We start from the raw sequence: 57,671 nt of genomic DNA, 5'->3' as shown, positions 1-57,671 counted from the left end.
TTGCTCGACCGGCTCCATCACCCAGCCCCGGCGGGAGCGGCCCTGGGGATTGCGCTTCACCACAGCATCTGCATGCTTAAAGCGGAAGCCGACGCGTTCGCCACTCATCGAATCTCGGGCCCCCGACTGGGGGAGATTGCCTACTAGGTTCGATTATCCCATTGCAGGCGACGCAGCGCCGGATCGCGCCTCGGGACGCAGCAGTGGGAAGGCGATCACATCCCGGATCGAGGGGCTGTCGGTGAGCAGCATCACCAGCCGGTCGATGCCAATGCCGAGGCCGCCCGTGGGGGGCATGCCCACCTCCAGGGCATTGATGAAGTCCTCATCCACCTCCTGGGCTTCGTCGTCGCCAGCGGCCTTGCGGGCCATCTGGGCTTCCAGCCGTTGGCGCTGATCGACCGGATCGATCAACTCACTGAACGCATTGGCGGTTTCACGGCCAACGATGAACAGCTCAAAGCGCTCCACCAGACCCGGCTTGCTGCGGTGGGCCCGCGCCAACGGGGAGTTCTCCACCGGGTAATCGATCACAAAGGTGGGCTGGATCAGGGTGCTCTCCACCTTCTGATCGAAGGCTTCCACCAGCAGACGTCCGACCGAGTCCGCCAGTTCCGGCACCGCCAAGCCCTGGGCCTGCATCGCCGCCGCCGCCTCAGCCCGGCTGCCAAAGCTGCTGAAGTCGAGGCCCGTCGCATCGAGTACCAGCTCGTGCATCGTCGCCCGGCGCCAAGGGGGCGTGAGGTCGATCTCCGTGCCCTGATAGCTGATGCGGGTCGTGCCGCAGACCTGTTGGCACACGTGAGCAATCAACTGCTCCGTGAGATCCATCATGTCGTTGTAATCGGAGTAGGCCTGATACACCTCAATCGAGGTGAACTCAGGGTTGTGCCGGGTGCTGATGCCTTCGTTGCGGAAAATCCGGCCCAGCTCATAGACCCGCTCAAAGCCGCCCACCACCAGGCGCTTGAGATGCAGCTCGGTGGCAATCCGCAGGGTCAGCGGCAGATCCAGAGCGTTGTGATGGGTTTCGAAGGGACGGGCGTCGGCACCACCGGGCACGCTTTGCAGCACGGGGGTTTCAATCTCAAGAAAGCCCCGCTCATCAAGCCAACGGCGGATCGAGCTGACCGCAATCGCACGGCGGCGGAAAGTTTCCCGGGTGTCCGGGGAAACGATCAGATCGAGATAGCGCTGGCGATAGCGCTTCTCCACATCGGCCAGACCATGCCACTTGTCCGGCAGAGGCTGCAGGCTCTTGCTGAGCATCTGCCAGGTCTTGACCTTCACCGACAGCTCACCGCGATCCGTGCGGCGCAAGCTGCCAGTGACACCAATTAGGTCACCGGCATCCACCAAGGAGGTGAGGTGGCCGAAGTCGTCTCCGAGGGTGGCCTTCTCAATAAACAGCTGAATCGGACCCGTTTCATCCGCCAGGGTGAAAAAGGCGAGCTTGCCCATCACCCGGCGCGTCATCACCCGACCGGCGACGGAGACAGAGACATCCCGCTCCTCGCCATTCGGCAAGTCCGCATGGGCCTTCTGGAGCTCTGCGGTGCGGTGGCTGGGCTCAAAGCGCAGGGCATAGGGACCCTGGCCCAACTCCGCTAGGGCCTTGCCTTTCTCGAGGCGGGTCTCGCGCAGCTCAGACAAAAGACCGAATCAATCAGCGTTCGGCCATCCTGCAGGAGCATTGGGCAACGACGGCAGGGCGACCTCCTCGCGAACCTTCAGCACCACCATCGAGGCATCGTCATCGAGGGGGCGATCCGCTCCAACAAAGCGATCCAGGCGCGCGAACAGCTGATCCAGGATTCCTTGGGCCCCACCGCCGGAGCGGCAGGCCGTTTGCAGGGCCGCAACCAGACGCTCCTCGTCAAAGCGCTCGCCATTGAGGCCAGAGGCTTCCGTGACGCCGTCGGTGTAGCAGAGCAAGACATCGCCTGGCTCCAGCACAATCTGCTCGCAGCCGTACTCCGCCTCGCTCTGCAGGCCAATCAACAGACCCGGTGCATCCAGGCGTTCGACCGCGTGGCGAATCCGCCGCCAAATCAAGGGCGGATTGTGGGCGGCGTTGGCGTAGCGCAACAGCCGCGTGCGGGGGTCGAAGTCGGAATAGAAGAGCGTGACAAAGCGATGGGACTGGGCCAGGTCCTCCTGGGCCAATTGGTTCAGGTCGTGGAGGATCTGATCGGGGGGCAGGCCGCTGGAGACCTCGGCCCGGAGCATGCCCCGCAGCAGCGTCATCAACAGGCCCGCGGGGACCCCCTTGCCCATCACATCGCCAATCACCAGGGCCCAACGCCCCTGCTCCCGCTGGCGGCCAATCAACTGGGGCCGGGTGGGGATGAAATCGAAGTAATCGCCGCCCACTTCAAAGGCCGGCCGGCAGCGCGCGGCCAATTCCACCCCCTCGATCACGGGGCAGTGGTCCGGCAGTAACTGGGCCTGGATTTCACCGCCCGTGGAGAGCTGGCGATCGAGGCGCTCATGGCGCCGGGCCTCCTGCAGCAGTTGATCCCCCTCCACCGCAACCCCGGCCAGGTCCGCCACCAGTTGGACATGGCGGCGGTGACTCTCACTCCAGCTCAGGCCGGCCTTGGACCCGAAGACATACAGGCGGCCGCGAACACGACTGCGGGCAGCCAGGGAGGTGGCGACCAAGGGGCGATCCGCCAGCTGCCGGCGCACCAGAGCATCCAGCAGTTGGGCCACCGCCTCATCGCCGGAGGCCTGCTGCAGCTGCTCATCCGAAAGCGTTGCCAACTGCCGAAGCAACTCGGGGTGACTGCCGTGGAGCTGCTCGCGCCAGAGCCTGCCGTCGGGGTGGAAGACGACCAGCACGGCCCCTTCCGCCTCCACCAAGCGGGTTGCCACGAGGGGGACCAACTCCAGGAAGCGCTCCAGGTTGGTGAAGCTGCGCAGGGCAAAGGCCAACGACGCCAGCAGCTCCTGATTGCGGCGCTGCTCCTTGCCCAGGCTGTCCAGCAGTTGACGCAGTGAAGCGACGGCGGACGCCGGCTTCAGGGAGCCCACTCCGCCGGGATGAGAGTGATAGGCAGGCGGCAAGTTGCTCACTTGCGCGCAAGATAGCCGCGTTTATTTAGCCAGCAGGGCCTCGACGAACTCGAAGCTGTTGAAGGGCCTCAAATCGCGGATCCCTTCGCCCGCACCGATAAAGCGAATCGGCAACCCCGCTTCGGAGGACACCGCCAAGGCAACGCCGCCGCGGGAACTGCCATCGAGCTTGGTCAGGACCACGCCGGTGAGACCGGCGGCCTGGGCAAAGGCCATGGCCTGTTTCAAGCCGTTCTGGCCCTGGCTGGCGTCGAGCACCAGCAGGGACTGCACCTCAGCATCCGGCGCCAACTTGTCGACGATCCTGCGCACCTTGGTGAGCTCCTCCATCAGGTTGTGCTTGGTCTGCAGACGACCGGCGGTGTCCACCAAAACCAGATCCGTGCCCTTGGCCTGAGCCGCACCGATCGCGTCGTAGACCACCGCCGCAGGGTCAGCATTGGCGGAGGGATTGGAGACCACGGTGACGCCACTGCGCTCACCCCACACCTGAACCTGTTGGACCGCCGCGGCTCGGAAGGTGTCAGCGGCTGCGATCAGGCAGCTGTAGCCACTGCGGATCGCCAGGTTGGCAAGCTTGCCCAGGGTGGTGGTTTTACCGACCCCATTCACCCCGACCATCAACCAAACGTTCAGGCGTCCGCGCTCAGGAGCAAGCAACGCAGTGCCACTGGCCTTGATGGGCTGATCGAGCAGACCCTTCAGCTGGTCTTTGAGGAAGCGGATCCCTTCTTCAGGTTCCACCACTTCCTCATTCAGGCGCTTGCGCAGGGCCTCCAGGACCTGATCGGTGGCTTGCACCCCGACATCCGCGCGGAGCAACAAGGATTCGAGGTCGTCGAGGACCTCTGGGGTCAGCGGGTCGTCGCCAAGGGTGTCGAGCAACTGGGTGACGAAGCCCTGGCGGGTCTTCTCCATGCCCCGGCGCAGACGCCCCAGCCAGTCGATTTCCTCAAGGGAAATATCAGAGAGCTGGCGGCCCTGGGCGGCCAACACCTCGGCCGACCAGGTGAAGTCATCGTCAAAGTCCCCCAGGCTCGGGGCAGCCTCATCGGTCGCCGCCGGAGTCGGTTCGACGGGAGCGGCCGGGGTCTCAATGGCCCGCTCCAGCTGCTCCTGCTGACGCTGGGCCCGCTGGGCCGCAGCCTGCTCCAGCAACGACAAACCCACCACAGGCTCGGATTCCTGTACAGGCTGTACAGAGTCCGGAGTGGGTTCCGGGGTGGACTCGACTGGCTGTGCAGGAGCAGGTGCAGGTTCTGGCTCAGCAGTGGCGGCCGCGGCTTCTTGCTTTTGGGCTTCCTGCTGGGCCTTCAGGCGGGCATAGGCCTGGCGCGCCCAATCAAGAGCATCCTGATCGATGTCTGAGGGCTCCGCAGCTGCAGGAGTGGGAGCAGCAGGGGCCTCGTCCTGGGCAGGTGGCTCAGGGGCCGCGCTGCGATTGAACCAGTCGTAAACCATGCCGTCTCTCAGCTCTTGGCGGGGGCGTTGGTGAAACGACGCAGCACGCCGTTGATCATGCGGCGGCCCTGCTCATCGCTGTAGCGGTTGGCCAACTCGACGGCCTCATTGCAGGCCACCGGAGCGGGGGTGTTGAAATGCTCGATATCCACCGCAGCGAGCCGCAGGATGTCCCGGTCAATGCGAGGCAGCCGCGTCAGGCGCCAGCCCTCCATCACCGCATCCAAGCGTTGATCCAGATCAGCACGACCAGACAGCACCGCCCGGGCCCGCTCGATGGCACCGCGGCGGATCTCCTCTTGATCCGAGAGCATCAGCAGCCGCGGAAGCTCCAGGCTGGCGGACAGGCGGTTCAGGCCGTTCTCCGCATGCTCCAGGCCGTCCTGGAGGTGCTGGCGAATGCGGGGCAACTGACCAACGGCGCCCTGGTCCTGCAACTCGCTGTCGAGCAGCTGCTGTTGGGCGGCCTGCAATTCGGTGGCGGCCTGATCCAGGGCCTCCCGCACGTGTTGGCTCAGGGAGGCAAGAGCCTGTTGCAGCAGGGTGTCGAGGGAGGCGTCGGCGCTGGGCTGACGGTCACTGACCTGACCGAGCATCAGCAGGGCCAGTTCGCGGGCTACGGAGCGGCTCTGCATCAGGCCTTATTGGAGGGAAGGGGGGAGTAAGCGGGGGCCCGCAGCTGGGCGAGGAGGCTGGAGAAACTGCGGCTGGCCGGCGTCTCACGTTCATCTGGATTGACGATGCCCGCCGAGATGATCGTGCGGAAGGCGTCTTCCACGGACAGATCCAGATCCTGCACGGAGGACTCCGGCACCACGGCATACCAGCCGGTCGTGGGGTTCGGAGCCGTGGGGATAAAGACGCTCAGCATCGGCTTCTCAAAGCCAGCCGACAGGGTCGCCCCCAGAACGCCAGTCACGAAGCCCAGGGCGTAAAGCCCCTCTCGGGGGTACTCCACCAGCACGACGCGGCGGAAACGGCTGGAGTTATCCCGCAGGAAGGTCTCCAGCAATTGCTTGAGGGTCTTGTAGACGGAACCCGCCACGGGGATCCGTTGCAGCGTGCCCTCGCCGAACTCCAGCAACCAGCGACCCACGATGTTGCGGGCCATCAGACCGATCAACAGGATCCCGAGCAGGGGAACCAGCAGACCCAGGCCCAGGTTGATCAACTCCTGCAGCACAGGGTTGAGGGTGTTGAAGGGATTGAGCTGCTTCGGAATCGACGTCAAAAACGCCAGCACGAAGCGACTCACCGTCGTCGCCAACCAGATCGTGGTGGCGAGCGGAATCACCACCAACAGACCGGCGATCAGGTCGTTCTTGAGGTCCTGCTGGAGACGATCGCCCAGCGGTTGCTCAGGTCTGGGACTCGATTGCACCACTACGTTGCGTCGCTCAACTGGCCGGAATTCCGGTCACAAAGGGCCAACCTGCAACTTAGCCAGTCGCCCTACAGAACAGACGCCAGGGCGAGCAGGGCAAAGGCAATCACCAGAACAACAGCGGTGCCTGTGCCACCAATCCGGCGTTGGTTCAAGGCCAAATCACGGCGGGTTTCGGCCTGTTTGATTTGGTTCTCCGCCTGCTGCAGCTGGCTTTGCATGAAGGTGCGAGCGGCCTTCTTCTTCTCGTCTTCGCTGGCAGTCTCAGGGATCTGCCCGGTTTGAACCCCCTGCTCGATCACCTGCTCCAGCACCTTGGGGTTGTCGAGCTGGGCCTTCGCCATCTCCAACTGACCGCGTTGGGCCTGCAGGGACTGGTTGGTCTGATCGCTCAGGCTCTGATCACCGCCGATGGTGGCGGGAACCGTGAACAGCAGGGCCAGCGCCAGAACACCACTGATCACGCACACCGTCCAACGCAGGGGCGTCGGACCGGACTGGGGATCCTCGAGCCGCGCAGCGATCAGCATCAACAGCATCCCCACCAGAGCCATCGGCGACTGGGTGATCAGGGTGGAGCTCAGCAGCTGACGGAAGCTCTCATCGCCCCAACCGTTGACCGAGAGCACCGCCAGCAATTGCAGCGCCAGCAGGAGCACCAGGGTGATCCCTAGCCAGCGCAACAAACTGGAGAAGCGTCCTGCAGCTGCTGAACTCACCGGGAGGGCCTTGGAAGTTGGGCAAGCGTAGGGGCGATCAACCGCAGCCACAGCCCCTTCCGGCTGGAGAGCTGGCCAGCGCCCTCAAGGCCCAGGCCTTGGAGTTGGGCTTCAACCTGGTGGGGATTGCCTCGGCGAGGGGCAGCGAGCGGATTCGCCTGCGCAACGCCGCCCTGCAGCGCTGGCTGAGCGCGGGGCATCAGGGCGAGATGGCCTGGATGCAGGACCCCAAACGGCAAGCCATTGACGCCTTGCTGCCGGGGGTCCGCAGTGTTGTGGCGGTGGGGCTGAACTACTACGTCGATCGCCAGCCTGCGCCCGGCAGCTTGAAGGTGGCCCGTTACGGCTGGGGCCGGGACTACCACCGGGTGATCGATGGACGCCTACGGGCCCTGGGGCGTTGGCTCGAGAGCAACCAGCCGCAGACCCAGTGGCGCGCCTGCGTCGACAGCACACCCCTACTGGATAAGGCTTGGGCCGAGGAAGCGGGCCTGGGCTGGATCGGGAAACACAGCAACCTGATCAACCGCGACTGGGGCTCCTGGCTGCTGATCGGGCATCTATTGATCGACCTGGAGCTCCCCGCTGATGAACCCGCTACGCCCCACTGCGGGGCCTGCCGCGCCTGCCTGGACGCCTGCCCGACTCAGGCCATCACCGAGCCGTTTGTTGTCGATGCCCGCCGCTGCATCGCCTTCCACACGATCGAGAACCGGGCGGACCAGTTGCCGGCAGACATCTCCTCAGGCTTGAACGGCTGGGTGGCCGGCTGCGACATCTGCCAGGACGTTTGCCCCTGGAACCAGCAAGCACTGGTCTCCAGCACCGATCCCGTTCTGCAGCCCAGGCCGTGGTGGCTGGATCTCCAAGGGGCTGATGCCCTGGGCTGGAGCGACAGCGAGTGGGACGAGAAGCTGCGGGCCTCCGCCCTGCGGCGGATTAAGCCCTCAATGTGGAGGCGAAACATTGCAGCAGCCCTAGGCTGAGCGCTCGATCGCCCTGCATCGATGGCCGCGCGCTGGTTGAAGGTTCTGGCCACAGCGCCCCTGATGCTGGCAAGCCTCGCTGGGACCCCCGCCAAGGCGCTGGTGCCCTACGTGGTGCTGCCCAGCGAGCGCAACCTGGAGGCCGCTGGGCTGGGCATTGCCCAGGCCGCCAGCCGACTCTTGAAATTGGGCCAAGCGGAAGAGGCCGCCAGTCTCGCGGCGCTGACCGTTCAGCTGATCCCAACGGATGCCCGGGGATGGCTGCTGCTGGCGGAAGCCCAGTTGCGTAGTGGCGAGGACGCCGAAGCCTCCGCATCGCTCGAGCAGGCGCGAAACCTGGACCCCCGCAATGCTGGGATCCTTTTTGCCCAGGGCTCCCTGGCCCTCAAAGCCAACCAACCGGCCCGCGCCGTTGAGCTGATCCGCGAAGGTCAGCGCATCGACGACAAGAACGCCGGTTCCTACTTCGATCTCGGCAACGGCTACATCCTGCTGGGGGAATCCAAAGCGGCGCTCTCGGCCTTTGAGAGGGCCTCCAAGCTGCGCAGCGACTTCTGGGAGGCCATCAACAACCAGTCGCTAGTGCTCTACGAACAGCGCAAGGACGCTGAAGCGATCCAACGCTGGCGCTCCGTGCTGGCGATTCGGCCCACGGCAGCAGAACCGATGTTGGCCTTGGCTGCGGCTCTCAATGCCCAAGACCCCAGCAACGGCGAGAGCCTGGACCTGGCCAAGCGCGCCCTAGCGGGTGATCCCAACTACGTGCTCAGCAGCTATCAACAGGAGCAGCTCTGGGGCACCCGCCTGCGAGAAGCCACCAGCGTTCTGCTGGCCAACGCGAGCTTGAAGGGCGATGTGGAGCGGGCTCAGGCCAATGCCGATGCTGAGCCCGCGGAACAACCTCGGTAGGCTGAGCCGCACTTTCTGACCTCGGATGGCCAAGGCGCGTCCCGAAAAGCCGCTGCCCGACCCATCCGACGAGCGTCGTATCCAGCCGATTGAGCTGCATCAGGAGATGCAGCGCTCCTATCTGGAATACGCCATGAGCGTGATCGTGGGACGGGCCTTGCCCGATGCCCGCGATGGCCTGAAGCCCGTGCAGCGGCGCATCCTGTTTGCGATGCATGAGCTGGGGTTGACCCCCGATCGCCCCTACCGGAAATGCGCCCGCGTGGTGGGCGACGTACTCGGCAAGTACCACCCCCACGGCGACCAAGCGGTCTACGACGCCCTGGTCCGGCTGGTGCAGACCTTCGCCAGCCGCAATCCGCTACTCGACGGCCACGGCAACTTTGGCTCGGTGGACGACGATCCACCGGCCGCCATGCGTTACACGGAGACGCGTCTGGCGCCCATCGCCAATGAGGCGATGCTCGATGAAATCGGCAGCGACACGGTCGATTTCGCCAACAACTTTGATGGCTCCCAGCAAGAGCCAACCGTGCTCCCGGCCCAGCTGCCGTTCCTGCTCCTGAACGGCTGCACCGGCATCGCCGTGGGCATGGCCACCAACATCCCTCCGCACAACCTGGGAGAGGTGGTGGATGCCTTGATTGCCCTGGTGCGCAAGCCCGAGCTGAGCGACGAGAAGCTGCTGGAGCTGGTGCCGGGCCCTGACTTCCCCACCGGCGGCGAAGTCCTGACCGGCAGCGGCCTCCGCGACACCTATCTCTATGGCCGCGGCAGCATCCCGATGCGGGGCGTCGCCCACATCGAGGAGATTCAGCCAGGCAAAGGACGCCACAAGCGCGGAGCCGTGGTGATCACCGAGTTGCCCTATCAACTCAGCAAAGCGGGCTGGATCGAAAAGCTGGCCGAGCAGGTCAACGACGGCAAGATCAACGGGATCGCGGACATTCGCGACGAGTCCGACCGGGACGGCATGCGGGTCGTGGTGGAGCTGCGCCGGGACGCCAACCCGGAGAAGGTCCTGGCCGATCTACAGAGGCGCACGGCGCTGCAGAGCAACTACGGCGCAATCCTGCTGGCCCTTGTCCACGGCAAGCCGATCCAACTGAGCCTGCGCCAGCTCCTGCAGGAGTTCCTGGACTACCGCGAGCTGACGATTATTCGGCGAACCAAGCACGCCCTCAAGCGTGCTGAAGATCGACTGGAAGTGGTCGAGGGTTTGATCACCGCCCTCAATGCCCTGCAACGGGTGATCGAGATGATCACCGCCGCACCCGATGCCTCCAGCGCCAAGGCCAGCCTGCAGGTCCACCTCGACATCAATGAGCGCCAGGCCGATGCGGTCCTCGCCATGCCCCTGCGCCGGCTGACGGGCCTCGAGCAGGAAAGCCTGCGCAAGGAGGCGGACGACCTACGCCAGGAGCGGGCCCGCCTGCGACACCTGCTGGATGAGCGTCCAGCCCTGCTCGACACGATGGTGGCGGAGTTCAAGGCCCTGAAAAAGCGCTTTGCCACACCCCGGCGGACGCGACTGGTGGAAGGTGGCGATGAGCTAGTCGCCCAGCGCACCGCGGCCCAACGGCCCAACACGGAACTACTGCGCCAACGCGCCTTTGAAGGCCTCCCCAGCGATGGCCGCCTAGTGATCCAGGCCGATGGGCAGGTCAAGGTGATTGGCCCGCAATTGCTGGGACGGCTTCACCTCGATGAGCCAGCGCCCCTAGGGGACAACCCCTCACCCGCCCGCCTGATCCTGCCGATCAGCAGCCGGCCCGCCCTGTTGGCCTTCACCGATGCAGGTCGCGTGGCGTTGCTGCGCTGGGAGTTTGCCGGGCAGAACCCAGGCACCCTGGAGAAATTCCTACCCGAGGGGATGAGCGGGGAGCGGGTGGTGCAACTACTGCCGCTGCCGCAAGAAGCGGAAGGAAAAAGCGTGGGCCTGCTCAGCAGTGATGGCCGGTTCAAGCGTCTTCCCCTCGCTGAGTTCCAGGACCTTTCCGGTCGAGCCACGTCAATCCTCAAGCTCAAGGAAGGGGTCAGCCTCAAGCGCGTCGTGCTTTGCCAGGACGGGGACGATTTGGTGGTGGGCAGCAGCACCGGTCGCTTGCTGCGCCTGAAAGTCAACAAAGAAAACCTGCCGGTGATGGGCAGGAATGCCCAAGGTCCTGTGCTGCTGCGCTTACTACCGGGTGAAAACGTTGTAGGCGCTGCCATGATGAGCACCAGTGGTTGTGTCGTCCTTGCAAGCAAATATGGCGTACTAAAACGTGTAGAAGCAAAGAACCTACGGCAATGCAAGAGGGACGACATCGGGCAGCTCGGCATGAACTTGAGCCGACTCAACGACCAGCTTGTCGACATCCTGGAAGACAAGAGCGATCTTGTAGGGGCAATACTGAGTAGTGGCCGAAGCCTGCGACTTGATGCCGGCAAGCTGGACGCTGAAGACGGAACGAATAGTGCTAGAAGGCTGGTATTAGAGGGCGGTGAATCACTATCGGAGCTAGTTCCGCTGTTGACTGATAGGGACAGCAGTTCTGGGCAAAGGGTCACAGGTTGAAGGGTGAAAGTCTAGAAGAATGGCAGAGACAAACGGGCTTATTGGATCAGGTCAAACAAGTACAGACAGATGCAGCAGCAGTGCGATTTTTTAAGAGTATTAACACTCTTTTGGGGGATAAAGGCGACCTGGGTGAAGACTTAGAGTTGCGAATGGAGCCAAGTTACCTGAAAAGACAATCACCCTGGAGGAACGAGAAGCTGCAGCAGGAGTGAAAGATTAAAGATGGCGTGTATACGACGATTAGACCGGCATGCAATACCTGGAGTAGTGGCGATACGAAGTCTTGAGTACCAATTAAACGCGGAGCCTTCGTGGATGGGGCATGGCTAAGAACCAGAGGCAAGGAGGATAACAAGGAACGAACGAAAAGAAATAGTGACTAGAAGGGGGCTGGAAGCAATGGGCACATTAGTCACAGCGAGGGATCTTGTTTAAGGGATCTGGGTTGAAGGCAGGGAGATATAGGTCAGCGTAGAGACGACATAGCGGCTTCTTCAAGGAACAACGAACGCGCCGACGCGCCAGCAGTAGTACCCGGAAGAGACCGGGACGGGTACGAGAAGTACCGGCAGAAGCGGCTTGTGAGGATCGGTTGACAAGGGAGGTGAATGGGTAAGATAGAAAGAAGATATAGAGGGTAACCACAGATGATTTCGTACGACGATGCGCAGGCAATATCGTCGGCACTATTTCAAAGGCACAAGAAGTTTATACGACAGGACTTTAGAGCTATCAGCAAAGAGATTGATGCACCATTAATCACAGTTGCGATACCTAATTATAACAATGTGGAAATATTACCAAGAGTGCTAGAATCTCTAGAGCGTCAACAAGGCGTAAGGCTTTCGGTTGTTCTGTTGGACAACTGTTCGTCCGATGGATCTTGGGAGTTTATCGAAGATTATCAATACACCCATTCTAATTTCAACGCTGTGAGGACAAGGTCGAATCTTGGCCCGCACACAACTGGCAATATTCTTAGCAAGAGCTCTTTCACCGAATATATGTTGTACGCAAGCGGGAACGATCTGATAGCCGATGACCTTGCCGTGCTGAAGCTATATCTGTTTCTGGAGAGTCATAAGGGTTATGACCTTGCGTACGGGAGGAATGTGAAGGATGGATTGTTTTCTGAACCAGAAGTGTTCTGTCTCTCTGCACCAGACAAAAAGGAGCGAATGCGCATGGGACTTTCAGATGTTGACTCGATGGATATCGTGAATTGGTTGTACACGTCAAACGAACCATTATGGGGGTTATACCGGACAGACGCGTGTAAGTCACTGGTCAATAGCTTCGGCTATGGTTCAGACCATGTATCAACAACATCTATGGCATACTTTGGAGGCATCGCAGGACTTGATTTTGCTTGTAGAGAAGTCGAAGCAAAATTAAAGGACATGGATGAGCTAAGAGTTGAACAAGTACAAGTTCTTTATGGTTCGACCAATGGAGAGTCAGGATATCCACTAGACATGACGAATATGTGCTCACTGGCGAAGTCTTACTTTATTGGACTGTCTAAGCTTCAGATAGATCCTGAGACCAAGATCCTCGCAGTAGAGAATGCTGTGACGATCGTGATACTTAGGTTTTTTGACATCATACTGTGTGAAGCAAGAACAGTTAGTGACAAGCTACGCTGCAGCTCACTAGATAGCAGTGATCTACTGGATAGGTACAGAAGACTTAAAGATGATTACTTTTACGGCGAGGTACTAATACCACTGATCAAGAAGACAACACTCAATCTGTGAAGCCAAGCTGTTTGGAAATCTGAATCCCGACATCGATATTGAGATAAGTGCTGCCAATTAAGGTAGTCCCACCGGACAAGAGAAAAACAGCAAGCTTTTTTACGTCTTCGATATTCGCAACATGTCTCCTCGGTAGCTTAGATGCCAGATCATCTAAAGATTTGTGATCGTTTACTAAGAGACTAGTTAGTCTGTCAGTGGCGACAGGGCCAAATCTGAGCGATAGTGTTTCTAGTTGTGGCTTATCAAGGATTCTAGGAAGCGAGGCAAGAAATATCTCACAAGCACTTCTAGCAATGGCACTGTGAGCAAGTCGTGATTCTGTATTATGGATAACATGACTAGATACCATAATCAGTTTGGCATTGTGGGTTACCCTGAGATGAGTGAAAAGCTCAACATACGAGAGGAAATAGCTGTTAATGGCATCTTTATAAAGACTTATATCACCCACTGGGGATTCTTCGGAGAAGTCAAGGACAGGAAGTCCACCTGTGTTCAGAATAACTAAGTCATAAACATGAGCTGAGATTTCTGCTGCGATATTTTGTGTACTGAATTCAGAAGTATCGCGTAATGTGTCGAAAAGGTCTCTTCCTGCAGGTAGTGCATTGTATCCGAGAGAGGTGGCAACTTCATAGAAAGCGCGACCAATCCCCTTTGTAGATCCCAAGATAAGGGCTTCTTTCATCATAGTTAACTTGCAGGCTTGTACTGCTGATAGTTGTTCCTAGGAGGTTGCGACAGAAATTGATGTCGACGAACGAAATATGACTTGAGATCTTTTAATTCATTAATAGTAAGAGAATGGAGGGAGTCAGGATTATAGCACTTATCAGTAAATGCTGAAAGATAGGCAAATACAATGTCACAGTCGTGGGAATCACAAACAAGCTTTATGAAGTCGGTGCCCTCTTGGTGTGAACCAAATGAAATTGAAGACGACTTGTTAGATATCTCGGTAAGCTCAGCACTGGAGATATCGGAACCGTCTAGGGAAAATGAGGTATAGATAGGATGGGTGCTCAGGGTATTTGTAAGGAGAGGGTGAGACTCATCTAGTGCAAACATAGACGCAAGACCTAGAGAGACATAAACGGGAAAGGTATTATCCGGCGACACAAGACTGGAAAGCCAGGGAGCGGTGGCCTGCACGGAAAGGATCTTGCAGAAGTCAAAATGCTCGCTCGCTTTGAGAAAGCCGTCCTCAGAATCTATGGCCAAACCAATACGAAGGGCGGGGTTTAAAGAACGTGCATAAGATTTCATCTCAACCAAGACCTGAAAGCTAAGCTGTAAGCGCTGGTCAGTGAGATTAGAAATGTCCCTGTACTGAAAGGTAAGACGATCCGCAAGTAAGCATGAATCCCTAACCATAGACTCGAGTAAATAGACAGATCCCATATGGTTGTAACCAACTTCGACTGCAAGGTCAGGGATTCGGCTCATGAACAGTGATGATGATTTAAAGTGGAAATCGCCAATGATAATGAGAGCTAGTAAGAAAGTGCTGGCGACTGCATAGCCATCATTGCTCGATTAGAAGTTCTTGTCAAGCATGAGACGTTGGGAGTGGTCGAAGGTTGTTAGTGTTCATCAGGGCAAGGGGATGTCGTTATTCATAGACGTCTCTCGGAATGTAATTGAGATCAACCATACAGCCGACATTAGTAGTGATGTTGTCGCTAGAGTGAGTTGAACAGTCATTGATAAGACATCGCAGTATGTTGTGAAGGATGCAATATAGCGTGGGAAGTCAGCGATTCAGAGCTTCAGGTACCATTGGACGATTACAGGTGCAAGTGAGGTTGTTAACATCAGATCACGGTCAACCAGGAACACTAGATGACTTAATAGCGTGGAACTCTGAAAGTTAGCGAGTGAGTTAGTAGGAGTCATGTAGAATGGATGAAGCACTTAAGGTACATTTGTAGATCTACTCCTTCGGCAGTCAAGATCAATGTCACTGATGACGCCATAAAAAGCTCGATGCATCAAGCCATTCAAAGATGGCGCTTAGGAATACACTTGATCAATACAGCAAACATAAGATGGTCAAGGTAGATTGGTCAGGGCTAATACGTTATATTCCAGTTGTACGAAGACAATAACCGACAATAGCCGCCGGACGAATATCAGCGAACGGGCCCAGGTCTAGCAATAAGTACAGCATATTTAGGGCCGCAGAGAGAATAGTAGAGGCATCTAAGTACGCACAGGAGCTGCTTACTGAGTGTGATAACTCTGCAAGATTGATCGACATTCGGTAGGTGGTTATGGAGAATGTTCAAAGGATGCGGGTGCCGAAGGACTGCGAAGGGTGTGACTAGAAGAGTTGGGAGAAAAGAATACAGGGTAGTAACTAGAAGTCAGGGCTACGGTCTAGAAGTGATGTCCGGAAAGCATTTAATCCTAGATTAAATGCTTTGCATTAGATGCGGCGTGCAAACCCAGGCTTTATTGCAAGCGCTATACCTTACTATGTCGCGGTGGTTGGGAGGCGACCAAGCATAAGTCTACGTTGACAGTTCAGGTTCTAGGAAGGCGGCCGGCAAATAGGAAAACACATATTCCAAAGTCCACGAGGAGAGGAAATGAGCCACCTACAAAGAGATGACGTAAAATGCCGGATTACACGAGTTGCAAGTACGTCATAAGCGCATGCTAGGGGTTAAGGCTAAGGAAAGTCCTGAAGTTTATCAATAAGTTGGGAGATTTGATCCAGGTCATAAATCGCTGAACAGAGGGGTGATCCAGGCAAGACTTCTGGATCTGTCCCTAGTACATTGTAAGAACGATCTGAGATGAGGCTGCCATATGACCATCCCCCAGAAAGGAATCGTGGGTCAAAGGCTGCTAGTGGGTCGAGTAGTCCAATGTAATTTGAGGCACTACTCATGAAAAGAGATGCATTAATGTTTGAACTGCCGTCACCAATAATGATCTTGGCTCGAGATAAGAGATTGGCCTTTTGGCTGTAATCAAGATGTGTCGGGTCTACCAGATGGCCTCCACGATCAATAACCAGTTGATCAAGCTCAGGACCATTGCGTATCCGCATGGCAGTCTTATCACGTCGAACAAGAAAGACGATCTGGTCTTTATCTACAGTGTTACTAAAGGCTGAGCTAAGAATAGTTCCAAGGTATTGTTTCAGTGACCAGAGAGAAGACAGTGGACTAGCGGCGACTGGTACGAGCAACTCATCAGGCATGAAGACACGAGCAGCTCCAGTCGGTACGGTACATGGTAAGAAATTTTTCATGCCAAGATAACCCAGCATTGTTTCCTGCCACGGCTTCAGTAGATCAGGCGTCAAGACCAACAAGGATCGAGTGAGTGGGAGATGAGAGACATGTGAACTCCATGGGCCCACATAGTCGGCAAGAAAATGGCTGTAATTTGCATTGATTGGCAACCATGCAACTCGGCCAGGGATACGCTCACAAGAAAATCGATCTAGATCAACAGAAAAGCCTGCATCTAAAGGCTCAATAAAAGGAAAGAGGCCTAGATAGACGGCACTTTCCTTCGATTCACATAAGTAACTGTTGTTAAGAATAAGAAAGTACCTAAGCTCTCCGTTAGGCCACCTGTAAATGATGACTAGGGGTGTTTTAAATAAGAAGAGGTCACATGGGCGGTTGTCTAATGCTTGATTACGAAGAAAGCTAATAGAATCCCTGTCCAGTGGATAAGTGCCGATCGCCTTCCAGATTCGCTTAATTACGGACCAGTCAGGGCCTGGAGAGGAGGCAAGAAGTTCAGATGCATGCTTAGAGAAAGAGTTCTCCTCAGGTGGCAGTAGGAGAAGATTCGGCATATACGTAGATCGATTGGACTAGAAGTTAAGTTCAAAGCCGGTCGAGGATCGCAGGATGTTGAGAGAAGCTTTTCACTGGTTGCTCAAGTTAATCTCTGGATCTAACCTGACGATTTAAAGGCGTAGGGAGCAGGATGAGGAGTGATTGCTTCAGAAGGATAGTCCTCTGCACAGGATAACTGAGGGTGGATGGCTGTAGATAGATCATTAAGTAAAGTGGTAATGGTACGAGCTTCAATCGATCCGGAGCTAGATATTAGCGTTGGCATGGATGAACATATTGGGACAAGTTGAAGAATCAACATATCATGAATGTTACAAGCGCAGATCGTGCAGGTTTGGAGGTTGAAAGCCAGATCCAGTGCGTTGAATTGCCTCAGCCAGAGGAACAGCGACCTTGAGACCGAGCTCCTCCTGCACCTTGCGAATATCGGGTACATAGATGCTACGGGTAGCAGCATTGTCGATCTCGCCAAGGAACTGAACAGGTTTATCTGGCGCAAGGAGATTACGAACTAGATACGCAACATCTGCTATGGAGTGAGTCTCATCTGAGCCAACGTTGTAAGCCTGGCCGTGACGTCCGTACTGAAGCAATGCAAGAAGCCAATGCGCCAAATCACTCTGGTAAAGGTAGCTCCGCAGCGGACTACCGTCACCGCGAACGGTGATGACATCAGCTGTAAGGGCATCACGAATGAAGTTGCCAATAGCAAAATGAGCGTCAAGTGGCAGGTCGGGACCTACAAAAGCAAAACATCTGGCAACAACAAATTCGATGGGGTGAGCTTCGGCGTAAAGAGCGCAGAGGTGCTCTGCAATGCGCTTACCCATCCCATAGGCACTAGAAGGTGCAAGGGGATCTGGAATCCAGTGGTCAGATTCGGCCGCACTACTTCTGCCATGTGGAATGGTTCCATAGGCGCCTCCAGAGCTAATCATCAGGAAGCGTCTTGCACCTGAGCGAGCAGCCAACTCGAGGATATTACGCGTTCCTGAGGAGATCTGATCAAACCTTTCCAAAGCGGTAAGGTGACTAATATTTGTAGAGTCGGCAGCTGCATGAACAATATGGGTGAGAGGCGGGAAATCGCCAGCAGAAACCGTAGCAATATCACCTTTATGCCATGTAGTCTGCGGAAGAGATGCAAGATCTGGCCAACGACGCGCGAAAGCATCAGGATCACGACTAAGAAAATGCCACTCTGTCGTACTAGGTCCATGAGTTTGCAAATAACGCAAAAGAGAACGGCCAAAGAAACCCGTGGCGCCTGTCCACAGCAAAACTGAAGATTTCGTCATCAACAAAGAATGCTGGTTGGAATTTTGGACTCTAGTGGGAGCGGATGAGACGAAGTAACTCTTTGTCGGATAAGTCTGAAATCGCCGAGACTGAATCGATAAGATAAGCGCTTTCCAAGGAGTTCTGCGTATTGTTAAACAGGAAGAGGTTCGTAATGCCAGCACGATGTGCTGCCAACAAATCGGAGATATTATCACCAATCATGATTGAATGAGGCACTAGAATATCAAAGTCAGCCGTGGCTTGAAAGAATAAACCAGGCTGAGGCTTGCGACATTGACAGGTCATCGTATTGGGACCTGTCCCTTCAGTCGGATGGTGGGGGCAATGATAAACAGCAGTGATTAGAGCACCTTCAGCATTAAAGGTTTCAAGCATCCATTGTGTTAAATGAGAAAATGTTTCTTGTGTATAGTAGCCACGAGCAATGCCTGACTGGTTGGTGACAACAATGACCTGGTAATTGTACTGATTGGCAGTGCGTACCAGCTGAAAGATGCCAGGAACGAAATGAAATCGCTCTCGTTCGTGCACGTGGCCATAATCAACATTTATAACCCCATCACGGTCTAGAAAGAGGGCAGGCCTCTGATGAGTCATTGCCAAAGAGCGACCTCGTGACGGGCACGCTTGAGATCTTCAGGAATACCCATATCTATAAAGTAGCCATCGGTAATTAAGCCGTATATGACCATGCGGGGGAGATGCTTCATCATAACATGATGCTCAAAGCTAAAGACATCGTCAGGAATGCCTGTAAGAAGATCACTTCGAAGCCAAAACAGACCCGCATTAATGAATCCGGGTCCACTTTTGCCCTTTTCGTTGAACGAAGTGACTCGTCCACTAGGGAGAAGGTTAACGCGGCCATAGCGAGCGACATTAGGCACATGCTTGAGTGTCAAGACGACATCAGCCTGGGAACGGTGTGCAAACGCCTGAATCTGCCGCAGGTTGGCCTCGACAAAGGTGTCGCCGTTGGTGACTAGCGCTTCCGACCAATCCATGGTCGTGAGAGCTCGGCGGATTGCCCCACCAGTGCCAAGCGGCGTGTCTTCAACGGAATATGTGAGGGGCAAGCCTTTCCAGCTTTCTCCAAGAGTTGAGTGTATCTTTTGCCATTGAAAGCTCACGGCCAAGCAAACGTGGCGGACGCCGTTGCTTTGAAGTCGTTCAAGAACATGGGTAACGAAGGGCTGGCCAGCCACATCAAGCAAAGGCTTTGGTGTGTCCTTTGTGAGCTCTCCCAAGCGTGTGCCCAAACCGCCACAGAGCACAACTGCGTTCATAATGAGTTGTCCTCCTTCCCAAACAGCTCCTGTTCAATCCAGGCACACAGGGTGTGCTCAAGCACTAGATGAGATTCCTGAATGCGAGGAGTGGAGTCTGAAGGCACACAAATACAAGTGTCGCAAAGTGAGTTCATTTTTCCACCCGTACGACCCGTCAAACCAATCGTGGTGAGACCTTGCTCGTTGGCCTGTTGTAGTGCGTAAAGGACATTTTGAGAATTGCCACTAGTAGAAATCGCAATAAATACATCTCCTGATACACCCAGAGCCTGAATCTGACGCGAAAAGAGACTATTATAACCATAGTCATTGCCAACGGCTGTCATGATTGAGGTATCGGTCGTGAGTGCAATTGCAGCAAGTGCCGGACGTTCGAAAGAAAAACGACTGACCAACTCGCCTGCAAAATGCTGAGCATCTGCAGCACTTCCTCCGTTCCCAGCAATGAGAATCTTCAGGCCCCCACGAAGGGCGTTTATGCAGTGACTTGCCGCTAGATACAAGGCATCACAGATGGTGACATCATCAAGCAGTGCGTTCATGGAAGCTGCACTGTCGGCAACAGTTTCGACTAAAAAGTCATGAAAGGCGGTTTTCATCTCCAGGAGACTTCTTCGAGAGGGGTGGAATAGGGGATACCATTGTCATCAAATATGGTTGAGATGGCAGGACCTCGATAATCGTCATCGTCCAGAAAAACATCTATGAAAACCCTCGAGGAACTACAGATTTCATTAATGGAGTTTTCTAGCTGTGCATGGGTAGAACATGGCATATATCGCAGTCCCGAAATCTCAGCCAAAGAAGCAAAGTCCATTGAAGCGAGTCCTGAATCCGGGCCGGCTCCAAAGTTGCGTTTAAATGCCCGTGACTGACTCACACGAATAGATGTGTAACCATTATTGTTAAGGACGATAATTGCTATGGCCAGCTGTGGATTGGCGCGAATAGTAAGGAGTTCTTGGACGTTCAGCAGAAGTCCGCCGTCACAGTCAACGCAGACTACACAGGTTTGCAGCCGAGCACTTGCACCTATAGCCGAAGGAATGGCCAAGCCCATGCTGCCGAGAACGTGGCCAGCCCAAGAAAATCGGGAATTCTTTAATGCTTTGTAAAAGCGAGCAAAGCCTTCAATTGCATAACCTGCAGCTGTTGGGACTATATATCTGGCCGCGTTGCAGCCACTTGTTAAGTTGGCGACATGATAGATACTTAGCTTCTTGTCTGCAAACTCACGATCTTCTGCTTTTTGGTTCTCAGCTTGCCAAGCGCGGCATTGTGTCAGCCACTTGTGTAATATATTCTGAGGAGGTGGTACTGCGTGACAAAGATCTCTCGCTACAACACGAACATCTTGAGCGATGGGTTGAATGCTCGGAATGTGGGCATACTTTGACCTCTCATTTGGGTCTAACTCAACGACAAAGCGGCGAGCGTTCTTTCCATAGTTTTCAGGACTAAAGCCTGTTGTGAGCAAATCCAAACGGGTGCCAAGAAAGATGATTAAATCAGCGGCCTGCAAAATACGATTGGAATGCACTCCCGCCAAGCCACCTGCACAACCAAAGCATAGGGGGTGTGAATACTCTAAAAGATCTATACTTGCCCATGTAAGAAGGATCGGACATCCAAGTCGATTTACAAGGGTATCGATAGTATCCTGCGGAACGGATGCAATCTTGAGACCGTTCCCAAGCACGAGTACAGGGCGCTGAGATGAAGCTAATGCGTTGAGAACATCAGGCGATAAGGTATCTTGATGGTCAATTTCTGAACCAAGGATTAAGTGATACGCTGCGACCACTTCATTAACATCGGAAACAGTCTTTAAGTCCTGAGCCTGCACGTCTAGCGGAATATCAATGTGAACAGGGCCTTTGCGCCCTGTCATGGCTAATGCTAGGTTTTGGGCGAGACTTTGATTATCTACTTCACTGGGATTATATGTAAAAGTAAGCTTGGTAATCGGCCGAAGCAATTCAGCATGTGGCACCTCTTGCGGCCCATAGCTACGCACACTATAACGATTTAGGTAGTCAGACTTTATCTGACCGGACAACAAAATGATAGGTACTGAATCGAAAAAGGCGGAAGCAACGGCTGTTATTGTATTTGTAACCCCAGGACCTGATGTGACGATGGCAAGACCTGGAAGAGAGAAGTCCGCTGCCTTTGCATATCCATCAGCCGCAGATACTACCGCTTGCTCATGGTTGCAGTAAATGATGTCGAGTTGTGAGGATGCTGCACTGTTCAAGTGCATTGACATCCCGCCAACAAGCGAGAATCCCTGCTGAATACCAAGGCCTCGGAGTACAGAGATAAGAAATTCAGCAACCTTCATATCTGAGATGCAGGATGGTTAATGGGTACTTTGGTTAGACTCAGTCATAGCTTTTGCGTGCATAAAGCACAGTCCCAAAGCCATTGTGCTCATGAGTTCTTAAATAAAAGCGATAGCCTAGATTCCAGTCATCTAGCAGTTTAGGGATTGATATTAGATCTTCCGGGCGATGATAAACCGATACACACAGGTCTGGACGGCAACGAGTAATAAGCCTGCGCATGCCGAGAAGCGCATGCCGCTCAGCTCCCTCAACGTCAAACTTTACGACTGTAGGACAATATGATTTTGCGATGTCATCTACTGACACACACTGAATAACGCTTTCACCGCTCGGATCAATCAGACTACCGTGACCATTACCTGCTTGAAAGTGAAGAAGCTCTGTACGACTAGAAACTCCTAAAGGAAGAATAGTTATATTATCGCAAGCAAATTTACGATTGGCGAGTCTTTCAAAGTTTGTCGCATCTGGCTCAAACGCAAAGTAGCTGGCTACCGAGTATTCCCTTGCAAACTGTGTGAAGGCGTCACCAACGCAAGCCCCGCAGTCAAGCAGGTGAACAGGATCATTGTATCGATGCAAATCGTTAGGGGTGTAGACATCAGAGCTGCTTGGTGCAGGGCAATCCGATATCTCGCCAGTTTCGCGATACCGCCGAAGCGCAGAAAAGATGGATACGCTCCTCGCGTCGGCGAGAGACTTGGTCATCCAGCCTGCATCATCGTCGGAGATCCGAAATCCTGGGGATGCTGTATCGAGCCAATATGGTTGGTACAGGCTTAGCGAAAGACCGAAATGATGAGCGTTGACCAAAGAAATAGGAGTTGATCCTATACTTTTGAGATTCGAATAGATCTCACGAATATCTACGTAGCCATTGTGTAAAGCTATCAGGCATCGAGAACCCCGCACAACAGTCTGCGCATCGGGATCCTCAAGGGTTCGCACTGGAATATCGCGATAGGTACTAGCTGAGGGGGAGCGATCGAATATCATGCCGACTTGCTCCCCTTGTGCTATCAACTGATCTATAACATCACGCCCTCTATTTCCAAATCCGTATACAGTTAAGTTAGCCACAGTTGAGGTTGGGGTTGAGGTTGAGGTTGAGGAATTGCTTATGATAAATAGATTTGAATGGTAGCACCGTTCTTGCAGCCTAACTAATTGTAGCATGGTTAGGCTTGCTTCTTTGTGATGCTAGCGGGCCCATGGAGAGAGGGCTGCATACAAGTAGGCGCAATAAAAAGGATAGCCTTTAGAGCTCTTAAAGAGTGATTTATGCTTTTTATATCAACTAGTGTCGCATGTCAGTTACTCGCCGATCAATTGTTCGTCGAATGTGATGGAAGACAGAATATTTAGTGCCTGCCAGAAGCCAGCCCCGTGATCCTTATGCCCTTGCCACACTTCCGGAATAAAGCTAGCACCAGGTTGCTTGCAAATTGATTTCCAGGTGGGTGGCCAGCAGATATCTCCAGTACCCATTACAACTCCTTCGCCATTAGTGCCAGAAGCATCGGAGACATGAAGGTGAGCTGTTAGAGGTAGTAAAGTTTCCAAGGCGGTAGCAAAATCAAGCTTAAAATGATTACAAGTCATCTTTAAGTGCGCAAGGTCTAGGCATAGCCTGAATCCATGCTTGCTTGCCTGTTCAGATAATTCCTGTGGCATCATAAATATATTTTGATATCTTTGACCGCCGAAATGCCAGGGGAAAGGAGCCATGTTCTGAGGGATCAACTCGGTATCTCCCCATTTGATCAGCTGGCAAGATTCATGAAAGCGTTGATACATTAGCTGTCGGTGATCCTTAGGTAAAGGTTCGTCTGCCGAAAATCCACCGATATTCGCAACAATAAGATGAGAATCAGCTTTTGGGAAGAATCGAGCAATGTCATGAGTAGCATCCACCACCCGCTGTAGATTGTCGATCGAGCGCTGACGATAAGCCGGATCATCACTGACTAGATCGAGTAGCTCACTGTTTTCAAACAGTTCTGGTGCATGAACCACGAGGCGGGTGCAAGCTGTTTCCTGAAGAAAGAGCTCGGGAGAAATGGCAAGATCCCGGTAGGAAAGATGGAATTCATACAGATCAGGCTTAACCATCATCGCGAAGTCCGCAAAGTCGTGATAACGAACTGGAATTCCCCATCGGATCGGAAAACTGTAGTCATATTGTGCTGGACCAAGTCCACTGATGTCACTCTCATAGAGAAACTCTCCCTCTTCTATAACTCTCATAGCTGTTTTTCCGATCAACTCCCGCAGTCGATAGGGAGGCAATCCTTGTCCAGGACTGGCAACCAGGAAGCTACTCTCGGTAAAGATTTGACCCTTGCTGATCTGCCGTGCAGCCACCACACTCTTGGCCAGATTCTCTCTGTTAAGCAGCTCTCCCTGGCTTACATGTCTCCCTGGCCCCTCCCATAGTAAAGCTCTTTGTACAGAGCGGACACCGCTGACCAACTCCTGAAATTCAGCTGGTTCTAAGCTTGCGAGGTGATCGGGACCCTCTAGAGAGCGATCAAGTGTGATGTGCCGCTCGACGATAGTGGCCCCCATCGCGACGGCAGCCAGGCTGATCGCAATGCCACGCTCATGGCCGGAATAACCAATCACGCCATGTAGTTCTTTCAAACGACGGATATAAGGCAGCTGGATGTCCGTTTCTGGTGCTGGGTAAGTGCTGTTGCAGTGCAGCAGCGCGAAGGGTACGGATAGTCGATTCAACTGATCGATCGCTAGAAGGATTTCGTTCTCAAAGGACATGCCTGTTGAGAGAATCAGAGGAACCCCAAGCTTCGCGGCCTTGGCAATGAGGTAAGGATTGCACAAATCCGCAGAAGCGAGCTTTAATGCTGGGACATCCATCGTGGCGAGCACATCCAAACTACATTCATCCCATGGTGTACAAATATAGAGAATCCCGCGTTGGTCGCAGTACCTGCGAAGTTCCCTATGTTCTGCCAGAGTGAGCTCAAATTTGTTAAGCAGGTCTTGGATATACTCAGCACCAAGATCTTCTGTCATTTTTCCTTCGGCCCGCCGACGGTACAGAGCCTGTCGGTTGCGTAATTGAAACTTAACGCAATCAGCTCCTGCCTCGATAGAGGCTTCCACCAACTGTTTTGCCATGTCTAAATCGCCCTGATGATTGTTGCCAATCTCCGCGATCACAAAAACATCGGGCCCGCCAACTACAAAATCATCAATCAAAAATGTGCTAGTGGGGTCTTGAGTGGTCATAGCTGTTCTAATGAACTTTAGTTCGCCAGGATGTGACACCATTGGCGTCAAATCGGAAGAATGAAATATGGCAGTCTAGTTCGCGAAGTTTCTGAATCACCTGCTTGCGGCACTGCGGTTGGACAAAGAACATAAAGAATCCACCACCACCTGCCCCCATGAGTTTGCCTCCAAGCGCACCCGCATTGATCGCACCACGGTAGATAGCATCAATACGCTGGTTACTGATTAATGGGGAAAGATTGCGCTTGATCTGCCAAGCCTCATTGAGGCTACGGCCGAAGTCCATAAGTTCACCTCGTATGAGATGCTTGTGCATACGCCTACAGAGGCAAACCATCTGCTCAACAGCGAGGGTCTTTTGATCCTGAGAAAAAGATTCGCGCTGCTTCAAATGCAGAGATCCCGAGTCGTGCTGAATTTTGCTGTCACAGAGGATCAGGCTTTCTTCCAACTCATTGAGAGTGGCATCCTCAAGGCGCAGGGCGTGGACAAAATTCTTGCCGTTGCCCAATTCGATGAGGTTTAACCCCCCAAAAACCGATGCGTATTGATCCTGCCAGCCTCCAGCTACGCCAAAACAGAGACGTTCAGCCTGAAAGGCTAACTCGGCGATATCGTAATTATTCCAGCGATCGAGCCGCATCTCATTAAAAGCTGCAACGACCGCTGTGGCTACCGCAGAGGATCCGCCTAAGCCAGAACCAACCGGAAAATCCGAACGCACATATAAATCTAAACCGTAGGAAGGTTTGACGACTGAAACCACAGAACTAAGGAGGCTCTTCTGTCTTGTCTGCTGTAATTCCAGCAGACTTTCGAACTCTTCATCGGTGGCGAGGTCTTCGGAATGGATTTTGATCTTCTTGTCGGCCCTTGGCATCAACGTGGCATGACTATAGAGGGCTAATGTGGTGCTCAACACAGCACCTGGGCTGTCTACAAAAAAGTAAGTAAGGTCAGAACCGCCACCGGCAAAGCTGATACGCACCGGGGCCCTGGCACGAGCGAAAACAGGCGCCTCGGGTGTGGCGAGATCAACATCGGGCGTAATCAAATCAAGAAGTTTGCCCTCTTTAGTAAGGCGAGGGATGACATGAAAACCCAGATCAAACAGCTTTAGGATTTCCTCTCTGCTCGCATCAGCATTCACACTGCGGTACGAGCTGTTCATACACGCCAAAACCGAATCACTAGCGGCGCCACCAGACAAAAGGTGCCTGCGCAGGTCGCCGTTTGTAATCAACCCCTCAAGATGATATTGATCATCTACAACAAAGGCAATATGGAAACCAGTCGCCTCCAGCCTTTCAATAGCCTCGAAGACGGTATTATTCGAGGTGAGGATAATTTTGTCGAAGTTCTTGTTCATCCCGGGCCTTATTATTGCTAGGAAGACTGCTGGGCACGCATCACAAAGCTCCGAATCTTATGGCATTCACTCTCTAACATTGGTTGGGTCAATCCTGGATAGGTCCCGATAAAGATCGTGTTGTTCATTATGGCATCAGAGGCTGTCATCTCACCCACCACCCTCATAGATTCGGGACGCTCCTGACGCAGCTGAACGAAAGCCGGCTGCCGCAAGAGGTTGCCGCCAAAGAACATACGGTTTCCGATCTGGTGTCGGTCAAGTTCCTGGGCCAGCCCAGTGCGACTGAAGGATGCACAAGGCTTCACAGCAATCTTGAAGCCAAACCAAGAGCAAACACTGCGACAGCCAGACCCATCCCATGAGAAGCCTTGCTCTGGGTCCCAGCCACTGGCATGAGTAGGCAAGCAAAAATCGAGAACATCATCTAGAGCACCCAGTCCTTGTCGCAGAATTTCCCAGTTCTGCTTACGTGCCTCTATGAATTCCGGTAATCGCTGGAGCTGCACTCGACCGATCGCAGCCTGAGGATCTAGTGGTTTGAGGTTGTAGCCAAGGTGGCTGTAGGTGTACTTGTGGTCGTACCCAGTTGGCAGTTCTCCCAGTTGCCAACCGAAGCGCTTACCGCATGTATTATCGATGCCACTAGGGCACCAGCAGTCACGTCCCCAGTCGCGAAAGCTCTCGGCGATCACCTTGAGCTTGGCGTCGCGCACTATGTTCACCGAGCCACCCTCACCCATCGTGAGGTGGTGAGGCGGGTAGAAGCTCTGGGTGCTTAGATCTCCCCAGGTGCCGGTCCAGCGAACAACTCGATCGGGGCCCTCATCGAGACCTGGACTGTTGTCCGTAAAGCCCAGGCTTTCGGCCAGCTCTCGAGGCATTGAATAGCTGCAACCTAGTGCGTCGCAGTTATCTTCCACCAACCAAAGATTATACTTACGGCAGAAGGCCAGTGTGGCCGCCAGATCGAAGGGGTTGCCAAGGGCGTGAGCCATCATCACGGCCTTGGTTTTCCCTGGACAGTAGGCCAGCTCTAGCTCATCACAACGGGCGTTGGCCGTCACCGGATCAACGTCGATAAAGACCGGTACGGCCCCCACCTGAAGAATGGGGGCCACTGTGGTTGGAAAGCTGGCGGCCACCGTTATTACCTCATCACCCGGCTTAATGCGTTTCTCGTCTGGCAGCTTTGGTGAGGTGAGCGTTGATATGGCGATCAAGTTGGCACTTGAACCAGAATTCACCAACAAGCTGTGACGTACCCCCAAAAAGCCGGCCAGTTCCTGCTGAAAGGCATCGCCCTGATTGCCGAGCGTGAGCCAGAAATCAAGTGTGCTCGCAACAGCCGCCTCCACCTCGTCTTCTGTGAAAACGCGTCCGGCATAAGGAATCGGGTCTCCCTCTCGCCATGGCAAACGTTCTGGGTCTGCAGCAGGACGAAAACTGGCATGCACCTGTCGCGAATACTGCCTCGTGAGCTGCAAGATCTGGACTTTGAGCTGCTCCGGTGTACTCGTCATGCTGCCAGCGCTGCTTGATAGGCCTGTAAGTCCACCAAGCTACGGGAGAAAGGATCTGCACCGTCGTGAACATCTTTGTACCAGCGCACCGTGCGCTCCAGAGTCTCATCGAAATCCCACCTAGGCCGCCAGCCCAGCTGGTGATGCGCTTTATCGATTTGGAGGTGCAACAAGCCAGCTTCATGTGGAGCACTCGCATCATGAGCGTCAACCCAGGTTCCATTCCAATGCTGGAGCATGGTCTGCACTAGGTCGGCGACGGAACGGTTGCTGTTGAGCGTGGGACCAAAGTTGAAGGCATCGCAGGGTGGCTGACTCTGATTCAGCATCTGTTGCGCCAGCAGGAGGTATCCGTTCAGTGGTTCGAGCACGTGCTGCCAAGGGCGGGTGGCAGTAGGGTTGCGCACGGGGATTGGCTGCCGAGCTGCGAGGGCGCGCATGGCATCTGGCACGATCCGATCGGTTGCCCAATCGCCGCCACCGATAACATTGCCAGCCCGAGCTGTGGCGATGCGCAGGTTCGGGGTTTGGTGAGTTCCGTCACCGCAGAAGCTCTCTCTCCAACTAGCAATCGCCAGTTCAGCTGCTGCCTTGCTAGCGCTGTAAGGGTCGTGCCCACCCAGGCGATCGGTTTCCCGGTAGCCATAAGGGCATTCACGGTTCGCATACACCTTGTCCGTGGTGACCATCACCACGGCACAGAGATGATTCAGCGATTTCAAAGCCTCCAACAAGTGAAGACTCCCCTGCACATTGGTAGCCCAGGTGCCGAGTGGGTCGCGGTAACTGCGGCGCACCAGGGGCTGTGCTGCGAGATGCAACACCACGTCTGGTTGGCAGCTTTGGGCAATCTCAACCAACGCGAGTGGATCGCGAATGTCAGCGATGTGATGTCGCTCCAGACGCCTCTCCAGCTCCAGCTTGCCAAAAAGGTTAGGAGTCGTATCTGGCTCGAGCCCAACACCGGTTATATGAGCACCAAGCTCTCTAAGCCAAAGTGCCAACCAGCTGCCTTTAAAACCGGTATGACCGGTTAAGAGCACCCGCTTACCAGCCCAGAACTTTTGATCTGCCATCAGCCCCATACCTTCCAGGGAGCCCCGCCAACAGCCCAAAGCTCTTCCAAACGCTGTCGGTCGCGCAGAGTATCCATCGGTTGCCAGAAGCCATGGTGTAAGTAGGCACTTAGCTGGCCAGTATTGGCCAGAGTATTAAGAGGCTGCTGCTCCCAGGTACAGCTGTCCCCATCAATCAGATCAAGCACCGAAGGCTCCAGCACGAAATAGCCACCATTGATCCAGCCTCCATCACCATCTGGTTTCTCATGGAATTGCCGCACCTGGTGGCCATCGATCTTTAAAATTCCGTATCGGCCGGGCGGCTGAACAGCCGTTAGAGTTGCCTGCAGGCCTTGCTCTTGGTGGTGAGCCACAAGTGATTTTATGTCTACATCCGCCACGCCATCGCCGTAGGTGAAGCAAAAGGTGTCGTCGAGGTAATCCCGAACCCTTGCTAAACGACCACCAGTTAGCGTGGACTCGCCTGTATCAACCAACGTAACCTTCCACGGCTCGGCATTCTGCTTATGAATCTCCATGCTGTTGAGATCCATATGAAAGGTAACATCACTAGTATGCAGAAAGTAATTAGCAAAATATTCCTTGATCATGTAACCCTTGTAGCCACAGCAGATAACAAATTCATTAATGCCGTGATAGCTGTACGTCTTTAGGATGTGCCACAGCATTGGCTTACCGCCAACCTCAACCATGGGCTTAGGCCGTAGATGAGTCTCTTCGGCGAGCCGCGTTCCAAGGCCGCCAGCCAAAATTACTGCCTTCATAAAAACCAATGCATCTCGGTTAATATATGGGAATCAACGGATTCATGCCGCCACAGGCTGCGGCGGATGCTGCTCCAACACCTGCTTGAGATAGCGCCCCGTATGGGAGACTAGATGGGCTGCGACCGTTTCAGGGGTGCCCGTCACCACAATCTTCCCGCCTTTGTCGCCACCTTCTGGACCGAGATCAATAATCCAGTCGGAGCAGCGAATCACGTCCAGATTGTGCTCAATCACGAGCACGGAATTACCTTTATCGACCAATCTCTGAATGACATCCATCAGCTTGTGGACGTCGTAGAAGCTGAGGCCAGTGGTGGGTTCGTCGATCAGATAAAGCGTTTTGCCGGTGGCGCGTTTGGAGAGCTCGGTGGCAAGCTTCACCCGCTGGGCTTCACCGCCTGAGAGGGTGGGCGCCGGCTGGCCAAGCTTCACATAACCAAGGCCCACATCAACCAGAGTGCGCAACCGATCGGCCGCCTGAGGAATTGCTGAAAACACCTCACAGGCCTGCTCCACCGTCATCTGCAGCACATCCGCGATGGTTTGGCCCTTGTATTTCACCTGCAACGTCTCGCGGTTGTAGCGAGCACCCTTGCAGACGTCGCACTGGACATAGACATCAGGCAAGAAGTTCATCTCGATGACATTGACGCCCTGGCCACTGCAGGCTTCGCAGCGACCGCCCTTGACGTTGAAGCTGAACTGACCAACGGCATAGCCGCGAGCCTTGGCCTCGACGGTCGCCGCAAAGACCTGACGGATCGGATCAAACGCTCCGGTGTAGGTCGCTGGGTTGGAGCGAGGCGTGCGGCCTATCGGTGACTGGTCAATCACGATCACCTTGTCAATCGCCTTGATGCCCTTGAGGTCCTCGACCCCAGCCGGGAAGGGGACTTTCATGCCGAGCTTGTGCTCCAGCGCGGGGTGCAGGAGCTCATTCACCATCGTGCTCTTGCCGCTGCCGCTCACGCCGGTCACGCAAACCAGACGGCCCAAGGGAAACTCCACGTCAAAACCGCTGAGGTTGTTGCGCGCACAACCCACGAGGGTGAGCTTGCGGGATCCACTGGCGCGGCGCTCAGCCGGGGTCGGAATAGCCCGCCGACCACTGAGGTAAGCCCCTGTCAACGACTCCTCAGCAGCGAGCAGGGTCTCGAAGTCGCCCTCAGCAACGATCTTGCCGCCGTGGACCCCAGCGCCGGGGCCGATGTCGACGATGTAATCGGCTGCGCGAATCGTGTCCTCGTCGTGCTCCACCACGATCAAGGTGTTGCCCAAATCCCTGAGCTTCACAAGGGTGTTGAGCAGCCGGTCGTTGTCGCGCTGGTGCAAACCGATGCTTGGCTCATCGAGCACGTAGAGCACACCCGTCAGACCTGCACCGATCTGGGTGGCCAGCCGGATGCGCTGGGCCTCACCACCGGAGAGGGTCATCGCCGGACGATCCAGGCTCAGGTAGTCCAAGCCCACATCCAACAGGAACTTCAGGCGCATGCGGATCTCCCGCAACACCAGGTCGCCGATTTGGATTTGACGGGCGTTGAGCAAGGGTTCGGCCCCTTCGCTCGTACCAACGCCCATCAGCTCTTCAATGCGGCGCAGGCTCTCGCCGACGCTGCTGTTGGTCAGCTCATGGATGCGGTAGGGACCAACCCGAACGGCCAGGGCCTCCGGCTTAAGTCGCAGGCCGTGGCAGGTGGAGCAAGGCACCAACTCCAGATACTTCTCCAGCTTCTGGCGAATGGACTCACCGCTGGCATCACGCAGCTGGCGCTCGAGGATCGGCAGGATCCCTTCGAACGGCCGCAGATAGGTCTGGTTTTTTTTATAGCGGCTGTCGGCCTGAATCGGGATCGGCTCCCTTGAACCATTGAGCAGCACGTCGTGCTGTTCTGTCGTCAGCTCATTCCAGGGGGTCTTGATCTCAAAGCCAAAGGCCTCTCCCACCGAATAGAGCAGAGAGAAGTAATAGGAATTGTCCTTTTCTGCCCAAGGGGCCACCGCCGCATACACCGGCAGCGAAGGATCCGGGATCACCCGCTCTTTGGTGAATTGGCGTAGGTGTCCAATGCCGTGGCAATCCGCGCAAGCGCCATAGGGACTGTTGAAGGAGAACAGCCGCGGCGAGAGCTCCTCCATCACCGCACCGTGAACCGGGCAGGCGAAGTTCTCGGAATAGAGGCGCTCCTTCTCCACCTCGGGCGGAAACTCTTCACCAGACTTCGGCACCACCTCCACCAGGGCCAAGCCATCGCCGCGCTTGAGGGCGGTGCGGAGGGAATCGGTCAGGCGCTCCTGAATGCCCTCGCGGGCCACCAGGCGATCCACCACCACTTCAATGTTGTGGGAGTGGTTCTTGTCGAGCTCGATGTTGTCGGCGAGTTCGCGCACCTCACCGTTGATGCGCACGCGGGCAAAGCCCTCGGCCACTAGGCCGCTCAGCAACTTGACGTGGGTTCCCTTTTTGCCGCGGACGACGGGCGCCAGAAGCTGATAACGGGTCCCCTCCGGCAGGGTGAGGATCTGGTCAACCATCTCGTCGATCGACTGGGGCCGAATCGAGCGATCGCACTCGGGGCAGTGGGGTTCCCCTGCGCGTCCGAACAGCAGACGCAGATAGTCCTGGATCTCCGTGACCGTACCCACCGTGGAACGGGGGTTGTGGCTGGTGGATTTCTGGTCAATCGAGATCGCCGGAGAGAGGCCCTCGATCGCATCCACATCAGGCTTGTCGACCTGCCCGAGGAATTGACGGGCGTAGGCCGACAGGCTCTCGACGTAGCGGCGTTGACCCTCCGCAAAGATCGTGTCGAAGGCCAGGGAGCTCTTACCGCTGCCGCTCACCCCGGTGAAGACCACCAGCTGGTTGCGGGGGATCGTGACGTCGACGTTTTTGAGGTTGTGCTGACGGGCACCCCGCACCCGGATCACATCCTCCAAGGAACCGCCGTTGAGGGCCTGAAGCGCAGCCTTCTCGTTCACGCTTTTGGCGAGGGCGCGGGGCATCCAGGAGGCTCAGCAATGGTGGAGTCTACGGGGGCTGCCTGGTGAGCAAAGACGTCACGGATTAAATCGGCGCAAAAGCAGTCTTGAGCAGGTCCTCGAGCTCCCAGTAGGGCGGTGGCTCCACAGGAATCGCCTGAAGAGCCCGGGGCTGAGCAAACAGTTCGAGCACCTGCTGCTCGAGCTGCTCGACGCTGGAAGCCCAAAACACATCCGGACGTTCGGCGATATGCCGATGCTCGCCAACGAGCCCGGGATCCCCAAACACTACCTGGGGTGATCCCGCTGCCATTACCTCGAAGAAACGGTGGTTGAGGTCGTGGTTGAGGGGCACATTGAGCACCAGGGCGTACTCGGCGTACAGCGCGGCAGCTTGCTCCGGACTGGAGGTGGTGGCGTGGCGGAACGGCACCCTGCCGCGGTTCTGCAGCGCCATCACCAGCTCGCGCCGACGGGGGTGATGCGGCCCAAGGCTGCCCACATGCAACAGCTCGAGACGCGGATTGGCGACACGCGGCGCCGATGGGTAGCGAAAAAACGTGGGCGGCAAGGCGCGCACCGGGATGCTCAACCTCTGGCGCACGGCAGCGAGCAGGGCGGGATTGAAGCTGAGCAACACTGCGTCGTGCGGCTCCGCGTCGAGGTAGGCCGCAAGCACATCCAGAGGCGAGTCGCCATGGTGCAGATCGCCACACACCAACAAACGCGGACCGGGCCACAGGCGAAGCCCACGCAGCGGATGGGAACGCAGCACAAAGGGATCGGTGTAATGAACCAGCACCCCGCCGGGGTCACAACCCCGACTGAGGAGCGCGGCATTCAGGTGATCGATGCCAAGGGCAGTCACCTGAATGCTTCCGGGACCCTCGTGAAGCCGTGGACCGAGCTGGATCAACCCAGGCTGTTGCCAGAGAGGCTGAAAGGTTCCGTAGTGAAACAGACGGACCCGGTGGTGCATTGGGTCACCCTGCCCGCTTCAACAAACTCGCCGCATAGCTCCTGGTCTCACCGAAATCACCACCGGCCAATTCCGCCAGTTCCGCCTGCCGAGCCTGAGTGTCCCGCAGTTGGGACACTCGCGTGTGGGTCATGCCGCCCCGCACCTCCTTCGCCACCTGGAAGTGATGGTCCGCTGCAGCAGCGACTAGGGGCTGGTGGGTGACGCAGAAGACCTGACGCTGTTGAGCCAGGCGCTGCAGCAGCTCCGCCATGGCACCACTGACTCGGCCGCTGACACCGGTATCGATCTCATCGAACAGCAGGGTGACGTGCTGGTCCGCCGCGGCCAGGCAGGTCTTCAGGGCCAAGAGAAAGCGCGACATCTCACCGCCTGAGGCCACCTCCGACAGGGGAGCCAACGGCTGCCCGGGGTTGGCGGAAAAGAGGAACTGCACCGCATCCGCCCCCTCTTCCCCGGGGGCCGCGGGCTCGATACCCACTTGAAAGCGAACGTTGGCCAAACCCATCGGCCGCAGGGCCTGCATCAGCTCTTGTTCCAAGGCCTCAGCGGCAGCGCGGCGAGCCTGGGTCAGCTGGGCGTTGCAGCGATCACGGCGCTGGCGGGCCTGAAGCTCAGACTGTTCCAAGGCCTCGAGGCTGGCTTGAGCGCCCCCAGGCACCAGCTGCTCGCGCAATTGATCACGCCAAGCGATCAGCTCGGCCAGATCCTTGCCATGGCGCTTCTCGAGCGTCTTGAGCAAGGCCATTCGCTCCTGGAGTTGCCCCAGGCTGTCTGGATCGCTTTCCAGGCTCGAGCCATAGCGATCGAGCTCACGGATGAAGTCCTGGAGCTCCGCTAAGCCATCGCCAAAGCGAGCGCTTGCCGCCGACAAGCTGCCATCGAGTTGCTGCATCTGAGCCAACTCGGCCTCACAAGCCGCCAGGTGGTCCAACACTGATGGCGCCTCCTCAGCCCCATCCACCAGCCGTCCCATCAGGGTCATCACCCCTTCCTGCAGACGCACCCCATGGGCGAGACGGTTCTCTTCGTTCTCCAGTTGGCTGCGCTCTGAAGGGTCCTCCAGCTGCGCTGCCTCCAGGTCATCCAAAAGTTGTTGCTGACGATCCATATCGGCCTGCAGCGTCAACCAATCGGCCTTGGCCTGCTCCAGGGCCGCCGAGGCTTGGCGCCAGGAGCGATAGCTCTCCTGAACGGGTGCCGCATGCTGCTGGAGTTCAGCGCCACCAAAACGGTCCAGCCAACGGCGCTGTTGACCAGGCCGAGCCAACTGTTGGGTCTGACCCTGAACCGTCAGGTCCAACAGAAGGGGGCGCAGGGATTGAATCTGTTGACGGTTGACCGCAACGCCATTCAGTCGATGGCGACTGCTGAGGCGATCGTCCTTCTGGCGCCATTCACGGCTCAGCAACAACTCCTCCTCATCGCACTCCAACTCCTGCTCGTTCAACCACTCCAGTAGAGGGGAACTGAGGGAAAAACTGGCTTCGATCACCCCTTTGCTGCTTCCCTGCCGCAACAGCCGCGTCCCCTGCCCTCCAAGTAGGGCATCCAGGGCATCCAAAAGAATGGACTTACCGGCTCCGGTCTCACCGGTGAGCACCGTGAAGCCCTCTCCAAACTCCAGCTGCAGCTCCTCGATCAGAGCAATGTTCTCGAGGCGCAGACCGGTAAGCACGAGCAGCCTGGTGTTGGGCCCGACCGTAGCGGCTGTCTCTTTCGTTTAGAAGGGGGTCATGTCAGAGACCGGCCTCACCCCTGCCGAAGCAGCGGCGGCTGCCATGCAACGCAGCGTGTTCGGTGACGACGCAGAACCGAACACCCCTGCTGAACCCCAACGCGAGGAGCTCTCCGACTTCATCGAGGCCGCTGGCCTACTCGAATACGACCCAGCCGCGATCAGTCGGATCTACGCCGGCGCCCCCCAGCGTTTGATCCGCCGGCTGTGGCAAACGCTCGTTCCCATCGGCCTCTATCTCTTCGGTATCGGCTTCGACTGGCTGACCCGCAGGCTCAAGGATCCCGAGTACGCCCGGGCGCGGGCCAAGGAAGCAGCTGATCTGGTGGCCTCCCTGGGTCCAGCGTTTATCAAGGCCGGTCAGGCCCTCTCCACCCGCCCCGACATCATTCCGCCACTCCTGCTGGAGGAGCTGGCCGGACTGCAAGACCAACTTCCCGGCTTCGATTCGGGCCTAGCGATGGCCTGCATCGAAGAAGACCTCGGTGCTCCGATTTCAGCGATCTATGCCGAGCTGGAACGGGAGCCGATCTCAGCGGCCTCCCTCGGCCAAGTCCACAGGGGTGTTCTGCTCAGCGGCGAGAAGGTGGCCGTCAAGGTTCAGCGCCCAGGACTGAGGGAACAGATCACCCTGGACCTCTACATAGTCCGGAACATCGCGGCCTGGCTGAACACCAACATCGGCCTGATCCGCTCGGACCTCGTGGCCCTGATCGACGAGCTAGGCAAGCGGGTGTTCGAGGAAATGGACTACTGCAACGAGGCGACCAACGCCGAAACGTTCGCAGAGCTCCACGCCCACAACCCCCGCATCGCCGTACCCCGGATCTTCCGCGATGCCACGGCCAGGCGTGTGCTGACGATGGAGTGGATCGACGGGGTGAAACTCACCAACCTTGAGGCCGTGCGCGAACTGGGGATCGACCCGGACGACATGGTCACCGTGGGGGTGAACTGCTCCCTGCAGCAACTGCTGGAGCACGGGTTCTTCCACGCCGATCCCCATCCCGGGAACCTGCTGGCGCTGGCCGATGGTCGCTTGGCCTATCTCGACTTCGGAATGATGAGCGAGGTCAGCCGTGAAAGCCGCACCGGCTTGATCCAAGCGGTGGTCCACCTGGTGAACCGCAATTTCGGAAAGCTGAGCAATGACTTCGTCAGCCTGGGCTTCCTGGCGGAGGATGTGAATCTCGAGCCGATCGTTCCGGCCTTTGAGCAGGTCTTTGGCCAAGCCCTGGAAATGGGCGTCAGCCGGATGGACTTCAAGGCGGTCACGGACGACCTCAGCGGTGTGATGTACCGCTTCCCCTTCCGCGTCCCCCCTTACTACGCACTCATCATTCGCTCCCTGGTGACGCTCGAGGGCATCGCCTTGAGCGTCGATCCTGATTTCAAAATCCTGGGTGCGGCCTACCCCTACTTCGCCCGCCGGCTGATGGAGGACCCGGACCCGCAACTGCGCAACAGCCTCAAGGAAATGCTGTTCGACGGCGACATCTTCCGTTGGCAGCGGCTGGACAACCTGATCAGCAGTGCCGCCAGCGGCAGCCAGTTGGATCTGGAGGGACTGCTCGATCAAGTCCTCGACTTCCTCTTCTCCCCCAAGGCGGGGCTGCTGCGCAACCAACTCGTTGAAGCCGCCGTCGACCAACTCGATGCCCTGGGTTGGCAAACCGCGGTCCGCCTGAGCCAACGCTTGCCTCGAGCCCTGAGGCCACCTGGTCTGCGGGATCGCGTGGCGATCACCGCCAGCGATGTGGAATTGCTCTCCTTGGAGCCCATCCAACGCCTCGTCGCCATCCTCAACCAACTGCCTGGATTCGATCCGCAATTGCTGCTGAAACGGGTCCCAAGGCTGCTGCAGGAAACCGAACTGCGGCGCATGGGGACAGAGATGGCCAAAGGACTGGCGGAACGCAGCATGGTCAGACTCGTGCGCGACGTCCTGGTGAGTCCGGCCTAGGGTCACCGCACTGTTTCGAGGCCCCATGCCGACCTGCAAACGCCAGCGCCTCCTCGCTGCAGCGCTTGGCCTGGGGTTGCTCGGTGGGACGCCAGCACTAGCGGCAGAGAACGTGGTGTTCGTCACCGGCGCCTTCCGGCGTTCGATCCCGGTTGCGGACTTCGAATACTTGTCAGAGACCGATCAGGCCAGGGGTCTGCTCTCGGATCTCCTGAAGTTCACGAAGATGGAGCCCAAGGAGGTCTCCAAGCTGCTGAAGGCGGAGCTCGCGATCCCCTTGGTGCTCACCAGCCGCTTGTTGAACACCCGTCTCGGCGAAGCGATCCTGGCCCGGGTGGCCAAGATCATCTATCCGCTCAAGGCCCCGGGTGCAGGTATCCCCGCCCTGCGAGCCGGTGTCATCAATGCCCTAGTCGCTGGGGACGACAAGCTCAATGCGGTCAGCTTCATGCAGGCCTACCCAGTCGATGAGTTGGAAGTGAGCATCCCAGCGCTCATGAGCGTGCTGGAGAAGGCGAAATCCATCAGCCAGTTGATCTCCTTCTTTTCTGATTCACCGTTAGACGGTTTGAGGGGCGACAACAAGGCTGCCCCGTAGATTCGAGTCCAGAACGTCCCAGTCGACCGTGCCCCTGCTGACTTCCATCCGCCGGCGACTGGGATTGAAGACAGCAACAATGCAGGACTGGCCGGGCCTGATCGAGGGCTACCGCCGCTGGTTGCCCGTCAGCGACAAGACCCCGGTGATCACCCTGCGGGAAGGGTCCACCCCTTTGATCCCTGCCCCCTCGATTGCTGAACGGATCGGCAAGGGGGTCACGGTCTACCTCAAATACGACGGCCTGAACCCCACCGGATCCTTCAAGGACCGGGGCATGACCATGGCCATCTCCAAGGCCAAGGAAGCGGGTTCCGAGGCGGTGATCTGTGCCAGTACAGGCAACACCTCCGCGGCAGCTGCGGCCTATGCCAAGCGCGGTGGCATGCGAGCCTTCGTCTTGATCCCCGATGGCTATGTGGCCCAGGGCAAGCTGGCCCAAGCCCTGCTCTACGGCGCGGAAGTCCTGGCGGTGAAGGGCAACTTTGACCGGGCCCTGGCGATCGTTCGTGAGGTGGCGGACCAATACCCCGTCACGCTGGTGAACTCCCTGAATCCCTACCGACTACAGGGCCAGAAAACCGCGGCCTTCGAGGTGGTGGATGCCCTCGGCGAGGCCCCGGATTGGCTCTGCATCCCCGTCGGCAACGCCGGCAACATCAGCGCCTACTGGATGGGCTTCAACGAGTACAAGGCCGCCGGCCACAGCCGCAAACTGCCGCGGATGATGGGCTTCCAGGCGGCCGGCTCAGCCCCCCTGGTCCTGGGCCACACCGTCGAGCAGCCCGACACCATCGCCACGGCGATTCGAATCGGCAACCCGGTCAATAAGGAGAACGCGCTGAAAGCCCGGGCTGAAAGCAACGGCGATTTCATGGCCGTTACCGACGCCGAAATCATCGAGGCCTACAAGTTGCTCGGCAGTGGCGAAGGCGTCTTCTGCGAGCCCGCCAGCGCCGCCTCCGTTGCCGGTCTAATCAAACGGCGCGACGAGGTCCCTGCAGGCGCGACGGTGGTCTGTGTCCTCACAGGCAATGGCCTGAAGGACCCGACGACCGCGATTGAGCACAACGACTCCAAGTTCCACACCGGACTCGATGCCGACACCGCCAAGGTGGCCCAAGTGATGGGCTTCTGAACCTCTTGAGACCGCTTTGCCCGGCCACAAGCCGGGCTTTTTTGCGTCCAAGAAAGCCAACCAATCCAAAAAGCGACTGCCCACAACCTGTGGAAAGGAGGCTGGAAAAAGCGAGAACCGGAAACCGCTGACGCTCGCTTTCTTTTCCACAATTCCTGGAAAAAGAGGAAAGGGCTCCAATGGCCGGCAGTCCAGATCCTGATTCCACAAGCCTGCGGGCAGCAAAACCCTTTGCAGTCCATGGGAGTTGATGGATTCCCAGGGTTTCCCCAAGCCCTATGACTACGGGTTTGGTTTTCTTTCTTCTTGATCCTTTAATCCTTAATCGGTCGTCTGGGGATTGCCGGGGAACCCGATCGCTCGACCAGTTGCGCTTCCGCTTGGGTTGTGGAAGCGTGGAGGCCCCTTCAGTCCTGCCATGAAGCTGGTCTGCTCCCAGGCCGAACTGAGTTCCAGTCTTCAACTGGTGAGCAGGGCTGTTGCCGCACGTCCCACCCATCCGGTCCTTGCGAATGTGCTGCTGACCGCAGATGCCGGAACGGGTCGCCTGAGCTTGACGGGATTCGATCTGAGCCTGGGCATCCAGACCAGCTTGAGCGCCTCAGTCGCCACCAGCGGTGCCATTACCCTTCCCGCCCGGCTCTTTGGTGAGATCGTGTCGCGGATGCCGGCCGACAGCCCGATTACCCTCAGCTGCGAAGACGGCAGTGAGCAGGTCGAGTTGACCAGCCTCTCGGGCAGTTATCAGATGCGGGGGATGCCCGCCGATGATTTTCCGGAGCTCCCTCTGGCTCAAGCGGGAACTCCGATCAAGTTGGATCCCGAGGTCCTGATCAAGGGTTTGCGCGCAACCCTCTTCGCCAGCAGTGGTGATGAGGCCAAGCAGCTGCTGACCGGTGTTCACCTGGGCCTGGATCAGAGCGGTCTGGAATGCGCCGCCACTGATGGCCACCGTCTCGCCGTCCTGCGTCTGCAGAACGCCTCTAGCAGTGAAGCGGAGCTGGATGTGACGGTGCCGGCCCGCTCCCTGCGGGAGTTGGAGCGGTTGCTCTCCAGCCGCGGCGGCAGCGATGCCGTGAGCCTCTTTTGTGATCGCGGTCAGGTGGTCTTCCAATGGGCTGACCAGGTCCTGACCAGCCGCAGCCTCGATGGCACCTACCCCAACTACCGGCAGCTGATCCCCGAAAGCTTCGGTCGCCAGCTTCAGGTCGATCGCAAGGGTCTCCTGAGCGCTCTGGAGCGTGTGGCGGTTTTGGCCGATCAACACAACAACGTCGTCAAACTCACGAGCGATCCCGCAGCCGGTCAGCTGTCCATCAGTGCGGATGCACAAGACGTGGGCAGTGGCTCAGAGGCCATCGGAGCCCAGGTCACCGGCGACGCCATCCAGATCGCTTTCAACGTCCGCTACGTCCTGGAAGGCCTGAAGGCCATGGGCTGCGAGCAGGTCCAGCTCCAGTGCAATGCCCCCACCACCCCGGTAGTGCTGGCTCCGCAAGACGACTCCAGCTTCACCTACTTGGTGATGCCGGTTCAGATCCGCCAGTGAGCCTCCCCGAACAGCTGCTGCTCAGCGAATTGCTGCGCCGCCGCGTTCGCTGCGATCAGGGCCTCGACCATGGGGTTGGTGTCGCCGCTTGGATGCACCCTCCGGTGCATCGGCTCCTGGGCTGGTTTTCCAAGCCATCCGCCTTGGGTGATCGCCGTGAGGTCTGGCGCCTGAATCAGTTGTGCGGTCTGGCGGAACTGGAGCTCTTTGTCCGTGGGGATGCGGCTCCCACCGAAATCGCAACGATGGATCGCTTGCCCACCTTGATCGAGGCGACCCTCCTCGGCCAAGACGGCGAACCCCTGGGTCAGATCGCTGATGCGGCCGTCGATCTCAGCAGTGGTCAGATCCTCCACTACCTGGTGTCCCGCAGTGATCCGAGGCTGCCCGGTACCAGTCGTTGGCGCTTGGCCCCAGCGCGCATCAACGATCAACAACCCGGAACGGTTTTCACGTCCCTGTCGAGTCTGGATGATCTCCCCCTGGCGAAAGCCAGTGTTCGTCAGGAGTTCCTGCGCCGCTCCCGGCGTTGGCGCGAGCAGATGCAGGAGGAAACCTCCCGCTGGCGCGATCAAGTCCAGAACGCCGGCGATCGTTTTGAAGAGCGGCTCGAGGGGTGGCTGGAAGAACCTCCGTGGGATGAGCGTGAACCAGACGTAGACCGCCCAGCGCGATCCCAGGAGGCCTGGGATGACTGGACTGAAACCGAGGAGCCACCGCCCCGCCGCCATCAGGACGATCCCTGGGTTTGAGAGGGGGTGAGTCGCTCAGCGAGACTGGGATGATCTCGCTCCCTGGTCCGTGGTCGCAGCCCCTGACTACTCCGTTGCTGACGCGCTGAAAAAGGAGAACCTCAGCCAAGCCGACTACGACGAGATTTGCCGCCGCCTCGGCCGAGCCCCCAACCGCGCTGAGCTCGGCATGTTCGGTGTGATGTGGTCCGAGCACTGTTGTTACCGCAACTCCAGACCCCTGCTGCAGGGCTTCCCCACGACCGGCCCGCGGATCCTGGTGGGCCCCGGTGAGAATGCGGGCGTCGTCGACCTTGGCGAAGGCCAACGCCTGGCCTTCAAGATCGAGAGCCACAACCACCCCTCAGCGGTGGAGCCGTTCCAAGGCGCTGCAACGGGCGTCGGCGGCATCCTGCGGGACATCTTCACCATGGGTGCCCGTCCGATTGCCCTGCTGAACGCCTTGCGCTTTGGCCCGCTGGAGGACGAGCGCAACGTGGGCTTGATGGAGGGTGTTGTGGCGGGCATTGCCCACTACGGCAATTGCGTCGGTGTGCCCACCGTGGGCGGTGAGGTGGCCTTTGACGCCAGCTATTCCGGCAACCCCCTGGTCAACGCCATGGCCCTGGGTCTGATGGAGACCGAGACGATCGTCTGCTCCGGGGCCGAAGGCGTCGGCTTCCCGGTGGTGTATGTCGGCAGCACAACCGGCCGCGATGGCATGGGCGGTGCAAGCTTTGCGTCGGCGGAACTGACGGAAGCCTCCCTGGACGATCGTCCGGCCGTGCAGGTTGGCGATCCCTTTTTGGAGAAAGGCCTGATCGAGGCCTGCCTCGATGCCTTCCAGAGCGGTGATGTCGTCGCGGCGCAGGACATGGGAGCCGCAGGTTTGACCTGCAGTTGCTCAGAGATGGCCGCCAAGGGCGGTCTGGGCATTGAGCTGGATCTCGATCGAGTTCCGGCCCGGGAGGCCGGGATGACCCCCTACGAGTTCCTGCTGAGCGAGTCCCAGGAGCGGATGCTGTTCGTGGTGAAGCCCGGGCGGGAAGCGGCGCTGATGGAGCGCTTCACCCGTTGGGGCCTGCAGGCTGCTGTGGTGGGCCGCGTCCTTGAGGACAACATCGTTCGGGTGCTCCAGAACGGCGAGGTCGCCGCTGAGGTGCCCGCCAGCGCCCTGGCTGATGACACCCCGATCAACCACCATGAACTGCTGAGTGAGCCTCCAGCGCCCATTCAGGAGCACTGGCGCTGGTCTGAGGCCCAGCTCCCGTCCGCATCCCCCTCCGGGATCAATGGAGTGAGCTGGAGCGAGACGCTGCTGACCCTGCTGGACGATCCCACGATCGCCTCCAAGCGCTGGGTCTACCGCCAGTACGACCACCAGGTGCAGGCCAACACGGTCGTTCCCCCGGGCGGTGCGGATGCGGCGGTGGTTCGGCTGCGCCCCCAGGCTGAAACCCAGGCCGCGACTCGTGGCGTGGCGGCGGTGGTGGATTGCCCCAACCGTTGGGTGGCCCTCGATCCAGAACGCGGCGGAATGGCGGCCGTGGCCGAGGCCGCCCGCAACTTGAGCTGCGTGGGCGCTGAGCCCCTGGCGGTCACTGACAACCTCAACTTCCCCTCCCCGGAGACCTCAACGGGCTATTGGCAGTTGGCCATGGCCTGCCGCGGTCTCTCCACCGCCTGCTCGGCCCTGGATACCCCGGTGACCGGCGGCAACGTCTCCCTCTACAACGAGACGCGGATGCCCGACGGCTCGATGCTGCCGATCCATCCGACGCCGGTGGTGGGCATGGTCGGCTTGGTTCATGACCTCAGCCAGGTCCGTGGCCAGGCCTGGCAGGACGCCGGCGATGTGATCTGGATGCTCGGTGTTCCTTTGGAAGCGGGAGAGACTCCAGCCGATGGCCGCTTAGGCCTGGCCGGCACGAGCTACCTCGAGCGAATTCATGGAGCCGTCACCGGGCGCCCGCCGGAGATCGACCTGGAGCTGGAGCGCTCGGTTCAGGGGTTCCTGCGCCAGGCCATCACCCAGGGGCTGGTGAAGTCAGCCCATGACCTCAGCGATGGTGGGTTGGCCGTGGCCGCTGCGGAGTGCTGCATGGCCTCTGGTTTGGGTGCCCACCTGGAACTTCCCTCCAGCGCTGCTCGCCTCGATCGCCTGCTGTTTGCCGAAGGCGGCGCCCGCATCTTGGTCAGCGTCTCCCCGGCTCAAACGGTCGCTTGGCAGGAGGCTTTGGCTGCCAGCGGCATTCCCGCGCAGTGCCTCGGTGTGGTGGAGGACGACAGTGAGCTCTCGATCACCCAGGCGGGCGCCAACCTGCTCACCACGCCCATCGCCCAGATGCGCGAACGCTTTGAGCAAGCGATTCCCCGGCGCATTGGCGTCGATCTGCCTCCGACAGCTTGAGGAGAACCCTGATGCACAATGTTGAAGGAAATCTGAAGCTGGGACTTGCTGTGACGGACGCCACGCCCAGCCTCGATCGTCCCGACAAGCCGGAAGAGGCCTGCGGTGTGTTTGCGGTGCTGGCCAGTGACCAGCCGGTGGCCAACCTCACCTACTTCGGTCTGTACGCCCTTCAGCACCGCGGTCAGGAATCGGCGGGCATTGCCGTCTTTGACGATCTCAAGGTGCGGCTGCACAAGGACATGGGGCTGGTGAGCAAGGTGTTCACCCCCGAAGTCCTCGAGCGCCTCCCCGGCCAGCTCGCCATCGGCCACAACCGCTATTCCACGACGGGTTCGAGCAAGGCCTGCAACGCCCAGCCCGTGTTGCTCAACACCCGGCTGGGCCCGATGGCCTTTGCCCACAACGGCAACCTGGTGAACGCCGGGGAACTGCGGACGGCCCTGGCCAGTGATCTCCCAGAAGCGGAATTCACCTCGACGACCGATTCAGAGCTGATCGCCTTTGCGATTCAGCAGGCCGTGGACGCTGGCAGTGACTGGGACAGCGCCATTCGCTCGGCAGCCGGACGCTGCCGCGGTGCTTTCAGCTTGGTGATCGGCACCCCCGAAGGCCTGTTTGCCCTGCGCGACGGCCATGGCATCCGTCCCCTGGTGTTTGGTCACATGGGTGAGCTCAGCGAAGCCCGCTGGGTGGTGAGTAGCGAGACCTGCGGCCTGGACATCATTGGCTCCAGCTTCGATGGGGACATCGAGCCCGGCGAAATCGTCCACTTCCGTCTCGGTGAGTCCGAGCCGGTCCGCAGCCGCTGGGTGGAGGAGCCCTCCAAGCTCTGCGTCTTCGAGATGATTTATTTCGCCAGGCCCGACAGCCGTTTCTTCGGCGAATCCCTATACAGCTACCGGGTTCGCATCGGCGAGGTGCTAGCCCGCGAAACCCCGATCGAAGCGGACATCGTCATCGGTGTTCCTGACTCCGGGATCCCCGCCGCGATTGGCTATTCCCAGTACAGCGGCATCCCCTTCGGTGACGGGTTGATCAAAAACCGCTACGTCGGCCGCACCTTCATTCAGCCCACCCAGGCCATGCGCGAAGCGGGTATTCGCGTGAAGCTCAATCCCCTGCCGGATGTCCTAGCCGGCAAGCGTGTTGTGGTGATCGATGACTCGATCGTCCGCGGCACCACGAGCCGCAAGTTGGTGGCGGCGATCCGTGATGCTGGTGCGACCGAGGTGCACATGCGCATCAGTTCACCGCCGGTGACCCACCCCTGCTTCTACGGGATCGACACCGACACCCAAGATCAGCTGATTGCGGCTCGACTGACCCTCGAGGAGATCTCCGCTCACCTGGGGGTCGATTCCCTGGCCTATCTGAGCAAAGAGGGCATGGTTGAGGCGGCCCACGCCAACGCCGAGAACTTCTGCACCGCTTGCTTTGACGGGGCCTATCCGATTGAGATGGACTCCTCCGTCAGCGGTAGCAAGCTGATGCTTGAGCCCGCTGGAATTGCGGCAACTCTTTAAATTTATTTCAATGACGAACTGCTGAATTGGAGATTAAAGGAAGTCATCCATCTCAGTACTGGAAGTTGTATTGCCAGGATCTTGATGAGGCTCAGTCTTATTTAAGAAAAAGGTTATCATTATCGACTTTGAGTCACAGAGATATTCATGATTCGATTAGTACTGGTTTAGGCCAAGAAGTCGCATCTTTGTTGGAGGCAGGAGATTTCCGCCTTGCCAATATGCCGGTAAATCAATACCGCTTCCGGATTAATCAAGCCACAAAAAATTGGAGATATGCACTTGTTGACTACTTGGGATCAAGCTCTATGAAAATAGCATTGAATGACTGGGAAAGAGCAATAAAGAGTGGTGATATAACGATCCATCTTCATGGTGGAATAGGTGATCATCTTCAACAACTTTCAATGATTGAAGGGATTCAGGATAGCTTCGAATCCATTTCATTAGTCATTCAAAGAAATGCCTATAACACGCTTCGTCAGATTATCCCTGATTATTGCAATGTGCAGTTGGATTTATGTCAAGAATCATCGATGCATCCTTTTCTCGCATCTTTTTTCTTGAATGATGTTTTTACGGCTCGAGACTTTGTTGTTATCCAAAAAGAGTCGTCCGAGATATTGAAGTCAGGATTTATCTTCTGTTGGCAGGCCTATGGCAATTCTGATCTCTATTCAGCGTGGAACCGCTCCATCTCATTTGAAGAAGTCTATCGATTTTATGTTGGTCTTGTTGACCTTGGTGTTAAGCCTTCATGGATGGTTGACATCACATCTTGGCCTGATCATCAGCTTCAACGACTTAGACAGTTAGGCATTGCTTTTTACGATCCCAAGCAAGGGACTGTTGCTGATCTTGTCAAGCTTGCCAAGCAAGCAAAGCGGGTCATCACGATTGATACAGCACTGGCTCACATCTGTGCCGTCTCGCGAGTGGATTGCGACTTGCTTCTCTGTCGCTTCCACGATGAACGCTGGCATGCATTGCTCAGCGATCGTAGTCAGTCCTGTTATGCACGGCATTGCTCCCCAATTCAGCAAGACACCTATGGTGATTGGAGTTCCGTTCTTGACCGACTAACAAAAAAACTGTCGGATCAAATCAAGTAAAGACTGATCTGATCTTGGTTGATCTGAATGTTTTGGAGTGTGGTGAGACCTGATGACTCTAGGTAGAGCAATGTCGAGTTGTCTCTGGTTTCAGTCGTCTTGATTGTCTCTCCTCCTAGTTGGATTCTGTCTCCATCGCTTGGATTGAAATCTTGAATCACATCAATGCCAGCTGAAAGGTGAAAGGTGTCTGCACCGTAGCCACCATGGAGTGAGTCATTACCAGCTCCCCCATCGATCCAATCGTTATCTTGACCGCCAAAAAGGGTGTCATCGCCAAGGTTTCCAAAGATCTCGTCATTACCTTGGTTTCCATTGATCCAGTCGTTATCCTTGCCGCCCAAGAGGGTGTCATCGCCAAGGTTTCCAAAGATCTCGTCATTACCTTGGTTTCCATTGATCCAGTCGTTATCCTTACCGCCTAAAAGAATGTCGTTGCCACCACCACCAGAAATCCTGTCGTTACCCCTTGACCCATTGATCTTTTCTGAATAGTCCTCACCTTGAATGATGTCATCGTCAAACCCATAGAGTTGTAGCTCGCTCCCCCAGTTGCTAACGAGTGCATTGAGATCTGAGTTCGAGTACCAAATCGGCCAGGTCCCTGTTTCGGGTTGTCGGTAGGCCATCACTGTTTCTGCTGGAAACGCGGCTAGCTTGTAGTCAACACTCTGAAAGACGTCACCATCACTGTCGTCAAAGTCATGCTCGAGACCCAACGTGTGACCAAACTCGTGCAGACTTGCATAGTAGGTGTAGGCAGTATTGGCATTAAAAGCCGGGTAGTTGAGTAAGACTTCCCACCAACCCTCGCCTTCTGGGCCACTGTTGTTGGTGATGGCGATGCCAAGGATGACTGAATCTTGTTGACCTAACTCAATTTCTTGATCTAGGTAGAAGTTGATTTGACCTGGAGTGTCGCCGCTTGTGATTTCAAAATCAAGGTCAATGATCTGATCCAGTCTTTCTAGGCTGCTGCTGAGAAATGATTCGAAATCCTGGTTAATCTGTATGGATTGAATGGTTTGGCTACCGAAGTTACCTCCGCCAATTTCAACAGGTCCACCAGCGGTGAACAGGTTGATTGTGATGGAGTTGTCAGGAGTAACAAGCGATTTCGTGAATGCTGTTCCAGCCTCATCAACCAGAAAAACGACTGGGATCTCTGCCATGGTTGATCTATCGGATGTCTGGTGATTCGGTTCCCTGGGCCTGGTGCTTCACCTCGCCCCCGAGGCCAAAGGCGTCGTGGATCACCTGAAGGGCTTTAACGCCCTCACCTTCTGGGACTACACAACTGGTGCGGATTTCGCTGGTGGCGATCATCTCGATGTTGATCTGAGCATCTGCCAACGCACGGAACATCCGACCGGCCGTTCCAGCGGTGCAGGGCATGCCTGCACCGACGGCGCTGATCCGAGCGATCGCCATTCCTTCTTCAAAGCTGGCGCCTGGCCACTGATTCAGTAGCGGTTGCAGGGCAGTTCGCGCACGGCCCAGGTCCTCGCGCTTGAGGCAGAAGCTCATGTCGCGGCTGAGCTGTTCGCCTGAGCCATGGGTGCGTTCGGACTGAACGATGGCGTCCAGGCTCACTCCGGCGTCCGCGAGAGCACGGCAAACCGCCGCAGCCGTTCCGGGCTTATCGGGAATGCGCCGCACGGCGACCTGGGCTTGGTCCCGATCGAGGGCCACGCCGCGCACCTCCGGTTGACCCGCTCCAGAGGGGGCCGGGTTGAGATGCAGCTGCCGCTCGCTCAGTTCAAAGCACTGGGCTGCCGCCTGCAGGGCCTTGTTGCCCTGATGCCCGGCGACCAGGCAGCTCACCTTGACTTCGCTGGTGGCGATCAGGCGCAGGTTGATGCTCCCCTTGGCCAGGGTGTCGAACAGGCGTGCCGCCACCCCAGGACGGCCCATGATTCCGGCGCCAGCGATGCTGAGCTTGGCCATCCCGGCCTGGGTGCTCAGGGTGGCCCCGGCCGCGGCGGCATCCATGGCGTCCAAGACGTTTTGGCAGACCGCCTTGGCCTCCTCCAGTTGTGCCTCAGCCACGGTGAAGGCGATGTCGTTGCTGCTGCCTTCGTGGGTGGACTGCACGATCAGATCCACGCTCAAGCCCGCACCGGAGAGCGCTTCAAACAGTTGAGCCGCGACCCCTGGGCGATCGGGGACATGGGAGAGGGCGAGCACGGCCTGATCGGTCTCCAGCTCGGCGCCGTCGACGGGCTTGCCCAGCTCCAGGCCCTCACCGCTGCCGCGATGGCTGGTGCTGTCGCTGGTCAGCAGTGTGCCCGGGGCATCGCTCCAACTGGAGCGCACCACCAACGGCACGCCGTAGTTCCGGGCGATTTCGACGGCGCGGGGATGCAAGACAGCGGCCCCCAGGCTCGCCAGCTCGAGCATCTCGTCGCAGGTCACCGTCTCCATTAACTGGGCATCGGCCACCTTGCGGGGATCGGTGGTCAGGACGCCGGGGACGTCGGTGTAGATCTCGCAGGCATCGGCTCCAATCGCCGCGGCCAGGGCCACAGCTGAGGTGTCGGAGCCGCCGCGGCCCAGTGTGGTGATCTCGGGAACCCCCGAGAGGCTGTTGCTGGTGCCTTGGAATCCGGCGACCACCACAACGTTTCCGTCGTCCAGCAGCCGGCGCACCCGCTCGGTTTTGATCTCCAGAATCCGGGCGCGGCCGTGGGCGGATTCGGTCAGGATCCCGACCTGGGGTCCGGTCATCGAGACCGCCGGGATGCCCTCGGCATGCAGGGCCATTGAGAGCAGCGCGATCGAGACCTGCTCCCCCGTGGCCAGCAGCATGTCCATCTCCCGCTGGGGCGGGTTGTTGCTGATGGCCTGGGCGAGCCCGGTGAGTTCATCGGTGGTGTGCCCCATGGCCGATACCACGATCACCAGATCGTTGCCATCCTCTTTGCTGGTGGCAATGCGCTTGGCCACAGCCTGGATGCGCTCCACATCGGCCACGGAGGTGCCGCCGAATTTCTGGACCAGCAGGGCCATGGGTGGGCGCAAGTGCGTGATCGACGATTGTCCTATGTCGTCAGTAGGAAGCCATCGCGGAAGGCATCACCGGGGTCGGCGCCGCGCTTGAGGCTGGCCTCCACCTGCAGGAGCTGACTGAGTAGAGCGAGGAAGCGTTCGGGTTTGCGACCTCGGATCTGTTTGCGCATCACGTAGATCCGCTTGGGATTGCCGATCCCGGCAGCTTTAGCGATGGCATTGACATCGCTCTCGCCCTGCTGATCCAGCAGGCTCACCCAGAGCCAACCGCGGATTTGCCCGCAGAGGGTGGCCACGATCCGTAGGGCGGGCTCATTGGCGGCCAGCAGTACATCTACCAGCGCTACGGCCGCCGCAGGTTGCCCCGCCAGCAGGGCATCGCCCACCTGCAGGGCATTGGTGGCCTGGCTGCCAATCAGCGCGTCCACGGCTTGGGCGGTGATGGCCTGGCCTGCTCCGGCGTAGAGGGAGAGTTTTTCTAGCTCGCTAGCCAGCCTGGCGCTGTCGCTGCCGATGGCATCGCTCAGGGCTTGGGCGGCATCGGGCTGCAGTTTCAGGCCCAGCTCCTGGGCCGTGCGTTGCACCAGTTCCACTTGCCCTGATCCATCCCAGATCGGCGGCAGTTGGAAGCTGCGCTCTTTGGCTTCGCCGCTTTTGACCAGTTTTTGCAGGGTCTTGGTGGTTTTGAGCCGCCCATCCGGTTTGGCGGCGTTGACCAACACCAGATGGCATTGCTCCGCCACCAGGTTCAGAGTGGCCTCCAACTGTTCCGCCAGATCAGCCGGGCACTGATTGCAGAAGGGGCTGCGCTGCAACACGATCACCCGATCGCCCCCGCCAAAGGGGGCTGTGCGTGCTTCCTCCAGGGCTTGAGCGGCTTGATTGGCATCGTTGCCATCTAGGCGGCTGAGGTTGATGCTCTGCCAGGAGGGATCGACCTGGTTCTTGACCAGTGCTTCGACGGCCCGACTGCGCGCGGCTTCGTCGTCGCCCCAGATCAGATGGATCGGCATGGCAGCACAGGGTGCAGTGCAGTTTGCGCTAGATCCCCATCGGCTGTGACCAAGACGGCCACCTCGTTCTGAATCGCGGTGGCCAGTTCGATGGCTTGGTGGAGTTCCAGCTCCGGTTCCTGATGCTGCAATCGGCTGGCAGCCAGGGCAAGATCCCCATCGATCGGCACCTGCAGCCACTGCCTGGGGTTCGCAAAGGCGGTGCTGTAGCGCAAGGCCAGTGCTTCATCCCCTTGACGCAAGGCAGTTTCCATGACCTGCATCAGGCTGATGCTGCTGATCACCCCTTGCCAGCTGCCTTGGGCGATGCCCTGAAGGACGGGTTCGAGCACCCGGCTGGTGTTTGGGTCGTCCTGCAGAAAGGCAATGAGCGCACTGCCATCCAGCCCTATGCGGCTGCCGGGTCCCAGTTGTCTGGCTTGAAAGCGTGCGTTTACACGGGCGATCCCAGACGTCCGCTGCCGAGCGCTGCGTTCCTTGGCGCTTCCCTTGAGGCTCAGTAGGTTCTCCATCGCCTCTTGGCTGCTGGGCCCACCGGCCGCGTCCTGCAAGGGGACGATCGCTGCCAGATCCTTGCGGTGGCGTTGGATCACCAGCCGCTCTCCCTTGGAGGCCCGATCCAGGAGTTCTGGGAAGCGTTGACGGGCCTCTTGCACGCCAAACCGCGCAGCGGCGCTCACCTCGTCCATGTCTCGATCTGTTCTTCTTGGATCGTCTCAGCCGGGCATGCTTGTCGCCATGGGACTTGACCATCCGATTTTCAGCGAGAGCCTGCGTCTGATCGAAGCGGCCTTGCCCGATGGGGCTCTGGAGGGTTTATCGGTTCCCGAACGGGATGTGGTGCTGCGCTTGATCCACAGCAGTGGCGACCTCAGCCTGGTTCGGGGGGTGTCGTTTTCAGCTCAGGCCTGTGAACTCGGTCTCTCGGCACTCAGTGCCCAGGCGCCGGTGCTGACGGACACCGCCATGGCCGCGGCGGCGGTGGCTCCGATGGCAAAGCGGACTTTTGGCAACGTCGTGCGCAGCGTGCTCGATTGGGCCCCTGAGCGGGCTCCCGAGGGCGGGACCCGAGCGGCGGTGGGGATGAAAGAGGCCCTGCGCGCCCATCCGGGCGCCGTCGTCTTGATTGGCAGTGCACCAACGGCCTTGGAGCTGCTGTTGGAGCAGGTCCGTACCGACCAGGTGGCAGCGCCTGCCTTGGTGATTGGCATGCCCGTTGGCTTCGTGGGCGTGGCGGAGAGCAAGCGCCATCTCGCTGCCAGCGGCTTAGCTCAGATCCGTCTGGACGGCAGCCGCGGTGGTGCTGGCTTGGTGGGTGCGGCGCTGAACGCCCTGTTGCGCAGGGCTTGGTTGGATCAGGCGGCGTCCGCTTGAACGCTGACGTGGCTGTTGGCCTCAATCCGGCTCAAGACCTGACGCGCCCGCAGCACCACGGGGGCCGGCACGCCGGCGAGCCGAGCGGCCTCGATGCCGTAGCTGCGGTTGGCGCCGCCGCTGACCACCCGGTGTAGGAAGCGCAGGCTTGAACCGGTGTCCTCCACCAGCACCTGAGCGTTCTCGACGTTGCTGCGCTGCTGGGCCAGCGCGTTGAGCTCGTGATAGTGGGTCGCAAAGATGCTGCGGGCGCCGATCTCGCCTGAGAGGTACTCGGCCACGGCCCAGGCGATTGAGAGGCCGTCGAAGGTGGCGGTTCCTCGGCCGATCTCATCCAGCAGCACCAGCGATTGACTGCTGGCGTGGTGAAGGATGTTGGCGGTCTCGGCCATTTCGACCATGAAGGTGGATTGGCCCGCAGCCAGGTCATCCCCTGCCCCCACCCGGGTGAAGATTCGATCGGCGATGCCCAGTCGCGCCCCGTCAGCTGGGATCCAACTGCCGATCTGAGCCATCAGCTGCAGCAGTCCGGTCTGGCGCAAGTAGCAGCTCTTGCCGCTGGCGTTGGGTCCGGTCAGCACCACCAGGTCACAGCCCTCCCCAAGGCTGACGTCGTTGGGCGTGAACGGTTCCTCCACTAGCAGTTGCTCAACTACGGGGTGGCGTCCCCCCTGGATCTCCAGGCAGCGGCTGTCGGGGACTAGTTGCGGTTTGCAGTACCTAGAGGTGGCGGCCACCTCCGCCAGCGACGCCAGGGCATCCAGTTCGGCCACCAGCCGGGCGGCGAAGCGAATTGGCCCGGCCTGCTCGCCTACGCGCTGACGCAGCTGGCAAAACAGCTCGTACTCCCGCTGGGCCGCCCGCGCTTTGAGCTGGAAGATCCGCCCCTCGCGGTTTTTCAGCTCGGGTGTGACAAAGCGTTCCTCGTTGGCCAGGGTCTGCCGGCGAATCCAGTGGTCCGGAACGTCCTTGGCCTTGGATTTGCTGACGGAAAGGAAGTAGCCAAAGGTGCGGTGGTACTGGAGCTTGAGGGTGCTGATGCCGCTGTTCAGCCGTTCCGCTTGCTCCTGCTCGGCCAGCCAGGCGTCTTGGTCGTCCAGTTGGTTGCGCAGGCCATCGAGTTGGCGGTCCACACCGTCGTGGATCAGACCGCCTTCCGTCAGGGTCAACGGTGGGGTGTCCAGCAACTGGTGTCGCAGCTCAGCAGCCAGGGCCTCAAGTTCGCTCCACGGCCTCGCCAGGGCCACAAGGGGTGCACTGGTGACCTTGCCCAGTAGGCCAGCGAGGGCGGGGAGTCGCTCCAGGCCATCGGCCAGGGCCACGAGATCTCGGGCAGATGCGGTTCCCGCGCCGGCCCGTCCGGCGAGTCGCTCGAGATCGCCCATGGGCCTCAGCAGGCGGCGTACCCCCAGCCGCAAGCTGCGGGCCTGGCTGCCGCTCACCAGTTCCCCAATCGCTTCTTGGCGGGAGCGGATCAGTTCCAGATCCACCAGGGGAGCCTCGATCCAGCGCCGTAGGCATCGGCCTCCCATGGCCGTCATCGTCCGGTCCAGGGCCCAGAGCAGCGACCCCTGCAGTCCACCTCCCAATTGGGTCTTGGTCAGCTCGAGGTTGCGCCGGGTGGCTGCATCGAGCACCAGCTGGTCGCCGGCAGTCCACGTCGTGGGCAGCTCGAGGGGGATCTCGCAGCCCGGTTGGGTATCGCTGAGGTAGCGCAACAGACCACCGGCGGCGCGCAGGGCCAAGGGTTGTTCCCCTAAGCCCAAGCCATCGACGCTGGCCAGTGCAAAGCGCTCCAGAACGGTCGTTTTCGACTCGTTCAGGGCGAAGGGGGTGCGGCTGAGGGGCGTCAGCTGCAGGGATGTAGGACACCAAGCAGGACGTTCACTTCCGTCCTCAGGTGCTGGCCAGAGCACTTCAGCGGCTTCCACCTGCAGGAGCTCCTGGTGCAGTTGGTCACTGCCCTCCCGTTCGGTCACCCGGAATTCGCCTGTGCTCACGTCGGCGATGGCCAGGCCCCAGCGCTGTTGCTCAGAGACCACCGCGCAGAGCCAGTTGTTGCGGCGGGCTGTGAGCATCCCCTCCTCCAGTACCGTGCCTGGGGTTAGCACCCGCGTGATTTCCCGTTTGAGCAGCGCCGGCTTTCCGCCGTTTTTGCTGCGCTCAGCGGCCTCTTCCACCTGGTCGCAGAGGGCAACGCTGAAGCCGCGCCCGACGAGGTCGGCGCAGTAGCGCTCGGCGGCGTGATGGGGAATGCCGGCCATCGGCACCCGTCCGATTGCTTTGCCGCCCTCTTTTCCCGTCAGGGTCAGCTCCAGCAGGCGGGATAGGGCAATGGCGTCTTCGAAAAAGCACTCGAAGAAGTCCCCGAGCCGGTAGAGCAACACCCGCTCGGGATGCTCTGCCTTGAGTTCCACGTAGTGGCGCAGCATCGGTGTGAGCTGCTCGAGGTCCACCAGGCTGTGGTGGTGCCAGGCCGGCAGGTCGTCGCTTGTGCTGCGGTCCTCGGTGACGACGGCTTCTTGTTCCTCAGCGGTGCTTTGCCGAACCCGTGGTCTGGACTGGGCATCCCGCTCGAGGGCCTCGTGATCCAGCTCCGAGACAGCTTCTTTGGGTTGGATTGCGGCTGGCTCTGGCTCGAGTCCGAACAGCGAGCCCTGCAGCGCCAACTCGGTTTGGTCGGCCACAGGCAGGCTGTCTTCAACGCGGTCAGATCGTAGGCGCGCCACAACTTGTGAAGGAACCCCAGGGGCCTCCAACCTGCGTGGGAGGATTTGCCAACTGACAGGACGCCACCCCCAGTTCCATGACGATCCTCAACACCCTTTCAGTGCTGGCCCTGGTGGTGATGTCCTTCGCTCTGATCGTGGCGGTTCCTGTGCTGTACGCGAGCGATGACACCAGCGGTCGCTCCAACCGCCTGATCCTGCTGGGCAGCATCGCCTGGGTTGCCCTGGTGCTGGTCAACTGGGGCATGAGCTTCTTCGTCGCTTAATCAGCGCCTGCTTAGGCTGAGCAGATCGCGAGCTCAGCTGACGTGACCGTTTTTGAAGGCCAGTTTTCCGGCGCGTCTGGATTGCGGGTTGCCGTAGTTGTCGCCCGCTTTAACGACTTGGTGACAGCAAAGCTCCTGAGCGGCTGTCTCGATTGCCTCTCCCGTCACGGGATTGATACCTCCGATAGCAGCGCCCAACTGGATGTGGCCTGGGTTCCAGGCAGTTTCGAGATCCCGTTGGTCGCGCAGCGCCTGGCCCAATCCGGTCGCTACCAAGTGGTGATCACTCTGGGAGCTGTGATCCGCGGCGACACCCCCCACTTCGATGTGGTCGTCTCCGAGGTCAGCAAAGGTGTTGCGGCAGTGAGCCGTGACTCTGGCGTGCCGGTGATCTTTGGTGTCCTCACCACCGACACGATGCAGCAGGCCTTGGAGCGGGCTGGCATCAAGAGCAACTTGGGCTGGAGCTATGGCCTCCAGGCCATTGAGATGGGCAGCCTGATGACGGCCCTGCCCCAGGCCTAGTTGTCTCGGCGCATCAGCCGCTGTCCCGCGACCTCTTCAAAGCCCAGCTGCCTGTAGAAGCCGGCGCTGTTGGTGGTCATCAGATAGACCCGCTCCACTCCCTTGAGCTGCGGAGAATTGGCCAGGGCCTCCACCAGCAGCCGGCCCAGGCCCTTGCCCTGGAGGTCCTCGGGGATCACCACATCCCAGAGCACGGCCCGGTAGATCCCATCGCTGGTGGCCCGCCCAAAGCCCACGAGGCGTTTTCCTTGCCACAGGCTGGCGACGGCTGCGCTGCCCTGGAGCATGCGTCGCAGTTCATCGATGGAGCGGTTCTCCGCCCAAAAGGCGTGTTGGTTGAACAGGCGCTGCAGCTTGAACAGGCCGCGGGTGGGTCTCCAGCCCGGTCCCATGCCGAGCCAGCGCAGTCCTGGAGCTCCCGGGGCATGCAGGATCAGCCTGGTCCCTTCCATGCCAACATCCTCCCAGCGGGCGGACAACCTTGGCTCAGGAGCGCAAGGGCATCATTCTGGCCGGTGGTTCGGGGACGCGGCTTCATCCGATCACTCAGGCGGTGAGCAAGCAGTTACTTCCCGTCTACGACAAGCCGATGATCTACTACCCCATTAGCACCTTGATGCTGGCGGGGATTCGGGAGGTCTTGGTGATCACCACTCCCCATGACCAAGCCGCATTCCAGCGCTTGCTCGGGGACGGCTCTGCCTGGGGCATGGAGATCCGTTATGCGGTGCAGCCCAGCCCCGACGGGTTAGCTCAGGCGTTTCTGATTGGCGAGGCGTTTTTGGCGGGTGCTCCCGCGGCCCTCGTTCTCGGGGACAACTTGTTCCACGGCCACGACCTGTTGTTTCAGTTGCGCAGCACCAACGCAACCGCCCAGGGGGCCACGGTTTTTGCTTATCCGGTCCGGGACCCGGAGCGCTACGGCGTCGTGGAGTTTTCCTCTGATGGCCAGGTCCTGAGCATTGAGGAGAAACCCGCCAAGCCCAAGTCCCGCTATGCGGTGACGGGCCTCTACTTTTATGACGACTCCGTGGTGGAGCGCGCGAAGCAGGTCGTGCCTTCAGCGCGGGGAGAGTTGGAGATCACCGATCTCAATGGCCAGTACCTGCGGGATGGCCAGCTGCAGGTGGAGCTCATGGGCCGTGGTATGGCTTGGCTCGACACCGGCACCTGTGACTCGCTCCACGAGGCCGGCAGCTACATCCGCACCTTGGAGCATCGTCAGGGTTTGAAGGTGGGCTGCCCCGAGGAGGTTGCCTGGCGCATGGGCTGGATCAGCGGCGATCACTTGGAGACGCTGGCAGTGCCGCTCTTGAAAAGTGGCTACGGCCGTTACCTACTCCAGCTTCTGGAGGCGTCCAATGACATCTGAACGGTTGATCGGCTGCCGAGGTCTTCCCCTGGAAGGTCCCCTGTTGTTCACCCCCAGGGTCTTTGGCGATGAGCGGGGCTTCTTTTTCGAAAGCTGGAACCAGCGTGCGTTTGCGCTGGCCCTTGAGGCCGACGGCCAGCCTGTTCCCCAGTTTGTTCAAGACAACCACTCCCGCTCAGCGCAAGGCGTCCTGCGCGGCTTGCACTACCAGCTGCCCCCCCACCCCCAGGGGAAGCTTGTGCGTTGTGTCCTGGGCGAGATTTTTGATGTCGCGGTGGACATCCGCCACGCTTCGGCCACGTTTGGCCAGTGGGTCGGGGCGACCTTGAGTGCCGAGAATCACCAGCAGCTTTGGGTGCCTGCTGGTTTCGCCCACGGCTTCATCACCTTGAGCGAGCAAGCGGAGGTGCTCTACAAAACCACCGACTTCTGGGATCGGGACTGCGAGCGTGCCATTCGTTGGAGCGATCCGCAGCTGGCGATCCGCTGGCAGCCTCAGCAGGATGAACCGCTGCCCATGGCTCCTCTGCTCTCCGAGAAGGATGCGGCGGCTCCGCTTCTCAGTGATCTCTCGGCTGAGGATCTCTTCCGCTGATGGGTCTAAGAGCGATGAAGGTGATCCTTACCGGAGCAGCTGGCCAGCTGGGGCAGGCGCTGTGCCGCAGGGCACCCGCTGTGATCGCTGGGCGCCCTGTGCAATGCATCATCACCACCCGGATGGGCGGTGATGGTTCCGTCGCGTTGGATCTGGCCGACGCAGCAGCGTGCCGGCGACTGGTGGAGGAGCATCGGCCCGATTGGGTGGTGAATGCAGGCGCCTATACGGCAGTCGACGCCGCCGAGCGGGAGCCGGACCTTGCCCACGCGGTGAATGCTGCGGCGCCCGGCGCCCTGGCTGCAGCCTTGGCTGCAACGGGGGGACGCCTGCTGCAGCTGAGTACCGACTTCGTGTTCAGCGGAGCACAAGGTGCGCCCTATCGGCCGGATCAGCCGCTGGATCCGTTGGGGGTCTATGGAGCGAGCAAGGCCGCCGGTGAAGTT

At 58.3% G+C, this 57,671-nt stretch carries 48 protein-coding genes (2 of these 48 cut by a window edge); 18 read left to right on the top strand and 30 right to left on the bottom strand.

Annotated features, from left to right (window positions below):
- The 7 genes from ACXIQ9_RS04525 to ACXIQ9_RS04495 form a co-directional block, all read right to left on the bottom strand.
- Positions 1 to 108, bottom strand: the beginning of a protein-coding gene (locus tag ACXIQ9_RS04525) for a hypothetical protein (protein ID WP_010314125.1). 156 nt of this gene lie to the left of the window's left edge; only the first 108 of its 264 coding nucleotides appear in the window; it begins with the start codon at positions 106 to 108; its stop codon lies off the left edge, out of view.
- 45 nt (positions 109 to 153) lie between these two features.
- On the bottom strand, positions 154 to 1,653 hold the full coding sequence (gene lysS / locus ACXIQ9_RS04520) for a lysine--tRNA ligase (RefSeq protein WP_459015892.1): 1,500 nt from the start codon (positions 1,651 to 1,653) through the stop codon (positions 154 to 156).
- Between the two features lie 9 nt (positions 1,654 to 1,662).
- Entirely contained in the window at positions 1,663 to 3,078 is a 1,416-nt protein-coding gene (locus ACXIQ9_RS04515) for a PP2C family protein-serine/threonine phosphatase (RefSeq protein ID WP_459015891.1), read from the bottom strand.
- Positions 3,079 to 3,099: 21 nt separating this feature from the next.
- Positions 3,100 to 4,539 (bottom strand): signal recognition particle-docking protein FtsY, encoded by a 1,440-nt coding sequence (ftsY, locus tag ACXIQ9_RS04510; RefSeq protein ID WP_459015890.1) that lies wholly within the window; start codon positions 4,537 to 4,539, stop codon positions 3,100 to 3,102.
- A gap of 8 nt (positions 4,540 to 4,547) precedes the next feature.
- Complete coding sequence (nusB, locus tag ACXIQ9_RS04505) at positions 4,548 to 5,174, bottom strand: transcription antitermination factor NusB (RefSeq protein ID WP_459015889.1); 627 nt, start codon at positions 5,172 to 5,174, stop codon at positions 4,548 to 4,550.
- Positions 5,174 to 5,923 carry a DUF502 domain-containing protein gene (locus ACXIQ9_RS04500; protein ID WP_010314136.1) on the bottom strand — a complete coding sequence of 250 codons (750 nt, stop codon included), beginning with the start codon at positions 5,921 to 5,923 and terminating at the stop codon, positions 5,174 to 5,176. The genes nusB and ACXIQ9_RS04500 overlap by 1 nt, the downstream gene beginning before the upstream one ends.
- Before the next feature lie 68 nt (positions 5,924 to 5,991).
- On the bottom strand, positions 5,992 to 6,642 hold the full coding sequence (locus ACXIQ9_RS04495; RefSeq protein WP_459015888.1) for an HpsJ family protein: 651 nt from the start codon (positions 6,640 to 6,642) through the stop codon (positions 5,992 to 5,994).
- 17 nt (positions 6,643 to 6,659) lie between these two features.
- Between ACXIQ9_RS04495 and queG the strand changes: the two genes are divergently transcribed.
- The 4 genes from queG (at position 6,660) to ACXIQ9_RS04475 (ending at position 12,857) form a co-directional block, all read left to right on the top strand.
- The gene (queG, locus tag ACXIQ9_RS04490) at positions 6,660 to 7,628 is read left to right on the top strand and encodes a tRNA epoxyqueuosine(34) reductase QueG (protein ID WP_459015887.1); all 969 of its coding nucleotides are present in this window, start codon (positions 6,660 to 6,662) and stop codon (positions 7,626 to 7,628) included.
- Positions 7,629 to 7,649: 21 nt separating this feature from the next.
- On the top strand, positions 7,650 to 8,537 hold the full coding sequence (locus ACXIQ9_RS04485; RefSeq protein ID WP_459015886.1) for a tetratricopeptide repeat protein: 888 nt from the start codon (positions 7,650 to 7,652) through the stop codon (positions 8,535 to 8,537).
- A 25-nt stretch (positions 8,538 to 8,562) separates the two neighbouring features.
- Positions 8,563 to 11,097, top strand: coding sequence for a DNA gyrase/topoisomerase IV subunit A (locus tag ACXIQ9_RS04480; RefSeq protein WP_459015885.1), 2,535 nt, complete (start codon positions 8,563 to 8,565; stop codon positions 11,095 to 11,097).
- A 650-nt stretch (positions 11,098 to 11,747) separates the two neighbouring features.
- Entirely contained in the window at positions 11,748 to 12,857 is a 1,110-nt protein-coding gene (locus ACXIQ9_RS04475) for a glycosyltransferase family A protein (RefSeq protein WP_459015884.1), read from the top strand.
- Here ACXIQ9_RS04475 and ACXIQ9_RS04470 read toward each other — a convergent pair.
- From ACXIQ9_RS04470 to recN, 17 genes are all read right to left on the bottom strand, one after another.
- A complete protein-coding gene (locus ACXIQ9_RS04470) occupies positions 12,847 to 13,548 on the bottom strand; it encodes a Rossmann-fold NAD(P)-binding domain-containing protein (protein WP_459015883.1) in 702 nt (233 codons plus the stop codon). The genes ACXIQ9_RS04475 and ACXIQ9_RS04470 overlap by 11 nt on opposite strands.
- Positions 13,549 to 13,553: 5 nt before the next feature.
- The gene (locus ACXIQ9_RS04465) at positions 13,554 to 14,306 is read right to left on the bottom strand and encodes a hypothetical protein (RefSeq protein WP_459015882.1); all 753 of its coding nucleotides are present in this window, start codon (positions 14,304 to 14,306) and stop codon (positions 13,554 to 13,556) included.
- Between the two features lie 1,228 nt (positions 14,307 to 15,534).
- Positions 15,535 to 16,680: a glycosyltransferase 61 family protein gene (locus ACXIQ9_RS04460; RefSeq protein ID WP_459015881.1), complete on the bottom strand. Its 1,146-nt coding sequence runs from the start codon at positions 16,678 to 16,680 to the stop codon at positions 15,535 to 15,537.
- A gap of 315 nt (positions 16,681 to 16,995) precedes the next feature.
- Complete coding sequence (locus tag ACXIQ9_RS04455; RefSeq protein WP_459015880.1) at positions 16,996 to 17,982, bottom strand: NAD-dependent epimerase/dehydratase family protein; 987 nt, start codon at positions 17,980 to 17,982, stop codon at positions 16,996 to 16,998.
- A 31-nt stretch (positions 17,983 to 18,013) separates the two neighbouring features.
- A complete protein-coding gene (locus ACXIQ9_RS04450) occupies positions 18,014 to 18,583 on the bottom strand; it encodes a D-glycero-alpha-D-manno-heptose-1,7-bisphosphate 7-phosphatase (RefSeq protein WP_459015879.1) in 570 nt (189 codons plus the stop codon).
- Entirely contained in the window at positions 18,580 to 19,272 is a 693-nt protein-coding gene (locus ACXIQ9_RS04445; protein ID WP_459015878.1) for a nucleotidyltransferase family protein, read from the bottom strand. The genes ACXIQ9_RS04450 and ACXIQ9_RS04445 overlap by 4 nt, the downstream gene beginning before the upstream one ends.
- Entirely contained in the window at positions 19,269 to 19,874 is a 606-nt protein-coding gene (locus ACXIQ9_RS04440; protein ID WP_459015877.1) for a D-sedoheptulose-7-phosphate isomerase, read from the bottom strand. Before ACXIQ9_RS04440 ends, ACXIQ9_RS04445 begins: the two co-directional genes overlap by 4 nt.
- Positions 19,871 to 21,619: a thiamine pyrophosphate-binding protein gene (locus tag ACXIQ9_RS04435; RefSeq protein WP_459015876.1), complete on the bottom strand. Its 1,749-nt coding sequence runs from the start codon at positions 21,617 to 21,619 to the stop codon at positions 19,871 to 19,873. Before ACXIQ9_RS04435 ends, ACXIQ9_RS04440 begins: the two co-directional genes overlap by 4 nt.
- Positions 21,620 to 21,659: 40 nt before the next feature.
- Positions 21,660 to 22,703: an FkbM family methyltransferase gene (locus ACXIQ9_RS04430; protein ID WP_459015875.1), complete on the bottom strand. Its 1,044-nt coding sequence runs from the start codon at positions 22,701 to 22,703 to the stop codon at positions 21,660 to 21,662.
- Between the two features lie 234 nt (positions 22,704 to 22,937).
- Entirely contained in the window at positions 22,938 to 24,875 is a 1,938-nt protein-coding gene (locus tag ACXIQ9_RS04425) for an N-acetylneuraminate synthase family protein (protein ID WP_459015874.1), read from the bottom strand.
- 7 nt (positions 24,876 to 24,882) lie between these two features.
- Positions 24,883 to 26,247, bottom strand: a complete 1,365-nt coding sequence (locus ACXIQ9_RS04420; RefSeq protein ID WP_459015873.1) for a GHMP family kinase ATP-binding protein — start codon at positions 26,245 to 26,247, stop codon at positions 24,883 to 24,885.
- A gap of 17 nt (positions 26,248 to 26,264) precedes the next feature.
- Positions 26,265 to 27,770, bottom strand: a complete 1,506-nt coding sequence (gene rfbH, locus ACXIQ9_RS04415; RefSeq protein ID WP_459015872.1) for a lipopolysaccharide biosynthesis protein RfbH — start codon at positions 27,768 to 27,770, stop codon at positions 26,265 to 26,267.
- The gene (rfbG, locus tag ACXIQ9_RS04410) at positions 27,767 to 28,846 is read right to left on the bottom strand and encodes a CDP-glucose 4,6-dehydratase (protein WP_459015871.1); all 1,080 of its coding nucleotides are present in this window, start codon (positions 28,844 to 28,846) and stop codon (positions 27,767 to 27,769) included. The genes rfbH and rfbG overlap by 4 nt, the downstream gene beginning before the upstream one ends.
- A complete protein-coding gene (gene rfbF / locus ACXIQ9_RS04405; RefSeq protein WP_459015870.1) occupies positions 28,846 to 29,613 on the bottom strand; it encodes a glucose-1-phosphate cytidylyltransferase in 768 nt (255 codons plus the stop codon). The genes rfbG and rfbF overlap by 1 nt, the downstream gene beginning before the upstream one ends.
- Before the next feature lie 42 nt (positions 29,614 to 29,655).
- Entirely contained in the window at positions 29,656 to 32,622 is a 2,967-nt protein-coding gene (gene uvrA, locus ACXIQ9_RS04400) for an excinuclease ABC subunit UvrA (RefSeq protein ID WP_459015869.1), read from the bottom strand.
- Between the two features lie 61 nt (positions 32,623 to 32,683).
- Positions 32,684 to 33,466, bottom strand: a complete 783-nt coding sequence (locus tag ACXIQ9_RS04395) for a glycosyltransferase (protein WP_459015868.1) — start codon at positions 33,464 to 33,466, stop codon at positions 32,684 to 32,686.
- Positions 33,467 to 33,581: 115 nt separating this feature from the next.
- Complete coding sequence (recN, locus tag ACXIQ9_RS04390) at positions 33,582 to 35,255, bottom strand: DNA repair protein RecN (protein WP_459015867.1); 1,674 nt, start codon at positions 35,253 to 35,255, stop codon at positions 33,582 to 33,584.
- A 103-nt stretch (positions 35,256 to 35,358) separates the two neighbouring features.
- Here recN and ACXIQ9_RS04385 point away from each other — a divergent pair, with 103 nt between their 5' ends.
- From ACXIQ9_RS04385 to ACXIQ9_RS04350, 8 genes are all read left to right on the top strand, one after another.
- Positions 35,359 to 37,278 (top strand): ABC1 kinase family protein, encoded by a 1,920-nt coding sequence (locus tag ACXIQ9_RS04385; protein WP_459016090.1) that lies wholly within the window; start codon positions 35,359 to 35,361, stop codon positions 37,276 to 37,278.
- Positions 37,279 to 37,303: 25 nt separating this feature from the next.
- Positions 37,304 to 37,876 carry an alpha/beta hydrolase gene (locus ACXIQ9_RS04380; protein WP_459015866.1) on the top strand — a complete coding sequence of 191 codons (573 nt, stop codon included), beginning with the start codon at positions 37,304 to 37,306 and terminating at the stop codon, positions 37,874 to 37,876.
- A gap of 79 nt (positions 37,877 to 37,955) precedes the next feature.
- Entirely contained in the window at positions 37,956 to 39,014 is a 1,059-nt protein-coding gene (gene thrC, locus ACXIQ9_RS04375; protein ID WP_459016089.1) for a threonine synthase, read from the top strand.
- Positions 39,015 to 39,432: 418 nt separating this feature from the next.
- Positions 39,433 to 40,563 (top strand): DNA polymerase III subunit beta, encoded by a 1,131-nt coding sequence (gene dnaN / locus ACXIQ9_RS04370; protein WP_459015865.1) that lies wholly within the window; start codon positions 39,433 to 39,435, stop codon positions 40,561 to 40,563.
- Complete coding sequence (locus ACXIQ9_RS04365) at positions 40,560 to 41,315, top strand: RNA methyltransferase (RefSeq protein WP_459015864.1); 756 nt, start codon at positions 40,560 to 40,562, stop codon at positions 41,313 to 41,315. Before dnaN ends, ACXIQ9_RS04365 begins: the two co-directional genes overlap by 4 nt.
- 49 nt (positions 41,316 to 41,364) lie before the next feature.
- Positions 41,365 to 43,704 carry a phosphoribosylformylglycinamidine synthase subunit PurL gene (gene purL / locus ACXIQ9_RS04360; protein ID WP_459015863.1) on the top strand — a complete coding sequence of 780 codons (2,340 nt, stop codon included), beginning with the start codon at positions 41,365 to 41,367 and terminating at the stop codon, positions 43,702 to 43,704.
- Between the two features lie 11 nt (positions 43,705 to 43,715).
- The gene (gene purF, locus ACXIQ9_RS04355; RefSeq protein ID WP_459015862.1) at positions 43,716 to 45,230 is read left to right on the top strand and encodes an amidophosphoribosyltransferase; all 1,515 of its coding nucleotides are present in this window, start codon (positions 43,716 to 43,718) and stop codon (positions 45,228 to 45,230) included.
- A 26-nt stretch (positions 45,231 to 45,256) separates the two neighbouring features.
- Entirely contained in the window at positions 45,257 to 46,342 is a 1,086-nt protein-coding gene (locus ACXIQ9_RS04350; protein ID WP_459015861.1) for a hypothetical protein, read from the top strand.
- On the opposite strand, the gene ACXIQ9_RS04345 is transcribed toward ACXIQ9_RS04350, so the two are convergent.
- The 4 genes from ACXIQ9_RS04345 to ACXIQ9_RS04330 are packed head-to-tail and all read right to left on the bottom strand — an operon-like array spanning position 46,330 to position 51,053.
- Positions 46,330 to 47,514 (bottom strand): hypothetical protein, encoded by a 1,185-nt coding sequence (locus tag ACXIQ9_RS04345; RefSeq protein WP_459015860.1) that lies wholly within the window; start codon positions 47,512 to 47,514, stop codon positions 46,330 to 46,332. The two genes, ACXIQ9_RS04350 and ACXIQ9_RS04345, sit on opposite strands and share 13 nt — an antisense overlap.
- Before the next feature lie 7 nt (positions 47,515 to 47,521).
- Positions 47,522 to 49,351 carry an aspartate kinase gene (locus ACXIQ9_RS04340; RefSeq protein WP_459015859.1) on the bottom strand — a complete coding sequence of 610 codons (1,830 nt, stop codon included), beginning with the start codon at positions 49,349 to 49,351 and terminating at the stop codon, positions 47,522 to 47,524.
- Between the two features lie 32 nt (positions 49,352 to 49,383).
- On the bottom strand, positions 49,384 to 50,364 hold the full coding sequence (gene holA / locus ACXIQ9_RS04335) for a DNA polymerase III subunit delta (RefSeq protein WP_459015858.1): 981 nt from the start codon (positions 50,362 to 50,364) through the stop codon (positions 49,384 to 49,386).
- A complete protein-coding gene (locus ACXIQ9_RS04330; protein WP_459015857.1) occupies positions 50,349 to 51,053 on the bottom strand; it encodes a type II toxin-antitoxin system Phd/YefM family antitoxin in 705 nt (234 codons plus the stop codon). The genes holA and ACXIQ9_RS04330 overlap by 16 nt, the downstream gene beginning before the upstream one ends.
- Before the next feature lie 49 nt (positions 51,054 to 51,102).
- Between ACXIQ9_RS04330 and ACXIQ9_RS04325 the strand changes: the two genes are divergently transcribed.
- Complete coding sequence (locus ACXIQ9_RS04325; RefSeq protein ID WP_459015856.1) at positions 51,103 to 51,738, top strand: precorrin-8X methylmutase; 636 nt, start codon at positions 51,103 to 51,105, stop codon at positions 51,736 to 51,738.
- On the opposite strand, the gene mutS is transcribed toward ACXIQ9_RS04325, so the two are convergent.
- The gene (mutS, locus tag ACXIQ9_RS04320) at positions 51,720 to 54,431 is read right to left on the bottom strand and encodes a DNA mismatch repair protein MutS (RefSeq protein ID WP_459016088.1); all 2,712 of its coding nucleotides are present in this window, start codon (positions 54,429 to 54,431) and stop codon (positions 51,720 to 51,722) included. The two genes, ACXIQ9_RS04325 and mutS, sit on opposite strands and share 19 nt — an antisense overlap.
- Positions 54,432 to 54,544: 113 nt before the next feature.
- On the opposite strand from mutS, the gene psbZ reads away from it, so the two are divergent.
- Together psbZ and ribH are read left to right on the top strand one after the other, a co-directional pair.
- Positions 54,545 to 54,733 (top strand): photosystem II reaction center protein PsbZ, encoded by a 189-nt coding sequence (gene psbZ, locus ACXIQ9_RS04315; RefSeq protein ID WP_010314175.1) that lies wholly within the window; start codon positions 54,545 to 54,547, stop codon positions 54,731 to 54,733.
- 42 nt (positions 54,734 to 54,775) lie between these two features.
- On the top strand, positions 54,776 to 55,258 hold the full coding sequence (ribH, locus tag ACXIQ9_RS04310) for a 6,7-dimethyl-8-ribityllumazine synthase (protein WP_459015855.1): 483 nt from the start codon (positions 54,776 to 54,778) through the stop codon (positions 55,256 to 55,258).
- Here the strand turns inward: ribH and ACXIQ9_RS04305 are convergent.
- Complete coding sequence (locus tag ACXIQ9_RS04305; protein ID WP_459016087.1) at positions 55,255 to 55,710, bottom strand: GNAT family N-acetyltransferase; 456 nt, start codon at positions 55,708 to 55,710, stop codon at positions 55,255 to 55,257. The two genes, ribH and ACXIQ9_RS04305, sit on opposite strands and share 4 nt — an antisense overlap.
- A 29-nt stretch (positions 55,711 to 55,739) precedes the next feature.
- Here ACXIQ9_RS04305 and rfbA point away from each other — a divergent pair, with 29 nt between their 5' ends.
- The 3 genes in view from rfbA to rfbD are tightly spaced (at most 14 nt apart) and all read left to right on the top strand, a layout consistent with a single transcriptional unit that may run on beyond the window.
- On the top strand, positions 55,740 to 56,630 hold the full coding sequence (gene rfbA, locus ACXIQ9_RS04300) for a glucose-1-phosphate thymidylyltransferase RfbA (RefSeq protein WP_459015854.1): 891 nt from the start codon (positions 55,740 to 55,742) through the stop codon (positions 56,628 to 56,630).
- Positions 56,620 to 57,225 carry a dTDP-4-dehydrorhamnose 3,5-epimerase gene (gene rfbC, locus ACXIQ9_RS04295; protein WP_459015853.1) on the top strand — a complete coding sequence of 202 codons (606 nt, stop codon included), beginning with the start codon at positions 56,620 to 56,622 and terminating at the stop codon, positions 57,223 to 57,225. Before rfbA ends, rfbC begins: the two co-directional genes overlap by 11 nt.
- 14 nt (positions 57,226 to 57,239) lie before the next feature.
- Positions 57,240 to 57,671, top strand: the start of a protein-coding gene (rfbD, locus tag ACXIQ9_RS04290; protein ID WP_459015852.1) for a dTDP-4-dehydrorhamnose reductase. The gene runs 468 nt beyond the window's last position; the window shows 432 of its 900 coding nt (coding positions 1-432); its start codon is at positions 57,240 to 57,242; the stop codon falls past the right edge of the window.

The sequence above is a fragment of the Synechococcus sp. LTW-G genome, from assembly GCF_054459035.1.
This window is presented reverse-complemented; position numbering and strand designations above follow the sequence as displayed.

Coding starts and splice junctions, on each gene's coding strand:
- ACXIQ9_RS04380 (WP_459015866.1), top strand. CDS start 37,304: ATGCCGACCTGCAAACGCCAGCGCCTCCTCGCTGCAGCGCTTGGCCTG.
- ACXIQ9_RS04435 (WP_459015876.1), bottom strand. CDS start 21,619: ATGAAGGTTGCTGAATTTCTTATCTCTGTACTCCGAGGCCTTGGTATT.
- ACXIQ9_RS04485 (WP_459015886.1), top strand. CDS start 7,650: ATGGCCGCGCGCTGGTTGAAGGTTCTGGCCACAGCGCCCCTGATGCTG.
- ACXIQ9_RS04475 (WP_459015884.1), top strand. CDS start 11,748: ATGATTTCGTACGACGATGCGCAGGCAATATCGTCGGCACTATTTCAA.
- ACXIQ9_RS04470 (WP_459015883.1), bottom strand. CDS start 13,548: ATGAAAGAAGCCCTTATCTTGGGATCTACAAAGGGGATTGGTCGCGCT.
- uvrA (WP_459015869.1), bottom strand. CDS start 32,622: ATGCCCCGCGCCCTCGCCAAAAGCGTGAACGAGAAGGCTGCGCTTCAG.
- ACXIQ9_RS04340 (WP_459015859.1), bottom strand. CDS start 49,351: ATGGCCCTGCTGGTCCAGAAATTCGGCGGCACCTCCGTGGCCGATGTG.
- psbZ (WP_010314175.1), top strand. CDS start 54,545: ATGACGATCCTCAACACCCTTTCAGTGCTGGCCCTGGTGGTGATGTCC.
- rfbC (WP_459015853.1), top strand. CDS start 56,620: ATGACATCTGAACGGTTGATCGGCTGCCGAGGTCTTCCCCTGGAAGGT.
- ACXIQ9_RS04420 (WP_459015873.1), bottom strand. CDS start 26,247: ATGAACAAGAACTTCGACAAAATTATCCTCACCTCGAATAATACCGTC.
- ACXIQ9_RS04330 (WP_459015857.1), bottom strand. CDS start 51,053: ATGGACGAGGTGAGCGCCGCTGCGCGGTTTGGCGTGCAAGAGGCCCGT.
- dnaN (WP_459015865.1), top strand. CDS start 39,433: ATGAAGCTGGTCTGCTCCCAGGCCGAACTGAGTTCCAGTCTTCAACTG.
- ACXIQ9_RS04440 (WP_459015877.1), bottom strand. CDS start 19,874: ATGAAAACCGCCTTTCATGACTTTTTAGTCGAAACTGTTGCCGACAGT.
- rfbF (WP_459015870.1), bottom strand. CDS start 29,613: ATGAAGGCAGTAATTTTGGCTGGCGGCCTTGGAACGCGGCTCGCCGAA.
- ACXIQ9_RS04385 (WP_459016090.1), top strand. CDS start 35,359: ATGCAACGCAGCGTGTTCGGTGACGACGCAGAACCGAACACCCCTGCT.
- ACXIQ9_RS04325 (WP_459015856.1), top strand. CDS start 51,103: ATGGGACTTGACCATCCGATTTTCAGCGAGAGCCTGCGTCTGATCGAA.
- purF (WP_459015862.1), top strand. CDS start 43,716: ATGCACAATGTTGAAGGAAATCTGAAGCTGGGACTTGCTGTGACGGAC.
- ACXIQ9_RS04305 (WP_459016087.1), bottom strand. CDS start 55,710: ATGGAAGGGACCAGGCTGATCCTGCATGCCCCGGGAGCTCCAGGACTG.
- ACXIQ9_RS04465 (WP_459015882.1), bottom strand. CDS start 14,306: ATGAGCCGAATCCCTGACCTTGCAGTCGAAGTTGGTTACAACCATATG.
- ACXIQ9_RS04345 (WP_459015860.1), bottom strand. CDS start 47,514: ATGGCAGAGATCCCAGTCGTTTTTCTGGTTGATGAGGCTGGAACAGCA.
- ACXIQ9_RS04480 (WP_459015885.1), top strand. CDS start 8,563: ATGGCCAAGGCGCGTCCCGAAAAGCCGCTGCCCGACCCATCCGACGAG.
- rfbH (WP_459015872.1), bottom strand. CDS start 27,770: ATGACGAGTACACCGGAGCAGCTCAAAGTCCAGATCTTGCAGCTCACG.
- ftsY (WP_459015890.1), bottom strand. CDS start 4,539: ATGGTTTACGACTGGTTCAATCGCAGCGCGGCCCCTGAGCCACCTGCC.
- ACXIQ9_RS04460 (WP_459015881.1), bottom strand. CDS start 16,680: ATGCCGAATCTTCTCCTACTGCCACCTGAGGAGAACTCTTTCTCTAAG.
- rfbG (WP_459015871.1), bottom strand. CDS start 28,846: ATGGCAGATCAAAAGTTCTGGGCTGGTAAGCGGGTGCTCTTAACCGGT.
- ACXIQ9_RS04455 (WP_459015880.1), bottom strand. CDS start 17,982: ATGACGAAATCTTCAGTTTTGCTGTGGACAGGCGCCACGGGTTTCTTT.
- nusB (WP_459015889.1), bottom strand. CDS start 5,174: ATGCAGAGCCGCTCCGTAGCCCGCGAACTGGCCCTGCTGATGCTCGGT.
- thrC (WP_459016089.1), top strand. CDS start 37,956: ATGCAGGACTGGCCGGGCCTGATCGAGGGCTACCGCCGCTGGTTGCCC.
- ACXIQ9_RS04445 (WP_459015878.1), bottom strand. CDS start 19,272: ATGAACGCAGTTGTGCTCTGTGGCGGTTTGGGCACACGCTTGGGAGAG.
- ACXIQ9_RS04450 (WP_459015879.1), bottom strand. CDS start 18,583: ATGACTCATCAGAGGCCTGCCCTCTTTCTAGACCGTGATGGGGTTATA.
- ACXIQ9_RS04425 (WP_459015874.1), bottom strand. CDS start 24,875: ATGACCACTCAAGACCCCACTAGCACATTTTTGATTGATGATTTTGTA.
- holA (WP_459015858.1), bottom strand. CDS start 50,364: ATGCCGATCCATCTGATCTGGGGCGACGACGAAGCCGCGCGCAGTCGG.